The sequence below is a fragment of the Bradyrhizobium sp. USDA 4451 genome (genome assembly GCF_054822585.1).
The window spans coordinates 5,112,496-5,169,167 of the sequence record NZ_JBTRCH010000001.1; the positions used below are offsets into that span (position 1 = coordinate 5,112,496).

Genomic DNA, 56,672 nt, shown 5'->3' on the forward strand with positions numbered 1-56,672 from the left:
CCGATCCGCCGATAGCCCTGGGCGAGCAGATGGCCGATGGCGGCTTTTGCCGCGTCAAAATGCGAGAATCCGATCATCATGTCGATCGGCGAGGGACCGAGCTCCATGATCTGCACGATCGGGCAATCGACCGTTTCCATGATGCTGCGGGAATCGGCAGTCTGGTTGATGCCGGTGATGATCAGGCCGGCCGGCTTCTGTGCCAGAAAAAGACGCAGCAGGCGTTCTTCCTGCAGGATGCTGTAGCGGGTGTTGGCGAGCTGGATGCTGTAGCGGCTGCCGTCGAGCGCGTCATAGATGCCGCGCAGCACATCGGAGAACACGTTGTTGGTCAGCGACGGGATCAGGACACCGATCACCTCGGTACGCTGCGACGCAAGCGCGCGTGCCGCGAGATTGGGCACGTAGCCGAGTTCTTTTGCCGCACTCTCGACCCGGGCGCGCTTGCCGGCCGATAGCGCCTCCGGATTCCTGAAGAAGCGCGAGGCCGTAATCGGACTGACACCGGCGAGCTTCGCGACTTCGGCGAGCCGGATCTTGCCTGGCGTGATGCGTTTTCGGGCCATTTGCCGCTCATAACACGACGTTGGTCGCAGACAAACCGATATTGACAGCGCTACCAAGCGGTTGCTAATCGAACGATTGCCAAAACCGGATAAACTGCGGACAATAACGCCAGTCCAGCAGAGCCGCGCACCCAGCGTGGCCGGCACAGAACAGAGCGGTGGCGGCACTCGTCGTACGCCGTCGGGAGCTTGAGGGAGGGAAGTGGATGTCGTCGGTCCAGATTCGCGACGTGCGGAAATCGTTCGGCAATTTCGAGGTCCTGCACGGCGTGTCGATCCCGATCGAGGACGGCGAATTCGTCGTCCTGGTCGGCCCCTCCGGCTGCGGCAAGTCGACCCTGCTGCGCATGCTGGCGGGACTTGAGAACATCACCTCAGGCACGATCTCGATCGGCGACCGCGTCGTCAACAATGTCCAGCCCAAAGAGCGCGACATTGCGATGGTGTTCCAGAACTACGCGCTCTATCCGCACATGACGGTCGCCGACAATATGGGCTTCTCGCTCAAGCTGCGCGGCGCCAAGCCCGAGGAGATCGCGACCGGCGTCAAGCGCGCCGCGGAAATCCTGGCGCTGACGCCGCTACTGGAGCGCTATCCACGCCAGCTCTCCGGCGGCCAGCGCCAGCGCGTCGCGATGGGCCGCGCCATCGTCCGCGATCCCCAGGTGTTCCTGTTCGACGAGCCGCTGTCCAACCTCGACGCCAAGCTGCGCGTTGCGATGCGCACCGAGATCAAGGAGCTGCACCAGCGGCTCAAGACCACGACGGTCTACGTCACCCACGACCAGATCGAAGCCATGACCATGGCCGACAAGATCGTCGTGATGCATGACGGCATCGTCGAGCAGATGGGCTCGCCGCTCGAGCTCTACGACACCCCAGCGAACCAGTTCGTGGCCGGTTTCATCGGCTCGCCCGCGATGAACTTCCTCAAGGGTAATGTGAAGGTGAACGGCGCCGCCTATTTCGAGGGACCGAACGGCGTCAAGCTGCCGCTGAAATCGGCGCCAGCCAATTCCGACGGCAAGCCCGCGGTCTATGGCGTGCGGCCCGAGCATTTCACCATCGCCGATGACGGCGCCGAAGCCGAGATCGTGGTGGTCGAGCCGACCGGCTCGGAGACCCAGGTGTTCGCCAAGCTCGGCGGCGAGCAGGTCGTCGCGGTGTTCCGCGAGCGCCATCTGTTCAATCCCGGCGACAAGGTTCGGCTCAAGCCGGATCCGGCGCTGGTCCATTTGTTCGACGACTCGACGGGGAAGCGACTGAACGGCTGACGGACTGATTTGATCCGAATGGCCGACCAACAGGCCAGATCAAAAACAATAAAAACACAGTCATTGGGAGGAAGGACGATGCACGATTTTACTCGCCGCTCGCTACTTCAGGGCGGTACCGCGCTGGCCGCAACCGGGATGCTGACCGGGCCGGCGCTGCTTGACTTCGCCAAGGCCTGGGCACAGAGCGCGCCCTGGAAGGCGGAGCCCGGCGCCAAGCTCACCGTGATGCGCTGGAAGCGATTCGTGCCCGCGGAAGACGATGCGTTCAACGCCATGGTCGTGGCCTTCAAGGCGGCCACCGGCACCGAGATGAACGTGTTCAGCGAGTCCTTTGAGGACGTGCAGCCGAAGGCCTCGGTTGCCGCCAACACCGGCTCGGGTCTCGACCTCGCCTGGGGCCTGCACACGCTCCCGCAGCTGTTCCCGACCAAGGTCCTCAAGATGAACGACGTTGCCGACTATCTCGGCAACAAATACGGCGGCTGGACCGAGGCCGCGGCCAAGACCTGCAAGCAGGGCAATGACTGGCTCGGCATTCCCGTCGCGACCATCGGCGGCTATCTGACCTATCGCAAATCGGCGGTCGAGAAGGCGGGCTTCAAGCAGGTGCCGGCCGACTTCCCCGCCTATCTCGAACTGTGCAAGGCACTGAAGGCGAACAATACGCCGGCCGGCTTCGCGCTCGGCCATGCCACCGGCGACGCCAACGCCTGGGTGCACAACATCCTGTGGGGCTTCAATGCCTGGACCGTCGACAAGGACGACAAGGTCATCATCAACTCGCCGGAGACGATGAAGGCGCTGGAATACGCCAAGGCGTTGTCGGAGACCTTCATTCCCGGTGTCGCGTCCTGGAACGACTCCTCCAACAACAAGGCGTTCCTGTCCGGCGAACTGTACCTGACCTCGAACGGCATCTCGATCTACGTCGCGGCCAAGGACGATCCGAGCAAGAAGGAGCTCGCCGACGATATCGACCACGCGCTGTGGCCGGTCGGCCCGATCGGCAAGCCGACCGAATTGCAGCTTGCGGTTCCGATCCTCGCCTTCAACTTCTGCAAATATCCGAATGCGGCGAAGGCGTTCATCGCCTTTATGCTGGAGAAGGAGAACTTCGAGAAGTGGCTGTCGGGCGCGCGGGGCTATCTGACCCACACGCTCAACGCCTACGACTCGGCTCCGGTGTGGACCGCCGACCCGAAGAATGCGGTGTTCGGCCAGGCCTCCAAGCGCGCGCTGCCGGCGTCCGGCATCGGCACGCCCGGCGAGAAGGCCGCGACCGCGATCGCCGACTTCATCGTGGTCGACATGTTCGCGAACTACTGCACCGGCGCCAAGGACGGCAAGACCGCGATGGCCGAAGCCGAGCGGCAGCTGAAGCGCATCTATCGCTGATGTGATCGGTGCGGGCGGCAGAGGACCGCCGTCCGCACCATCATTGGAATGCATCATTGGAAGTTTGCGTGGTCATGCTCAATCCGTTGAGCAATCGGGACATCGCCCATGGCTGACATTGCGCTCGCGCCGCGACGTGCGAAGACCGAAATCCGCGAAGCGTCCGCCTGGGACCAGCTCCGCCACAACAAGAACTGGCTCGGCTTCTGGTTCATGCTGCCGGCGATGGCGTTCCTGATCTTCTTCCTGGCCTATCCGCTGGGCCTCGGGGTCTGGCTGTCCTTCACCGACACCCGCATCGGCCGGGTCGGTCATTTCATCGGCACCGAAAACTATGAGTGGCTGTGGGACGATTCGATCTTCTGGCTGTCGGTGTTCAACACGCTGCTCTACACCTCCATCGCCAGCGCCATCAAATTCGCGGTCGGGCTCTATCTCGCGCTGCTGCTCAACGAGCGCATGCCGTTCAAGGCGCTGCTGCGCGCCGCGGTGCTGATCCCCTTCATCGTGCCGACCGTGCTGTCGGCGCTGGCGTTCTGGTGGATCTTCGATTCCCAGTTCTCGATCATCTCCTGGTCGCTCAAGCACCTCGGCCTGATCACCCAGAACATCAACTTCCTCGGTGACACCACCTGGGCCCGGATCTGCGTGATCTTCGCCAATATCTGGCGCGGCGTGCCGTTTGTCGCGATCACGCTGCTGGCCGGCCTGCAAACCGTGCAGCCTTCGCTCTATGAAGCCGCGACGCTGGACGGCGCCTCGCGCTGGCAGATGTTCCGTTTCATCACCTATCCGTTGCTGACGCCGATCATCGCGGTCGTGATGACGTTCTCGGTGCTGTTCACCTTCACCGATTTCCAGCTGATCTGGGCGATGACCCGCGGCGGCCCGGTCAATGCCACCCATCTGATGGCGACACTGTCCTATCAGCGCGCGATCATCGCCGGGCAATTGGGCGAGGGCGCCGCGATCTCGAGCGCGATGATCCCGTTCCTGCTCGCCGCGATCATGGTGTCCTGGTTCGGCTTGCAGCGCCGGAAGTGGCAGCAGGGAGAGAGCAATGACTGATCTTCCTGCCCAGAAGGTCGACCTCAAGTCCATCCTGTCGACGCCGGCGCGCGCCGACAACAGCGAGGGCATGAGCTATTTGCAGTCGGTGCCGCGGCGGATCGTGACGCTGTACATTCCGCTGTCGATCATCGTCATCATCCTGCTGTTCCCGTTCTATTGGATGGGACTGACGGCGATCAAGCCGGACGACCAGCTGCTCGACCTCGACAAATACAATCCGTTCTGGATCTGGAATCCGACCTTCAAGCACATCCACAAGCTGCTGTTCGAGAGCTACTATCCGCACTGGCTCTGGAACACGATGTATGTCGCGGTCGGCGCCACCGTGCTGTCGATCATCGCGAGCGTGCTGGCGGCCTATGCCATCGTGCGACTGCGCTACAAGGGTGCCAATCTCGTCGGCGGGCTCATCTTCCTGGCCTATCTGGTGCCGCCGTCGATCCTGTTCATTCCGCTGGCGACCGTCGTGTTCCAGTACGGCCTGTTCGACTCGCCGTTGGCGCTGATCCTGACCTATCCGACCATCCTGATCCCGTTCTCGACCTGGCTTCTGATGGGCTATTTCAAGACCATCCCGTTCGAGCTCGAGGAATGCGCGCTGATCGACGGTGCCAGCCGCTGGCAGATCCTGATCAAGATCGTGCTGCCGCTCGCCGTTCCCGGCCTGATCTCGGCCTTCATCTTCTGCTTTACGCTGTGCTGGAACGAGTTCATCTACGCGCTGACGTTCCTGCAATCGACCCCGAACAAGACGGTGCCGGTCGCCATCGTCAACGAATTCGTCGACGGCGACATCTATCGCTGGGGTTCCCTGATGGCAGGGGCGCTATGCGGCTCGCTGCCGCTGGTTATTCTTTACGCCTTCTTCGTTGAGCACTATGTCTCGGCGATGACGGGTGCCGTGAAGGAATGACGCGCAAGGCCCGCAGCTGAATTCGAACAACAAGCCAAGACAACAACACAAGAAAAGGAGAGCAGGGTCGTGCACATTCTGATTCTGGGCGCCGCCGGCATGGTCGGCCGCAAGCTGACCGAACGGTTGCTGCGTGAGGGCCGTCTCGGCAGGCAGGACATCAGCAAGATGACCCTGCAGGACGTGGTCGCGCCGCAGAAGCCCGCGAATGCCGCGATCCCGGTCAATGTCATCGCGTCCGATTTCGCCGATGCCGGCGCCGCGGCGCCGCTGATCGCCGAGCGCCCAGACGTGATCTTCCACCTCGCCGCGATCGTGTCGGGTGAGGCGGAGGCCGAGTTCGACAAGGGCTACCGGATCAATCTCGACGGCACCCGTTATCTGATCGAGGCGATCCGCGCCGTCGGCGGCGGCTACAAGCCGCGGCTGGTGTTCACCTCCTCGATCGCGGTGTTCGGCGCACCGTTCCCGGAGAAGATCGGCGACGAGTTCTTCCACACCCCGCTGACCAGCTACGGCACCCAGAAGTCGATCTGCGAGCTGCTGATCAACGACTACACCCGCAAGGGCCTGCTCGACGGGATCTCGATCCGCCTGCCGACCATTTGCGTGCGTCCGGGCAAGCCGAACAAGGCGGCGTCCGGCTTCTTCTCCAACATCATCCGCGAGCCATTGGCGGGCGAGGAGGCGGTGTTGCCGGTCTCCGAGGACGTGCGGCACTGGCACGCCTCGCCGAAATCGGCGGTCGGCTTCCTGATCCATGCCGGTACCATGGATCTCAACGCGATGGGCCCCCGGCGCAATCTCAGCATGCCCGGGATGTCCGTTACCGTCGGCGAGCAGATCGCCGCGCTGGAGCGCGTCGCCGGCAAGAACGTCACCGCGCGGATCAAGCGGGTGCCAGATCCGACCATCATCGGCATCGTCTCCGGCTGGCCGCGCGATTTCGCCACCGAGCGCGCGCTGCAGCTCGGCTTCACCACTGCCGAGAAGACATTCGACGACATCATCCGCATCCACATCGAGGACGAGCTCGGCGGCAAGTTCGCCGCCTAGCTCGCTCAGGCGCGCGGGCCTTGCCATGACGAGGGTTGCCAGCATCGGCGAATGCATGATCGAGCTGCGCGCGGCGCCGGGTGGGCAGCTCGGCGGGCTGTATTCGCGCTCCTATGGCGGCGACACGCTCAACACCGCGGTCTACCTGTCCCGGCTCGGCGTCCACATCGACTACATCACGGCGCTCGGCGACGATGCGCTCAGCGATGAGATGATCGCCGGCTGGGCGGCGGAAGGCATCGGCACCAAGCATGTCGCGCGATTGGCGGGCAAGCTGCCCGGCCTCTACATGATCCAGACCGACGACAAGGGCGAGCGGCGCTTCTTCCACTGGCGCGACAGCGCCGCCGCGCGCGAGCTGATGGACCTGCCCGAGACGGAGGATCTCCTGAACTCGCTCGCGACATACGACCTCGTCTATCTGTCGGCGATCACGCTCTCGATCCTGCGCGAGGAGGGGCGGGAGCGGTTGATAACAGCGCTGAAGCGTGCGCGGTTGCTCGGCACGCGCTTCGCGTTCGACACCAATTTTCGCGCCCGCGGTTGGCCGGACCTCGCGATCGCACGAAAGGTCTTCAGCAGCGCATTCGAGGCGGCCGATATCGTGCTCGCCTCCACCGAAGATCTGGCGCCGCTCTATCCCGACGAGGACAACACCGCGCTGCTCGCCGGCATCTCGAGCCCCGAGGTGGTGCTGAAGCTTGTCGAGCCTGCCTGCATCGTGCGCTCCGCCGGCGGAACGCGCGAGGTGAAGGCCGAGCCGCTGATCAAGCCGGTGGTCGATACCACGGCGGCCGGCGACAGTTTTGCCGCGGCCTATCTCGCCGCGCGGCTCGGTGGCGTCGAGCCCGAGGAGGCGGCGCGCGCCGGCCATCGCCTCGCCGGTGTCGTGGTGTGCTATCCCGGCGCCATCATTCCGCGTTACGCCATGCCGCCGAAGAAGGCGCCCCGCCCCCCACCATCCCGCAAGGCCTCGCAATGACGACCACATCGAAGCAGGAGCAGATCGCCGAGCTGATCCGCCAGGCCACTGTGATCCCGGTGCTGACCATCGAGCGACTCGAGGATGCGGTGCCGCTCGGCAAAGCATTGGTCGCGGGCGGCGTGCGGACGCTCGAGGTGACGCTGCGGACGGCGGTCGCGGTCGATGCGGCCAAGGCGATCATCGCCGAGGTGCCCGGTGCGGTGGTTGGCATCGGCACCATCCTCAATGCCGACGATCTGGCGCGCGCCGAGGCGCTCGGCGCCAAATTCGGCATCAGCCCGGGCGCAACGCCCGAACTTTTGAAGGCGGTCGCCGCCAGCAAGCTGCCCTTCGCGCCGGGAATCGCGACGGCCTCCGAGCTGATGCAGGCGCTGGCGCACGGCTTCGACGTCGTCAAATTCTTCCCCGCCGAACAGGCCGGCGGTATCAAGGCACTGCGGGCGCTGGCCGGTCCATTCCCCAACGTCAGGGTCTGCCCGACCGGCGGGATCGGCGAGGCCAATGCGGCGACCTGGCTTGCGGAGCCGAATGTGCTCGCAGTCGGCGGCTCCTGGCTCTGCCCGGCGGCCGATATCCGCGCCGGCAACTGGGCAGGCATAACCGCCATGTGCGCCAAGGCGATGAAAACGCTGAAAGCTAGCTGAAGATACGCTACATAACTCCCGAACAGGAACAGGGAGAGACGGCCATGACAGCAGCCAGCATCGTGGGTTGGGCGCACACGCCATTCGGAAAGTTCGACGCGGAGACCGTCGAGGGTCTCGTCGTCAAGGTCGCCAATGAGGCGCTTGCCGATGCCGGCATTGCCGCATCCGACGTCGACGAGATCATGCTCGGCCATTTCAACGCCGGCTTCTCGCCGCAGGATTTCACGGCCTCGCTGGTGCTGCAGGCCAATCCGGCGCTGCGCTTCAAGCCGACCACCCGCGTCGAGAACGCCTGCGCCACCGGATCGGCCGCCGTGCATCAGGGCATCCGCGCCATCGAGGCGGGTGCCGCGAAGATCGTGCTGGTGGTCGGCGTCGAGCAGATGACCAGGACGCCGGGTCCGGAGATCGGCAAGAACCTCTTGAAGGCGTCGTATCTGCCGGAGGACGGCGACACGGTGGGCGGTTTTGCCGGCGTGTTCGGCAAGATCGCGCAGGCCTATTTCCAGAAATACGGCGACCAGTCGGATGCGCTGGCGATGATCGCCGCCAAGAACCACAAGAACGGCGTCGCCAATCCCTATGCGCAGATGCGCAAGGATTTCGGCTTCGAGTTCTGCCGCGCTGAGAGCGAGAAGAACCCGTTCGTCGCGGGTCCGCTGAAGCGCACCGATTGCTCGCTGGTGTCGGATGGCGCCGCGGCGCTGGTGCTGACCGATGCGGAGACCGCGAAATCCATGGGCAAGGCGGTCAACATCCGCGCCACCGCGCATGCGCAGGACTTCCTGCCGATGTCGAAGCGCGACATCCTGCAGTTCGAAGGCTGCACCGTCGCCTGGCAGCGCGCGCTGCAGAAGGCCGGCCTGCAGCTCTCCGATCTCTCCTTTGTCGAGACCCACGACTGCTTCACGGTTGCCGAGCTGATCGAGTACGAGGCGATGGGCCTGACGCCGAAGGGGCAGGGCGCGCGCGCGATCATGGAAGGCTGGACCCAGAAGGACGGCAAGCTGCCGGTCAATCCATCCGGCGGTCTCAAGGCCAAGGGCCATCCGATCGGCGCCACCGGTGTCTCGATGCACGTGATGAGCGCGATGCAGCTCGCAGGCCAGGCGCCCGAGGGCATGCAGCTCAAGAACCCGCAGATCGGCGGCATCTTCAACATGGGCGGCGCCGCCGTCGCCAACTACGTCTCGATCCTCGAGCCGGCCAAGTAGTCTGAACAGTAGCTTGAACATTGCCGAATGGCTGGCAGCGACGGCGCGGGCGCGTCCCGATGCGCCGGCGCTGCTGACCGGCTTCGACCTCGACGCCGACTACGCAACCTTCGCCCGCCGCGCCGCCTCGATCGGGGCGGCGCTGGCGCGCGATCACGGCGTCGTTGCCGGCGACCGCATCGCGCTGTTTGCGACGAACTGCACCCAATACCTCGAATGCCTCTACGGCATCTGGTGGATCGGCGCCGCGGCGATCCCGATCAACGCCAAGCTGCACGGCCGCGAAGCGGCCTGGATCTGCGGCAATGGCGGCGCCAAGCTCGCCTTCGTCTCCGACGACACGATCGGCGCGCTGACCGAAGCGAAGGACGATTGCCCCGCCGGCATGACCATGCTGTCGGTCGACAGCGACGCCTACAAGATGATGCGGAGCGGTGAGGGCGCGCCTGCGCCGCTGCCGCGCGAGACCAACGATCTTGCCTGGCTGTTCTACACCTCAGGCACCACAGGCCGTCCCAAGGGCGTGATGCTCAGCCACGGTAATCTGCTTGCGATGTCGCTGTGCTATCTCGCCGATGTCGATCCGGCGACGCCGCACGATGCTTCGCTCTACGCCGCGCCGATCTCGCATGGCGCCGGCCTCTACAATTTCCCGCATGTCCGGATGGGCGGCCGCCACGTCGTTCCGGAGTCCGGCGGCTTCGATCCGGACGAGGTGCTCAATCTCGCCCGCCAACTCGACAACGTCGTGATGTTTGCCGCGCCCACCATGGTACGCCGGCTGGTCGATGCCGCGAAGCGGCGCGGCGAGACCGGCGAGGGGCTGCGCACCATCGTCTATGGCGGCGGGCCGATGTACACGGCCGACATCCTGGACGCGATGGCGACGATGGGCCAGCGCTTCGTGCAGATCTACGGCCAGGGCGAGTCGCCGATGACCATCACGGCGCTGTCGCGTGATTGGCACCATCAGAGCGATCATCCGCGCTATCTGGAGCGGCTGGCATCGGTCGGCACGGCGCAGAGCGTCGTCACCGTGCGCATCACCGGCAAGGACGGCCGGCCGTTGCCCGCAGGCGAGACCGGCGAGATCGAGGTCAAGGGCGCAACCGTGATGCTCGGCTACTGGAACAATCCGAAGGCCAATGCCGAGACGCTGAAGGACGGCTGGCTGCGCACCGGCGATGTCGGCCGGCTCGATGCCGATGGCTTCCTGACGCTGTCGGATCGCTCCAAGGACGTCATCATCTCAGGCGGTACCAACATCTATCCGCGCGAGGTCGAGGAAGCGCTGCTGACCCATCCCGATGTCAGCGAGGTCTCGGCCATCGGTGTACCGGATCCGGAATGGGGCGAGATCGTCGTCGCCTGCGTCGTGCTCGAGAACGGCGCCACGGCCGACGACGGCCGGCTCGACGCGCATTGTCTGGCCTCGATCGCCCGCTTCAAGCGGCCGAAGCGCTATGTCTATCTCGATGCCCTGCCGAAGAACAACTACGGCAAGGTGCTGAAAACCGCGCTGCGGGAGATGATGGCCAAGGGCATCAGCTCCAAAGGCGTGGACTCCAAAAGCTTGGGCTAAAACGCAATCAGGCCGGGTTGAATCGAAAACATCGAAAACAACCCCATGCACAGGAGGGATTGGGGTCACCGGGGCGGTTAAAGGATAGGCCACAGCCTCCCGTCGCGCTAAGCTGGCAGCGGCTTCTCACCGGGAGAACGGACCATGGGAATCGAGACGTCGTTGTCGCTGTCGGAAGTGAACGATCGCATCGCGATCCTCCGGGACAATATCAGGCAGCTGATCGAGCAGGCCGCGGGCGCAGCCGGCGCCGAGGTCGAGGAGCGCATCGCCGAGCGGCTCGAGCAGCAGAATGCGGAACTGGAAAAGCTCCTGAAGGCGCGCGAGGTGATGACGGGTGGCCGGTGATGGCCAGTAGGGTGGGCAAAGGCGCTTGCGCCGTGCCCACCATCTACGCTGTGCTCGTGGTGGGGGGCACGCTTCCGCCTTCGCTTTTCGAGCTACGGTGGACAAGCCGCTTGGCCCACCCCACTGGCTCTGATGGAACGCCAGCGTTCCGCTTCGCGGAAACCGCCGGCCGCCACCGCGCATACGCCCATACGCTCGGCGCAGCTTGATCTCCGAGAAAACCTCCCGTTACTAGGCTTCAATCCACAACAGCCGGGGAGCGAGCAGCACGATGGGACCATTGCAGGGTATCAAGGTCGTCGACATGACGACCGTGCTGATGGGACCCTACGCCACGCAGATGCTCGGTGATTACGGCGCCGACGTCATCAAGGTGGAATCGCCCGATGGCGACGTGACGCGGCAGATCGGTCCGACCCGGCATCCCGGCATGGGACCGGTGTTCCTCAACACCAACCGCAGCAAGCGCTCGATCTGCCTCGACCTGAAGAAGCCGGCCGGGCGCGAGGCCGTGCTGCGGCTGATCGCGAAGGCCGATGTGCTGGTCTACAATGTGCGCCCGCAGGCGATGGCGCGGCTGCAACTCGGCTACGACGTCGTCGCCAAGATCAATCCGCGGCTGATCTATGCCGGCGTGTTCGGCTTCGGCCAGGAAGGACCGTATGCCGCCAAGCCCGCCTATGACGATCTGATCCAGGGCGCCACCGCATTGCCGGCGCTGATGGCGCAGACCTCGGACGGCGTGCCGCGCTACGTGCCGAATGCGCTGGTCGATCGCATCGTCGGCCTCACCGCGGTCGGCGCGATCTGCGCGAGCCTGGTGCATCGCGACCGCACCGGGCAGGGCCAGCGCGTCGACATCCCGATGTTCGAGACCATGGCGGGTTTCGTCATGGGCGACCACATGGGCGGGCTGACCTACGATCCGCCGCTCGACAAGGGCGGCTATGCGCGTCACCTCTCGCCGGATCGGCGGCCGTACAAGACCCAGGACGGCTACATCTGCGTGATCGTCTACAACGACAAGCAGTGGGAGAACTTCTTCAAGGCGACCGGGCGGGACGATCTGCGCAGCGATCCGAAATTCGCGACCTTCGCCGGCCGTGCCACCAACATCGATGTCGTCTATGCCGAGCTCGCGCGTATCCTGCTCACCAAGACGACCGCCGAGTGGAACGAGATCCTCGAGAAGGCCGATGTGCCCGTGATGCCGATGCACGATCTCGAGAGCCTGTTGCAGGATCCGCATATGGTCGCGACCGGCGTCTTCCCCGTGGTCGATCACCCGACCGAAGGGCGGATCCGCAGCATGACGCCGTCGGCACGCTGGTCGGAGACCAGGGTCGAGCCGAGCCGGCTGGCGCCGCGGCTCGGCGAGCACAGTGAAGCGATCTTGCGCGAGGCCGGTTTCTCGACCGAGGAGATCGCGGCGATGCTGCGCGACGGTGTCGCCAAAGCGGTGCAGGCATAGGAGACGACAGATGGATTTCGCACTCTCCGCCAACCAGGAATCGATCCGCGACGCGGTGGCAAAAATCTGCTCGCGCTTCGACGAAGCCTACTGGCTGAAGAAGGACAAGGAGGGCGGCTATCCCGTCGATTTCCACCGCGCGCTGGCCGATGCCGGCTGGCTCGGCATCTGCATCCCGGAGGAATATGGCGGCTCAGGCTTAGGCATCACCGATGCCGCGATCATGATGCGCACGATCTCCGAATCCGGCGCCGGCATGTCCGGCGCCTCCGCCGTGCACATGAACGTGTTCGGGCTCAATCCGGTGGTGGTGTTCGGCACCAAGGAGCAGTGCCAGCGCATGCTGCCGCCGATCATCGACGGCCGCGACAAATCCTGCTTCGCGGTCACCGAGCCCAACACCGGCCTCAACACCACGCAGCTCAAGACCCGCGCGGTGCGCCAGGGCGACAAATACATCGTCAACGGCCAGAAGGTGTGGATCTCGACCGCGCAGGTCGCCAACAAGATCCTGCTGCTGGCGCGCACCACGCCGCTCGAGGAGGTGCGCAGCCCGACCCACGGCTTGAGCCTGTTCTACACCGATTTCGACCGCAAGCGCGTCACCGTGCATGAGATCGAGAAGATGGGCCGCAAGCCGGTCGACTCCAACGAGCTGTTCTTCGAGAATTTTGAAATTCCGGTCGAGGACCGGATCGGCGAGGAGGGGCGCGGCTTCGAATACATCCTGCACGGCATGAACCCGGAGCGTATCCTGATCGCGGCGGAAGCCGTCGGGCTCGGTCAGATCGCGCTGAAGCGGGCGTCGGACTATGCCAAGGGGCGCATCGTGTTCAACCGTCCGATCGGCATGAACCAGGCGATCCAGCATCCGCTGGCGAAGTGCTGGATGGAGCTCGAGGCCGCCTGGCTGATGGTGCTGCGCGCCGGCTGGCAGTACGACCAGAACCTGCCGTGCGGACCGGCCGCAAACGCGGCCAAATATCTTGCGGCGGAAGCCGGCTTCCACGCCTGCGAGCAGGCGGTGATGACCCATGGCGGCTTCGGCTACGCCAAGGAATATCACGTCGAGCGCTATTTGCGGGAATCGCTGATCCCGCGCATCGCCCCGATCAGCCCGCAACTCATCCTCAGCTTCATCGGCGAGAAGGTGCTTGGCCTTCCGAAGTCGTATTGATGATGAGCGACGGGTCTCTGCACTTGTCATTCCGGGGCGCGCCGCTTGGCGCGAGCCCGGAATCCATCGGGCGACATACAGTGCGGCGAAATGGATTCCGGGCTCGCGCTCCGCGCGCCCCGGAATGACGAGGGGAGGGAGTAGCACTATGAGCTTCGTCACCGGCGTCGGTCTCACATCCTACGGCAAGCATGAGGGCCTGTCCTCGCTCGACCTGATGAGCAAGGCGGCCGAGCTTGCGATCTCGGATGCCGGGCTGAAGCGCGCCGACATCGACGGCATCCTGTGCGGCTACTCCACGGTCTCGCCGCACATCATGCTGGCGACCGTGTTCGCCGAGCACTTCGGCATTCGGCCGTCCTACGCCCACGCCGTGCAGGTCGGCGGCGCCACTGGGCTTGCGATGACGATGCTTGCGCATCATCTGGTCGATGCCGGTGTGGCAAAGCACGTGCTGGTGGTCGGTGGCGAGAACCGGTTGACCGGGCAGAGCCGCGACGCCTCGATCCAGGCGCTGGCCCAGGTCGGGCATCCCGACTACGAGGTGACGCTGGGGCCGACGATCCCGGCCTATTACGGCCTGGTCGCGACGCGCTATATGCATGAATACGGCGTGACGCAGGAGGACCTTGCGGAGTTTGCCGTGCTGATGCGCAAGCACGCGGTGACGCATCCCGGCGCCCAATTCCACGAGCCGATCACGGTCGCCGACGTGATGGCCTCGAAGCCGGTGGCGATGCCGCTGAAACTGCTCGACTGCTGCCCGGTGTCAGACGGCGGTGCGGCATGCGTGATCAGCCGGGAGCCGACCGGTGACCAACGTGTTCGCATCCGCGGCTGCGCCCAGGCGCATACCCATCAGCATGTCACGGCCGCGCCCGCGTTGAGCGAGCTCGGCGCCGAGATTTCGATCGCCAAGGCCAAGCAGGCGTCGGGCATCGCGATCTCGGACGTGCGTTACGCCGCGGTCTACGACAGCTTCACGATCACGCTCGCGATGCTGCTGGAAGATCTCGGCCTCGCCGGGCGGGGGGAGGCGGCGGCGCGGGTGCGCGCCGGATATTTCAACGGGGACGGCGAGATGCCGCTCAACACCCATGGCGGCCTGCTCAGCTATGGCCATTGCGGCGTCGGCGGCGCGATGGCGCATCTGGTCGAGACCCATCTGCAGATGACCGGCCGCGCCGAGAACCGTCAGGTGCGCGACGCCTCGGTCGCGCTGCTGCACGGCGACGGCGGCGTGCTGTCGTCGCATGTCAGCATGTTCCTGGAGCGCGTGCGATGAGCGGACCGATCGCCGACTGGACCAAGGGCGCGGAAGCCATTGGGTATCAGACCTGCAACGCCTGCGCCGCGCGGCAATATTTCCGCCGCGGCTTCTGCGCGGCGTGCGGCTCGACCGATCTCGCCGAGCATCGCGCGAGCGGGACGGGGACGGTGTATGCGACCTCGCTGGTCTGCCGCGCCGCGACGCCCGAGACGCGGGCGCATGTGCCCTACAACATCGTGTTGGTCGATGCCGACGAGGGCTTTCGCATGATGGCCCATGGCGACAGCGATCTCGCCATCGGCGACAAGGTTTCGGCGCGCTTCACGCAATTTGCGGGACGGCTGGTTCCGTATTTCGCAAAGGCAAAATGAGGGGCCGAACGATCAGGTCAGTACGCGAGATCAGGCTGAACCAGATCACTCGTGCCCCTCGAGTTGCGGATACTATGTTTGGGCATGATCTTTCGGAAAACCGCTACACACTTTTCCGGATCATGCCTTAGCGCCAATAAAAGACAAAGCTGGCGATGACGAGCATCGCCGTCACCGCCAGCATTTGCGCAAGCGCTTCCGAGGCCGCCCTCTTGGTGGCTTCCTTCATGCGTTTCCCCTAGACTTGGGCGTGACTCATCGTTGCGTGGATGACACGCAAGACGGCCAGATTTTCTACTCGGAACACCCCGCGTCGAGCATTCGCTTTGATGAGTCCCCACTCAGCGAATATCGACTGTGGCAGGGTTGTCTTTGAATGCGGCGGCAATTTGACTCGGGCGTGTTGCTCCTGCGACGGCCGGCAGATACTGTTTCGAACCCGACAGAAACGACAGCAAGATCAAGGTTAGGAAATGGCCCGTATCGACTACTCCGATCCCGCGAAGGCAAGCCCGCGCACCCGCGAGATCCTCGACAAGAACCGCAACGCCAACATCTTCCGCATGATGGCGCATTCGCCGAGCTATTTCGAGCAGTACTGCCGGCTCGGCGGTGCGATCCGCCACAAGGGCGAGCTCGATCCGGTCGTGCGCGAGCTTGCGATCACGCGCACCGGCATCCTCTGCGAGGCGCCCTACGAGATCGTCGCGCACAAGCGCATCGGCAAGAATGTCGGCGTCACCGACGAGCAGAACGCCGCGCTGGAGAACTGGCAGCAGGCTGCCTGCTTCAACGAGGTGCAGCGCGCGGCGCTCACCTTCACCGACGAGATCGTCAAGCTGAAGAAGCCGACGGACGCGACCTTCAAGGCGATCGCGGCGCTGCTGACGCCCGCCGCGCTGATCGAGCTGCAACTCTCGGTCGGCTTCTACATCATGACCTCGAAGTTTCTCGAGACCTTCGAGATCGACATGCAGCCGGTGACGGAAGTGGTGAGCTGACGTCTTTGCCTCTCCCCGCGCGCGGGGAGAGGCCGGATCGCATGCAGCGAAGCGAAATGCGATCCGGGTGAGGGGGAGTCTCCCGCGAATTCGACTTGAGGTTTTTGCTGCGGAAGCCGCCCCTCACCCTTCCCCTCTCCCCGTAAGAACGGCGCAAGAACGGGGAGAGGGGAAACAGACACCTACCCCGACGTCAGCAGATCCACCTTGGCATTCGCCACGATCAGCCGCTCGGCGAGGATCTGCGCGAGGTTGCGCATGATGCGCTCGCCGGCGCGCGGGTGGTGCTCGCGGAAGCGCTCGAAATCCGTGATCGCGACCTCGTAGGCGGTCGCCGACATGTCGGCGAGCACGTCCGCCGAACGTTTCGGCTCCAGCAGCGCCATCTCGCCGAACGCCATGCCGGCGGTCAGCGTCGCCAGCCGGATGCCGTCGGGCAGGGTGACGTGGACGACGCCGCTGCGCAGGAAGAACAGCGAGGTCGCCTCGCTGCCCGAGGCGATGATCTTCTCATTCGGCTGGTAGGTCCTGACCGTGCAGCGCGCGGCAAGATCGGCGATCTCGGCCTCGCTCAATCCGGCGAGCAGCGGCTGCTCGGACAGCTCGGTCGTCTCAAAGAAATCGATCGAGCCGCCATAGCGGTAGACGATCTGGTCTTCCGCCCATTCGATCGCGGTGTCGAGCAGGTAGAAATCCCTGATATTGCCGAGCCGCTTGGTCCACTCGCTGATCGTGGCCCATTCGCGCGAGGTCCGCTTGATGCCGGACAGGATCACGGTGACGCCGAGCTCGGCCAGCTCCTGGAAAGCCTCGGAGACCAGCCGGGCGCCGGCGCGGGTCGTCGCGGTGACGCGGCGCAGGTCGAAGATCACGAACTCCGGTCGCGGGCTGCCGGCCAAGCGGCGCGACACATAGTCGACATTGGACAGCGACAGCGTGCCGACCAATTCGATGACGCGGACCTCCTGGAAATGCCTGGCCAGGATCTCCTGCTCCTGCGGCCGGCGCAGGCGGCGCGACGGATTCTTGCCGATATTGTAGTCGGCGATGATGCTGTGGCGGGCGTCGTCGCTGCGGTTGAGCATATGCAGGTCGTAATGCGCCGACAGCGTCTCGCACACCTTGATGCCGCGTACGCTGTTGCCGTGCTTGTCGAGCTTCGGCGAGTAGCTGCCGAGCCCGAGCCGGGCCGGCAGCGCCGCCAGGATGCCGCCGCCGACCCCGCTTTTGGCGGGGATGCCGACCCGGTAGATCCACTCGCCGGCAAAGTCGTACATGCCCGACGAAGTCATCACCGAGAGCGTGCGCGCGATCGCGTAGGGCGTCACCACTTGCTCGCCCGTGAGCGGATTGATGCCGCGGTTGGCCAGCGTCGCCGCCATCACGGCGGTGTCGCGCGCGGTGACGAGGATCGCGCATTGCCGGAAATACACGTCGAGCACCGCAGGCACGCTCTCGGTGATCACGCTGTTGGTGCGCAGGAGATAGCCGATCGCCCGGTTGCGGTCGCCGGTCGCGCTCTCGGAGGCGTAGACCGCCTCGTCGAGATCGAGCTCGCGGCCGGCGAAGCGGCCGAGCGCCTCGCGGATATAGTCGAATGCGCCATCGCGCTTGTCGGCATGGAGCAGGCCGGAGCAGGCGATCGCGCCGGCATTGACCATCGCGTTGAACGGGTGGTTGTCGGCATTGAGCCGGATCGAGTTGAAGGGATCGCCGGATGGTTCGACGCCGATCACGCTCTCGACCCGCTCGGCACCCAGCGTGTCCAGCGCCAAGGCGAACACGAATGGCTTTGACATCGACTGGATGGTGAAGGGCACCCTGGTGTCGCCGACCTCGTAGACATGGCCGTCGAGCGTCGCCAGGCTGATGCCGAAATGGGCAGGGTCGGCCTTGCCGAGTTCTGGGATGTAGTCGGCGACCGCGCCGGCGCCCTCCGGGAGGAAGTCTGCGTAACAAGTGTGCAGAAATCGCAGCAGCGGCGGCTGCGAGCGGGCCCAGTTGACGGTGCTGGCGGTGACGGGAGGAGGCGATTGTTTCATCGCCTCCTGTTGTGCAACGCAATCTGGGCGCGCGCAACTGAGCGCCCGTCGTCGTCAGCCGTGCATGGAGCCGAGCGGGCGCGAGCCGATAGCTGCCGGTTTTCGAACAGATGTTCACAAAACGAGCGATTGCTCGGCAAATGTATCGCCATGCGAAACTTTCTAACTGCGAATGTTTCGAGAGCGAAATAGCATGCGGAGCCGTGACGCTCCCAAAGGAGCCGCCGTCCATCACACGACATCTGGGAATTTGGTCCGCGCCGAGTGGCGTGCCGGTAGCGCTCAGGTCTCGACGATCGCGACAGCCTGGCCTTCGGCAATGACATCGTCGATCCTGACCAGAATAGACTTGATTTTGCCTGCTGCGGTCGATGTGACCGGTATCTCCATCTTCATCGCTTCGACGAACGCGATCTCGTCGCCATCGCCGATGCTGTTGCCGGCCTCGACGGGAAGCGCGCAAACACGCCCGGCTACTTCGGTCACGACCTTGATCTCTGGCATTCCAGTCTCCGATACCGTCTTGCGGAAATTTCATCCGGCGAACGGCTTTTTGTTGTGGCGGCAGATTGCCTGAGGTAGCTTGTTCTGCAAGTGGAATTTTATTCCGCATGACGGAATGGAGCCAAGCAAATGGGACGGCGCTCGGAACGGCTTAGCAGGCAGGGAATGCTCGCCAGCGAGACTGGCGATGACGATGTCATCCAGGTGGTGTCGCGCGCCTTCGATGTGTTGCGGTGCTTCGAAGGACACGAAGCCCGGCTCGGCAATCTCGAAATCTCGAACCGCTGCGGCCTGCCGCGTTCGACGGTGTCGCGATTGACGCACACGCTGACGCGGATGGGACAGCTGGTCTATCTGCCGCGCGACCAGAAATACCGGATCGGCCCGAGCGCGGTCGCGATGAGCACCACGATGATGAAGGGCTTGCAGCTGCGCAATCTGATCCGGCTGCGCCTGCAGGATGTCGCCGATCAATTGCCCGGCACCGTGGGCTTCGTGATCCCCGACCGCTTTCATCTGGTCTATCTGGAGTTCGCCCGCGCGGCGAACGCGCTCGGCCTGCATGAAGCCACCGGCAGCCGGATTTCGATGGCGACCACCGCCGCCGGCCATGCCTATACCGCAGCGCTCGATCCCGCGATCGGCGACGCGCTGATCGCGGAGATGGAAGGCGAATTGCCCGAGAGCGCCAAGATGCTGACGCCGCGCATCGCCGCCAACCGCCGTCATTTGCAGGAGCATGGCTACGTCGTCGCCTGCGGCCTGTGGAGCCCGCACATCAACGGCGTCGCAGTGCCGCTGTGGTCGCCGCAGTACCAGACCTATGTGGTCACCACGATCGGCCTGCTCTCGGCGATGTATGACGAGGCGCGGCTGCACCGCGAGGTCGCGCCGCAGATGGTCGAGCTCGCCGCCGCGCTCGGCAGCCTGCTCGAAGGCGCCGACGGCGACATCTTCAGCAACCGGATCGAGCGCAAGTCGCTTCCGGTGGCCAGCCATAACAACAATAAAATCATCAAGACGGGAGCAGTGAATGAACTGGAAGCCGGAACTCGACGACCTCGCCCGGCGCGAAGCGTTCGCGCGGGAGATGGGAGGCGTTGACAAGGTCAAGCGGCAACGCGACCAGGGCCGGCTCACGGTTCGTGAGCGCATCGACAAGCTGATCGACCGGAACAGCTTTCACGAGATCGGTGCCATCTCCGGCATCGCCGAATACGACGAGAACAACGAACTCAAGCAACTGACGCCGGCGAACTGCGTGTTCGGCCGCGCCAGGGTCGACGGCCGCACCGTGGTCGTGGTCGGCGACGATTTCACCGTGCGCGGCGGCTCGGCGGATGCATCGATCTCCGCCAAGCCGTTGATGGCGGAGGAGATGGCGCACGACTTCCGACTGCCGATCATCCGGGTGATCGAAGGCTCCGGCGGCGGCGGCTCGGTGAAGACGATCGAGACCAAGGGCGCGGCCAATCTGCCCGGCGGCGTCGGCGGCACGCGCTGGTACTGGTACACGACCGCCAACTTGGCGCGGGTGCCGGTGGTCGGGCTCGGGCTCGGCTCGGTCGCGGGCCTGGGCGCCGCGCGGCTCGCGGCCACGCACTACTCTGTCATGACCAAGAGCTCGGCGATGTTCGTCGCCGGTCCGCCGGTGGTGAAGCGGCTTGGTCAGGATCTGACCAAGCAGGAGCTCGGCGGCGCCGACATCCAGACCCGCGCCGGGGCGATCGACCAGGCCGTCGAGACGGAAGAAGAGGCGTTCGACTATGCGCGGCGTTTCCTGTCCTATCTGCCGTCGTCGGTCTACGATGTGCCGCCGACCATTCCCTGCACCGACGATCCCGAACGCGCCGAAGAATCGCTTCTGAAGGCGGTGCCGCGCAATCGCCGGCAGGTCTACAAGATGCGGCCGATCATCGAGGCCGTCGTCGACAAGGGCTCGTTCTTCGAGGTCGCCGCCAATTTCGGCCGGCCGGTCATCACGGGCCTTGCGCGGATCGAGGGCCGGGCGGTGCTGCTGCTCGCCAGCGATCCCTTCCATTATGGCGGCTCGTGGACCGCGGATGCCTGCCAGAAGGTGGTGCGCTGGGTCGACTTCGCCGAGACCTTCCATCTGCCGGTGGTCTACCTGATGGACTGCCCGGGCTTCATGATCGGGCTCGAGGCCGAGAAATCGGCGACCATCCGCCACGGCGTGCGGGCGATGGCGGCCGTCAACCAGAGCACGGTGCCCTGGTGCACGATCATCATCCGCAACGCCTTCGGCGTCGCCGGCGTGGTGCATCAGCCGGCCAACCGCTTCTCGATGCGCTACGCCTGGCCGTCGGCCTATTGGGGCTCGCTGCCGCTCGAGGGCGGCATCGAGGCGGCCTATCGCGCCGAGATCGACGCGGCCGCCGATCCCGCCGCCAAGCTGCGCGAGATCGAGGACCGCCTCAACAAGCTGCGCTCGCCGTTCCGCTCGGCCGAGAAGTTCTGGGTCGAGGAGGTGATCGACCCGCGCAGGACGCGCTCGCTGCTCTGCGAGTTCGCGCGCCTCGCGGAGCCGATCCGCACCGCCGGGCCGCCGCGCAACATGTCGACGCGGCCGTAGGCCGATTTCCCAATCGTCATTGCGAGCGCAGCGAAGCAATCCATTCGTCGACACGCGTTGACGGATGGATTGCTTCGTCGCTTCGCTTCTCGCAATGACGGAGGATGGACGGCGCGCCGCTATTCCGCTTCCCGATGCACGTCGTGGATCACGATGCCCATGCCGTTCTCGGGCATCTTGATCCAGTCGCGGCGCTTCAGCGAGCGCTTGGTGTCCTCGTGGCCGCTCGCCCAGTGCTCGCGCATCGAGGTGCCGGAGAATTCGTGGTCCTTGGCGTCGCCCTCATAGGCTTTCTGCTGGTAGATCAGCTGCAGCAGCGTGATCCCCGGCAGCCGGCTGTTCGCCTTCTTGAGCTGGCGCTCCTCTTCCGACAGATGATCGTCGGGGATCTTCCCGAGCGCATTGTGCAGGGCGGTGCGCAGATTGTAGGTCTTGCGATAGACGTCGGTGTTGTAGCGGGTGCGCGACGAATACATGATGTCCTTGTGCCGGGCCATCACGTCCTGGATGTCGCGCGGCAGCGCGCCGCGCGCCGAGAACAGGTCGACCTGGAACACCAGCGAATTCATGTTGTCTTCCTGGTCGAGCAGATGCTGCAGCGGCGTGTTGGAAACGATGCCGCCGTCCCAGAAATGATCGGTGCCGACCTTCACCATCGGCAGCGCCGGCGGCAGCGCGCCGCTCGCCATGATGTGCTCGGGGATGATCTCGTCATGGGCATTGTCGAAATAGATGAAGTTGCCGGAGAGCACGTTCACGGCGCCGACCGCGAAGCGCATCTTCTTGGAATTGATCCGGTCGAAATCGACCAGCTCCAACAGTGACTCACGCAGCGGCGTGGTGTCGTAATAGCTGGTGGCGGTGCGCGCGCCGGCCGGGCTGAGCCACGGATTGGTCTGATGCGGGGTGAAGAAGCCGGGCTGCCCCAGCGTCGTCGTCAGCCATGAGCTGGTGAAGTTGCGCGCCTTGCGGAAGATGTCGCCGTCCGGCGTGTAGTGCCAGATCTTGCGGCTGGTGATGCGATCCCAGAAGGTGTGCAGCCGCTCCAGCCGCCTCGAAGGCGGATTGCCGGCGATGATCGCCGAGTTGATCGCGCCGATCGAGACGCCGCAGACCCAGTCGGGCTCGATGTTGGATTCATGCAGCGCCTGGTAGACGCCGGCCTGATAGGCCCCGAGCGCGCCGCCGCCCTGCAGGACCAGGGCGACGCGATCGCATCCCTCGGGACGCCAGCCGGGCGTGGCGTGCTCGATATCGTCAGGATGAGGGGTGCGCGCGTCCATCTCAGACACTCCAAAATTTTCGGCGAGGATTCAGGGTGCCGATGACGCCGTGATGACAATTGCGGCGCCCGCGCGTGGCGCCTCCGGCATGGCTTGCCTGCATGGTTAGCATTGGCCTCCCGCAGCGTAACGCAGGTCACGCAGGCGTCACCGAGATTACGCAGCAGCCGTAACCGAGGTCACGCAGGCGTAACCGAGGTCATGCACCTGACGGAAATCCCTCACATCGCTGTCAATCTCGGCCGCTAGCGTCCGCGCAAACGTTGCCAACAGGGGGTTATTGCGATGCGCAGGGAAGATCTGTTCAAGCTTCCGTCGATGCCGGCCGCCGGTCCGAGCTATCCCGCCGGTCCGTACCGCTTCATCGATCGCGAATTCCTGGTCATCACCTATGAAACCGGGCCGGAGCTGGTCCGCGCCGCACTGCCTGAGCCGCTGGAGCCGGTCGAGCAGGCCATCGTGCACTACGAGTGGATCAAGATGCCCGACAGCTCCGGCTTCGGCAGCTACACCGAGTCCGGTCTCGTGATCCCCGCGCGACTGCACGGCGAGGACGTCAACTTCGTCTGCCAGATGTATCTCGACGATGATCCGCCGATCGCCGCCGGCCGCGAGATCTGGGGCTTTCCGAAGAAGTACGCCCACCCCAAGCTCGAGATCGTCAAGGACACGCTGACCGGCACGCTGGAATACGCCGGCCAGCTCGTCGCGATGGGCACGATGGGCTACAAGCACGAGAGCATGGCGGGCAATGGCGACGCCACCCGCGCCACGCTGTCGAAGACGCAAGTCAATCTGAAGATGATCCCCGGCGTCGACGGTCATCTCGAGATCTGCCAGCTGGTGGCGATCAACCTCACCGACATCAACGTCAAGGGCTCGTGGATCGGACCGGGCCGGCTGCATCTGGTGCCGCATGTCAATGCGCCGGTCGCGGACTTCCCGGTCAAGCGCGTCGTCGGTGCGCATCATTACATCGCCGACCTGACGCTGCCGTTCGGCCGCGTCGTGCACGATTACAACAAGGAAGCCGCCGAGGCGGCGACGCCGACCGGCCTTGCGGCGGAGTAGGGCTAGCACCGACATGGACGCTGGCCTGGCCTGGCCTGGCCGTGGCGGGCGGCGGCCTCAGGCCGTTGCCGGCTTCGGCTCAGCCACCGGCTTCGGTTGCGGTCGCGCGATCGCGAGCGTGATCAGCGCAGCGAAGACACACAGCGCGCCGGCGATGAAGAACGCCGGCAGATAGCTCTGATAGATCGTGCGCGACAGGCCGGCGCCGAATGCGGCCGCGCCGGCGCCGAGCTGATGGCCGGCAAAGATCCAGCCGAACACCAGATTGGCGCGCTCGGCGCCGAAGCGCTGCGCGGTGAGGCGCACCGTCGGCGGCACGGTCGCGATCCAGTCGAGGCCGTAGAACATCGCAAACAGCGACAACCCGTAGAAGGTGAAGTCGGAGTACGGCAGATACAGCAGCGACAGGCCGCGCAACCCGTAATACCAGAACAACAGATAGCGGTTGTCGTAGCGATCCGACAGCCAGCCCGAGATGATGGTGCCGAAGAAATCGAAGATGCCCATCGCAGCGAGCAGGCTCGCGGCCTGCACTTGCGGGATGCCGAAGTCGAGGCACATCGGGATCAGATGGACCTGGACCAGGCCGTTGGTCGAGGCGCCGCAGACGAAGAAGGTTGCGAACAGGATCCAGAACACCGACGATTTCGAGGAGTCGCGCAGCGTGCCGAGCGCGGCCGCCATGATCGGCGCATTGGCGGGCGGCGGCGCAGGAACGGGCGCGGTGCCCGCATCGCCGAACGGGTGCAGGCCGACGTCGCTCGGCCGGTCGCGCATCAGCATCAGCACGGCAAAGGCGGCGATGCCGAGCATGACGCAGACGAATCCGAGTGCGACGCGCCAGCCATAACGCTCGGTGATCGCAGCGAGCAGCGGCAGGAAGGCGAGCTGGCCCGTCGCAACGCTCGCGGTGAGCATGCCGATCACGAGGCCGCGTCGTGCCACGAACCAGCGGGTGGCAATGGTCGCGCCGAGCACCAGCGCAGTCATGCCGGTGCCGATCCCGATCACGACGCCCCACAGCGCGATCAGCTGCCAGACCTGCGTCATCGCGAGCGACGCGACAAGGCCTGACACCACGATCAGTTGCGCCGCCAGCGTCACGTTGCGCAGCCCGTAGCGGTTCATCAGCGCCGCGGCGAACGGCGCCATCAGCCCGAACAGGATGAAGCGGATCGATAGCGCCGAGGAGATCTCGGCGGTGGACCAGCCGAATTCCTGCTGCAGGGGAACGATGAAGACGCCGGGCGCGCCGACCGTGCCGGCGGAGATTAGTGCGGCCAGGAAGGTGACGGCAACCATCACCCAGCCGTAATGGATGTTGCGGCGGGCGAGGGCGGAAGCAAGCCAGTTCGAGATCATAGGGTTCCGGATCAATTGCGGTGAAAGCTTTGCATGACGCACAATATGGCACGGGCTAGCCATGTCTAAAATGACATAGTTCCCTCGTTTTCGGACTAAGGGCGCGGAGCTACCGTGTCATGAGCGCCTTGTCCCGAGTTTCGTCATCACGAGGAGCGAAGCGACGAAGCAATCCATGCTTCAGCGTATGCTGAGCAATGGATTGCTTCGCTTTGCTCGCAATGACGTGGACGCTGTTCGGTCAGTGCGTCACCCGCTCGATCGCGATGGCGGTGGCTTCGCCGCCGCCGATGCACAACGCGGCGACGCCGCGCTTCAGATTCTGCGCTTCCAGCGCGTGCAGCAGCGTCACGATCAGCCGCGCGCCGGTGGCGCCGATGGGATGGCCGAGCGCGCAGGCGCCGCCGTTGATGTTGAGCCGGTCACGCGGAATTCCGAGGTCGCGCTGCGCCGCCATCGCGACCACCGCGAACGCCTCGTTGATCTCGAACAAATCGACATCGCCGACGTTCCAGCCGACCTTGTCGAGCAGTTTTCGGATCGCCGGGATCGGCGCGGTGGTGAACCATTGCGGCTCCTGGCTGTGGGTGGCATGGCCCTTGATCTCGGCCAGCACCGGCAGTCCGTCGCGATCGGCCAGCGAGCGCTTCGCCAGGATCAGCGCCGCGGCGCCGTCGGCGTTGGCCGAGGAGGCGGCCGGCGTGATGGTGCCGCTTGCGCGGAACGCCGGCTTCAGGCCGGGGATCTTGGCCGGATCGACCTTCAGCGGATGCTCGTCATTGGCGACGATGCGGGGACCCGCCTTCTCGGCGAGCGTGATCGGCGCGATCTCGGCCTTGAAGGCACCGCTCTCGACCGCCTTGCGGGCGCGGCTCAGCGTCTCCATCGCGAACGCATCCTGGTCGGCGCGGGTGAATTGATAGGCCTCCGCGGTGGCCTCGCCGAAATCGCCCATCGAGCGGCCGGTCTCGTAGGCGTCCTCGAGGCCGTCCATCATCATGTGGTCGATGATGCGGTCGTGCCCGGCGCGATAGCCGCCGCGCGCCTTCTGCAACAGATACGGCGCGTTGCTCATGCTCTCCATGCCGCCTGACAGCACGATCTCGGCCGAGCCGGCCGTGATGATGTCGTGGGCCAGCATGGTCGCCTTCATGCCGGAGCCGCAGACCTTGTTCACGGTGGTGGCGCCGGTCGCATCCGGCAGCCCGGCGCCGCGCGCAGCCTGGCGGGCGGGGGCCTGGCCCTGGCCGGCGGGCAGCACATTGCCCATGAACACCTCGTCGATCCGCTCGGGCGCCAGCTTGGCGCGCTCCAGCGCCGCGCCGATCACATGCGCGCCGAGCTTGTGCGCCGCGAGCGGCGCGAGCTCGCCCATGAAGCGGCCGAGCGGGGTGCGGGCGGCGGAGAGGATGACGACGGGATCGGTGCTGGTTGCCATGGCGGGATTTCCTTCAATGCCGGCGATTTTTGATTGAATTACATACATCATATGATGCGATGCAAAAAATGCAACTGCGGCTCTCATGACAAAATGTCGTATTCGGATGAGTTGGGAGCGGTGCGCAGTCCACCTCAATCGTGCTGTCGTCCCGGCGAAGGCCGGGCCCATAGCCACCGCATTTCATTGTGGACGAGATTGTGGCCCGGCGTCGCGCAGCAATTGCCATTTGGGGTAATGGTGGCGGCGTTGGGCGAAGTCGGAGGTGGGCAGTGCAGCACGCTGCTGCCGATCCCGCCGCGCATGGCCGCATGCGGCGGCTTCGATTGACACCGACTCCGTCGGCGCTAGGCTGCCGGAACAGCAATATTTCCCAATAGAATCAAGATCTGGAATCGAGACCCCAGAAGAACCAAGAAAAGGGCAGGACACGCCGTGACACGCGTCATCGCGTCGTGAGCGGGACCACGCGGACTTCCGCGCTCGCGCCATTCCGCATCCGCAGCTATCGCTTCCAATGGCCGTCCGACCTGCTCACCTCGTGGGCGTTCGAGGTCGAGACGCTGGTGCTCGGCTGGTACGTCATGGTCGAGACCGGCTCGGTGCTGCTCCTGACGGTGCTCGCCTCGTTGCAATATGTCGGCACGCTGGTAGCCCCCGTTGTCGGCATGATCGGCGACCGCATGGGGCATCGCGATCTGCTCGCCGTGATGCGCTTTGCCTATACCGTGCTGGCCGGGACCCTCATGACGCTGGCGCTGACAGGGCATCTGGCGCCTTTGAACGTCATGATCATCGTCGCGATCATGGGCCTGATCCGCCCGTCGGACCTCGGCGTGCGCGGCGCGTTGCTCGCCGATATCATGCCGCCGGAGCAATTGGTCGGCGCCATCAGCCTGGCGCGCACCACGCAGGACTCGGCGCGGATCGCGGGAGCGCTGACCGGCGCCGGATTGTTCGCGGCGCTCGGCATCGGCTATGTCTATGTCGGGATCGCCAGCTTCTATTTCGTCGCTGCCATCCTGATGCTCTGCATGAGTCGTCCGAAGTCGCACGGCACCGTGGACCATGCGGCGATCGACCTGCCGGGATCGAAACTGCTGCGCGATCTCAAGGAGGGCATCGTCTATGCCTGGAGCGGCCCGGGCATGCGCGCCGCGCTCTGCGTCGCCTTCCTCGCCAATCTCACCGCGTTTCCGCTGACCAACGGTCTGCTGCCTTACGTCGCGCGCGACATCTTCCACACCGACCAGACCGGGCTCGGCTATCTCTCGGCGAGCTTTGCGGTGGGATCGCTGATCGGCTCGATCACGCTCAGCATGGCCGGCGGCGTGCGCATCGCGCGGCTTCTGATCGGCGCGACGCTCGCCTGGTACGCGATGCTGCTGGTGTTCGTCGAACTCCGGACCATGCCGGTGGCGATGGCCTGTCTGCTGCTGGCCGGCATCGCGCAGAGCATGTCGATGATCTCGGCCGCCGTGATGCTGATGCGCAATGCCAGCGCGCATCTGCGCGGCCGGGTGATGGGCGTGCGGATGATGGTGATCTACGGCCTGCCGCTCGGCCTGCTCGCGGCCGGCAGCCTGATCGACCTGATCGGCTACACCGCGACCGGCACGCTGCTCGCCGCCGCCGGCTTCGTCGCGATGCTCGCGATCGCGCTGCACTGGCGGGCCGATTTGTGGCCGGTGCATGCGCCGGCGAATGCAAGGTGAGACCGTCGTAGCCCGGATGGAGCGCAGCGCAATCCGGGAAGCCGTATCCGCGGATGACGGCCCCCGGATTTCGCTTGCGCTCCATCCGGGCTACGAAGGCCGCTGCGCACTCTACGCCGCCTGGGCCGCTCGCCGAATATGCACCGGCACCGACTTGTACGACGGCGTGCCGCTTTCCTTGTCCTGATAGTCGAGCGGCACCAGGCCGTTGGCTTCGGGATAATAGGCGGCGACCGAGCCGCGGGCGATGTCGTAGGCGATCGCGGTCAAGGTGAGGCGGCGCGGTTGGGCCGAGGGCAGCGCGGTCTCGATCTCGACCAGGTCGCCATGGGCAAGTCCGCGTTCGGCGAGATCGGCCGCGTTGCTGAACAGCACGTCGCGCCGCCCGAACACGCCGCGATAGCGGTCGTTCAGCCCGTAGATCGTGGTGTTGTACTGATCGTGGCTGCGGATGGTGGCGAGCTTGAGCACGGTCTTGTCCGTCAGGACGGGGTCTTCCTCGAGGCCCTTGAAGATCAGGAATTCGGCCTTGCCCGACGGCGTGGTCCATTTGCGCTCGGTCGGCGGCAGCGGCAGGCGGAAGCCGCCGGGAATCCGGATCCGCGCGTTGTAATCCTTGAAGTCGGGGAAGACGCCCTCGATGGCGTCGCGGATGCGGTCATAATCGGCGATCAGTTCGGTCCACGGCACCTTGCTCGCCGGCAAGGTCGCCATCGCCATGCCGGCAACGATCGCCGATTCCGACAGCAGATTTTCCGAGGCCGGGGTGAGCTTGCCGCGCGAGGCGTGCACCATCGACATCGAATCCTCGACGGTGACGACCTGCGGCCCCGAGGCCTGGATGTCCTGCTCGGTGCGGCCCAGCACCGGCAGGATGATCGACTGCTTGCCGGTCAGGAGATGCGAGCGGTTCAGCTTGGTGCCGAGATGCACGGCCAGATCGAGCTTGCGCATCGCGGCGGTGCAACGCTCGGGGTCGGGCAGCGCAATGGCAAAATTGCCGCCGAGGCAGATCAGCACCTTCGAGCGTCCGTCGTCGATCGCCTCCATCGCGGCGACCGCATCGTGGCCGTGATGCCGCGGCGGCTTGAAGCCGAAGGTGCGCTCGATGCCCTCGAACATCTGGATGTTGGGCTTCTCGCTGATCCCCACGGTGCGGTTGCCCTGCACGTTGGAGTGGCCGCGCAGCGGGCAGATGCCGGCGCCGGGCTTGCCGTAATTGCCCTTCAACAGCAGCAGGTTTGCGATCTGCTGCACATTGTCGGTGCCGCGCATGTGCTGGGTGATGCCCATGCCGTAGGTGACGATGGTGGCGTTGGATTTTGCATAGGCGGCCGCGACCTCGCCGAGCTGGGCGCGGCTGAAGCCGGAGACGGTCTCGATCTTGTCCCACGGCGTGGCGTGCAGATCGGCGGCGAACGCGTCGAAGCCGTTGGTGTGCTCGGCGATGAAGCCGTGGTCGAGCACGTCGTGGCTCGCGTCATCCTTCTCGATCAGCGCCTTCATGACGCCTTTCAGCACCGCGGCGTCGGCGCCGACCTTGGGCTGATAATAGGTCGAGGCAATCCGCGTCGAGCCGAGGGTCGCCATCTCGATCGGGTCCTGCGGATCGGCAAAGCGCTCCAGCGCGCGTTCGCGCAGCGGATTGAACACGATGATCGGCACTCCGCGGCGCGAGACCTCCCACAAGGTGCCCATCATCCGCGGATGGTTGGTGCCGGGGTTGTGGCCCATCGCGATGATCAGCTCGCAATGGTCGAAATCGTCCAGCGACACCGTGCCCTTGCCGATGCCGATCGATTGCGGCAGCCCGACGCTGGTCGCCTCGTGGCACATGTTCGAGCAGTCGGGGAAATTGTTGCTGCCGTATTCGCGCGCGAAGATCTGGAACAGGAACGCGGCCTCGTTCGAGGCGCGGCCGGAGGTGTAGAACTCGGCCATGTTAGGATCGGGCAGGCTGCGCAGGCTCTCGCCGATCCGCGCGAAGGCGTTATCCCATGTGATCGGCTGGTAGGTGTCGCTGGCCGCGTCATAGGCGAGCGGCTCGGTCAGCCGGCCTTCGTTCTCCAGATGGAAGTCGCTCCAGCCGAGCAACTCGGTAACGGTGTGGGCGGCGAAGAATTCCGGCGTGACGCGCTTGCTGGTCGCCTCCCAGGTCACGGCCTTGGCGCCGTTCTCGCAGAACTGGAAGGTCGAGGTGTGCTCCTTGTCGGGCCAGGCGCAGCCCGGACAATCGAAGCCGTCGGGCTTGTTGGTCCGCAGCAGCGTGATCGGCGCCTCGACCAAATCCATCTGGTCGCGCACCGCGATCGCGGTGGCCTTGAGGGCACCCCAGCCGCCGGCCGGAGCATCATAGGGTCGGATACCCGGAACGTCGCGCTTTTGGACCATATGTCCTCCTGCAACTCTTGAAGAGTGACCCCGTGCGTCTATCCCGAAAGTGATTGTTTTGTTGGCGGCGTGCGCGGCGCTCTCGGCGAGAGCAGCGTGTTGTGATCGACGTTCTCGATCTGGAACACCCGGCTCGAGATTGAGGTTAGACTAGTCGGCTGTGGCCTGCGGTCAACAGTCCGTCAAATGCGCAGCCCGGACGGAGCCAACGGGTCGCGCGAACGCGCGCCCGATGACAGGCTCCGCGCAATCCGGGGCAGTCCGATCCGCGGATGGCGCGCCCCGGATTTCGCTGCGCTCCATCCGGGCTACACGATCTCAGGCGCTACCGCTTTCGATCCAGAAATCCCTGCAACAGCCGCTGCGGCTCGCCGGTCTGGAACGATTTTCCGAACACGCCGACGCTGAGGTTGACCGACTCGGTCAGCGGCAGCTCTTCCCACTGCCGCAGCAGGTCCTTCTGGATGCGCAACGCTTCGGGGCCGCATTCGAGCAGCGCCTTCACCGTGTGCTCGACGGCCTCGTCGAGCCCGCCGGGCTTTGCCACGGTGTCGACCAGCCCCCACGCGAGCGCGGTCGGCGCGTCGATGTTCTCCGCGGTCATCATCAGCCAGCGGGCGCGGCCCCAGCCGATCAGGCGCGGCAACAGCGCAGCGTGGATCACCGAGGGGATGCCGACGCGCACCTCGGGCATGCCGAACATCGCGTCATGCGCGGCGACGCGCACGTCGCAGGCGGCCGCGACCTCGAGGCCGCCGCCGAGGCACCAGCCGGGCAGGCGGGCGAGCACGGGAGCGGGGAATTTGCGCACGGCCTCGCAGAGATCGCGCAGCCGGCTGATGAAGGCTTCCGCGGACGTCTGGTCGAGCGTCGCCATCTCCTTGATGTCGGCGCCGCCGATCATGCTGCGCTCGCTTTCGCCGGCGAGGATCACGGCGCGGATGGTCGGATCGGCGGCGAGGTGCTCAAAGCCTTCGCGCACGCCGTTGGTGACGGCTGAACTGACGATGTTCAGCTTGCCGGCGTTGCAGATCGTGAGGCGGACGACGCCTCTGTCGTCGCGGGCGATGCCGCAGTGGGGATTGAGCATGTCCATGGAAATTGTCCCGGCGCAGGAATTGACCGCGCCATGTCCCGGACAAAGCAGGCCTCTGTCAAGCATCGGCGCGGCGGTTGCGCCGGCGGACGTGGACATATAGAATTATCTTCATCATATAAAAGGAGCCGTCATGACCGCCGCCGAGACCGCTGATCTTCATTCCCCCGACCTGACGCGCACGCGCGTGGTGGAATGGCAGGCGCCCGGGCCGGTGGCGAAGGCGGCGCTGCCGATGTCCGGGATCGCGGCGATGCGCGCGATCCGCGATGGCGTGTTGCCGCCGCCGCCGATGGCCAAACTGATCGGCTTCAGGATGGCCGCGGTCGAGGAGGGGCGCATCGTGATGGAACTCGAGCCGCATGAGAGCCTGGAGAACACCATCGGCCTGCTGCACGGCGCGACCGCCGCCGCGCTGCTCGATACCGCGATGGGCTGTGCGATCTCGACCCTGCTGCCGGCGGGGCAGACCTCGGTGACCCTCGACCTCAAGCTGACTTATCTGCGCCCGCTCTCGGCGCGCTCCGGGACCATCGCGGCCGAGGGCAAGGTGATCAAGCTCGGCCGCCAGACCAGCTACGCCGAGGGCTTCGTCCGCGACGGCAGGGGCAATCTTGCAGTGCACGCGACCGCGACGTTTTCCATGCTCGGTGGGGAACCCCAGACACCGAATAAGACGAAATAAATGCAGCGTCGCGGCTGCAAATCTGCTATTATATGATTAGAAACATTCCATGAGAGCGGCATGCGTTATTCGAAAGAGCACAAGCAGGAGACCCACGCGCGGATCGTGAAACGGGCCGCGACGCGGCTGCGCGAGAAGGGCGCCCACGGCATCGGCGTCGCGGACCTGATGAAGGACGCCGGGCTGACCCATGGCGGCTTCTACGCGCATTTCGATTCGCGCGAGGCGCTGGTGATCGAGGCCTTCAACTACGCCATGGACCGCGCCAACGAGCGTTGGCGCAAGGTGACCGCAGAGGTGCCGCCGGAGAAGCGGCTGGCGACCATCGTCGACGGCTATCTGTCGACTGTTCATCGCGACGAGCCGGGCCAGGGCTGCGCGGTGCCGGCGCTCGGCGCCGAGATCGCCCGCGAGAGCCCGAAGACCCGCAAGGCCTTTGCCCTCAAGCTCGACCAGATGATCGACATGATCACCGACCAGATCCAGGACGTGCCGCGCAAGGCCGCGCGCAAGCAGGCGATGGGTGTGCTCGCGACCATGCTGGGCACCATCGTGATGTCGCGGATCGCGGGCAATGGCGAAATGTCCGACGAGATCCTGAGCGCAGGCCGCGAGGCCGTGCTGGGACGGGCCACGCCAGCGAAGGCGCCGACGAAGAAGGCCAAGGTGAACTGACGCTTCGAGCGGCGTGCGCCGGACGTTGTCCGTTGTCCTGAGAGGATGTGAAGCTTTGTCCATCCACCGTTGTCGTCGCCCGGCTCGCCGCCTCCGCTAAAGCTTCGGCGTGCCAGGCATCTGTGGCCTCGTCGAAGCTTTGGCGGTGACGGGACCGGGCGACCCAGTACGCCGCGGCCTATCGGCTCAAGCACGGCCGTCTCTGGAATACTGGATCACCCGCATGCGCGGGTGATGACACTGAGCAAGAGGAGTAAGCCAATTCCGTCATCCTGAGGAGCGCTCCGCGCGTCTCGAAGGATGCACGGCCCGGCTGGCGGCCGTCGATCCTTCGAGACGGCCGCTTCGCGGCCTCCTCAGGGTGACGGGTCTGACTTGCCGCCTCACGTCCCGCCAAACAGCGTGCGTTCGGCCTCCACGGTCTCGTAGATATAGTCGGCGACCGCGCGGATGCGGGCGAGGTCCTTGCTGTCGGCGTGCATCAAGAGCCAGAAGGTGCGCGAGATCCGCACCTCGTCCGGCAGCACCGCCTGCAATTCGGGGTGGGCTGATGCCATGAAGTGCGGCAGCACGGCGATGCCGAAGCCGGCGATGGTGGCGTTGAGCTGCGCGATCAGATTGGCGCTGCGGAATTTCGCGGAGATCTTCGGCGAGACCTGCGGCAGATAATCCAGCTCCGGCGTGAACAGCAGCTCCTCGATGTAGCCGACGAAGCGATGGCGCGGCAAGTCGGCGCGGGCAGCAATGGCCGGTGCCTGCGCGAGATAACGGGGTGCGGCATAAAGCCCGAGCGTGTAGTCCAGGAGCTTGCGGCCGACGATGCGGCCTTCCTTCGGCATGGTCAGGCTGATCGCGATGTCGGCCTCGCGCTTGGAGAGCGAGAACAGCCGCGCGGTGGCGACGAGTTGCAGGTCGAGATCGGGATACCGCTCGGTGAACTTGACCAGCCGCGAGGCCAAAAAATGACTGCCGAAGCCGTCGGGCGCGCCGATCCGCACCGTGCCGGTGAGATGTGCGCGCGAGCCGCCGACCGCCTCCTGGTTGGCGACGATGGTGGATTCCATCGCCTCGGCGCTGTCGGCGACGCGCTGGCCGGCCTCGGTCAGCAGATAGCCGGTCTTGCGGCGATCAAACAGTTTTGCGGAGAGGTGGCCTTCCAGCCGGTCGACACGGCGGATCACTGTGGCATGATCGACGCCGAGCTGCTTGGCGGCAGCCGAAACTGACCCGCCGCGCACGATGGCAAGCACGAAACGGAAGTCGTCCCAGTCGATTGTGCCGCCGCCTTGATCCAGCATTTCCGCACATCTATGGTGCAATTTATCGGACTTGAATCCTATAAAATGCAGGGTCAATAGGGTTTGTAAAGCGATCTCGCCGCGCGGAGCGGCGATTCACGTCTCCAAGGGAGGATATTCATGCGCTCGATCGGACATTTCATCGGTGGCAAGGAGGTCAAGGGCACATCGGGCCGTACGGCCGACGTCTTCGAGCCGATGACCGGCGAGGTTCAGGCCAAGGTGGCGCTGGCCACCAAGGCCGAGGTCCGCGCCGCGGTCGAGAACGCCAAGGCGGCGCAACCGGAGTGGGCCGCGACCAATCCGCAGCGCCGCGCCCGCGTCATGATGAAGTTTGTCGAGCTGGTGCAGCGCGACTACGACAAGCTCGCCGAATTGCTGGCGCGCGAGCACGGCAAGACGGTTCCCGACGCCAAGGGCGACATCCAGCGCGGCCTCGAAGTCGCCGAGTTCGCCTGCGGCATCCCGCATCTGATGAAGGGCGAGTACACCGAGGGCGCCGGCCCCGGCATCGACATCTATTCGATGCGCCAACCCCTGGGGGTGGTCGCCGGCATCACGCCGTTCAACTTCCCGGCGATGATCCCGATGTGGAAGTTCGCGCCCGCGATCGCCTGCGGCAATGCCTTCATCCTCAAGCCCTCGGAGCGCGATCCCGGCGTGCCGATGAAGCTCGCCGAACTGATGATCGAGGCGGGCCTGCCGGCCGGCATCCTCAACGTCGTCAACGGCGACAAGGAAGCGGTCGACGCCATCCTCGACGATCCCGACATCAAGGCGATCGGCTTCGTCGGCTCGACGCCCATCGCACAGTATATCTATGAACGCGCCGCGCAGACCGGCAAGCGCTGCCAGTGCTTCGGCGGCGCCAAGAACCACGCCATCATCATGCCCGACGCGGACATGGATCAGACAGTCGACGCCCTGATCGGCGCCGGCTACGGCTCGGCCGGCGAGCGCTGCATGGCGGTGTCGGTTGCCGTCCCGGTCGGCAAGACCACCGCCGACCGCCTGATGGAAAAGCTGATCCCGCGCGTCGAGTCGCTCAAGATCGGCACCTCGGTCGATCCGTCGGCCGATTACGGCCCGCTGGTGACCCGCGAGGCGGTCGAGAAGGTCAAGAGCTACATCGACATCGGCATCAAGGAAGGCGCCAAGCTCGCGGTCGACGGCCGCGGCTTCAAGATGCAGGGCTACGAGAACGGCTTCTATCTCGGCGGTTCGCTGTTCGACAACGTCACCAAGGACATGCGGATCTACAAGGAAGAGATTTTTGGTCCGGTGCTGTCGGTGGTGCGCGCTCACGACTACCACGAAGCGCTGGCGTTGCCGTCGGAGCACGACTACGGCAACGGCGTCGCGATCTTCACCCGCGACGGGGATACCGCGCGCGACTTCGCGGCCAAGGTCAATGTCGGCATGGTCGGCGTCAACGTGCCGATCCCGGTGCCGATCGCCTATTACACCTTCGGCGGCTGGAAGAAGTCGGGCTTCGGCGACCTCAACCAGCACGGTCCCGACTCGATCCGCTTCTACACCAAGACCAAGACGGTGACCTCGCGTTGGCCGTCCGGCGTCAAGGACGGTGCGGAGTTCTCGATCCCGACGATGAAGTGATGGTGTAGCCCAGGCCATCATTGCGAGCGCAGCGAAGCAATCCATCCATCCCCGCGTGGAAGAATGGATTGCTTCGTCGCTTCGCTCCTCGCAATGACGACCGATAGCCTTCAAGGGTAGACCGCGCCATGCAGTTCGCTCTCAACGAGGACCAGATCGCGGTTCGCGACATGGCGCGGGCGTTTGCGGCGTCGAGGATCGCGCCGCACGCGCTCGAATGGGACGAGACAAAGCATTTTCCAGTCGACGTGATGCGCGAGGCCGCCGGCCTCGGCATCGGCGGCATCTACATCAGGGACGATGTCGGCGGCTCGGCGATGACGCGCTTCGACGCCGCGCTGATCTTCGAGGCCTTGGCGACGGGCTGCCCGACGACCTCGGCCTTCATTTCGATCCACAACATGGCGTCCTGGATGATCGATGCCTATGGCAACGACACCCAGCGCCAGCAATGGCTGCCGAAGCTCTGCACCATGGAGCTGATCGCCAGCTACTGCCTGACCGAGCCGGGCGCCGGCTCGGACGCCGCGGCGCTGCGCACCCGCGCGGTGCGCGACGGCGATCACTACGTGCTCAACGGCCAGAAGCAGTTCATCTCCGGCGCGGGGAGCACCGACCTTCTGGTGGCGATGGTGCGGACCGGTGGCGACGGTCCCGGCGGCGTCTCGACGATCGTGATCGACGGCAAGACGCCGGGCGTCTCGTTCGGCAATAACGAACGCAAGATGGGCTGGAACGCGCAGCCGACCCGCGCCGTGATATTCGAGAACGCGCGCGTGCCGGTCGCAAACCGGCTCGGCGAGGAAGGCATCGGCTTCAAGATCGCGATGGCCGGCCTCGACGGCGGCCGTCTCAATATCGCGGCGTGCTCCCTCGGCGGCGCGCAGGCGGCGCTCGACAAGGCGCTGGCCTACATGAAGGACCGCAAGGCATTTGGAAAGCGGCTCGACGAATTCCAGGCGCTGCAATTCAAGATTGCCGACATGGCGACCGAGCTGGAAGCCGCGCGTACCTTCCTGTGGCGCGCGGCAGCGGCGCTCGACCGCAAGGATCCCGACGCCTCGATGCTGTGCGCGATGGCCAAGCGCTTCGGCACCGATGTCGGCTTCGAGGTCGCCAACCAGGCGCTGCAACTGCACGGCGGTTACGGCTACCTCAGCGAATACGGCATCGAGAAGATCGTGCGCGACCTGCGCGTGCACCAGATCCTCGAAGGCACCAATGAAATCATGCGGCTGATCGTGTCGCGCAAATTGATCGAGGGTGCGCGATGAATGATGTGGTTGCGGAAGGCGATCTGATCGCGCGCAGGGAAGGGGCGGCCGGCATCATCCGGCTCAACCGGCCGAAGGCGATCAATGCCGTGACCCTGGAGATGTTCCACGACATCGACAAGGCGCTCGACGCGTTCGAGGCCGATCCCGATGTCGCCGTTATCGTGCTGGAAGGGGCCGGCGAGCGCGGCCTGTGTGCCGGCGGCGATATCCGCGCGCTCTGGGAGAGCTCAAAGGTCAAGGGCGACCTCGGCAAGATCCTGTGGCGCGACGAGTACATCCTCAACGCCCGGATCAAGACATTCCCGAAACCCTATGTTGCCTTCATGGACGGCATCGTGATGGGCGGCGGGGTGGGGCTGTCGGCGCACAGCCGCCACCGTGTCGTGACCGAACGGACAAAACTCGCGATGCCCGAAGTCGGCCTCGGCTTCTTCCCCGATGTCGGCGGCACCTATCTCTTGTCGCGTTCGCCGGGCGAGATCGGCACCTATTTCGGTCTCACCGGCACCACCATGAACGGTCCGGACGCAATTTACGCCAAATTCGCCGACGCCGTGGTGCCGAGCGCAAAGCTGCCCGCGCTGCGCGAGGCGCTGACCAAGGTCGCTCCGGGTACGAACTCGGATGCGATCGACCGGCTGATCGCCGGCTTTGCGACTAGCGAGAAGGCAGGTCCGGTGGCCGCGCTCCAGGAAAAGATCGACCGCTGGTTCGCGCATGGACGGATGGAGGACATCGTTGCGGCGCTGAACGCCAATGGCTCCGAACTGGCGCAGTCGACCTTGAAGACGCTCGGCGAAAAATCGCCGCGCGGCATGGTGGTGACGCTGAAGCTGCTGCGGCTGGCGCGGGCGACCGAGACGCTGGAGGAGTGCCTGGTGCGCGAATATCGCGCGGCGCTCGAAGTGTTCGCCAGCGACGATTTCCGCGAGGGCGTGCGCGCCGCCGTGATCGACAAGGACCGCAATCCGAAATGGCAGCCCAGCCGGATCGAGGACGTGACGCCGGGGATGCTGGCGCCGTACTTCGCCGAGATCGGCGCCGACGAACTGAAATTTCCAGACAGCAAATAGAAACGTCGCAAGCGGAGGACTTCCCATGGCAAACGTCGCATTCATCGGGCTCGGCAATATGGGCGGGCCGATGGCGGCCAATCTGGTCAAGGCCGGCCACAAGGTGACCGCGTTCGATCTGGTCGCCGCATCGCGCGATCAGGCCAAAAGCGATGGCGCCGCGATCGCCGAGAGCGGCGTGGCTGCAGTGAAGGGCGCCGACGTCGTCATCACCATGCTGCCGGCCGGCAAGCATGTGCTCGGCGTCTGGAGCGAAGTGCTGCCCGCGATGGCCAAGGGCGCGCTGATCATCGACTGCTCGACCATCGACGTCGAGAGCGCCAAGCAGGCGCATGCGCTCGCCGCCAAGTACGGCATGGCTTCAGTCGATGCGCCGGTCTCCGGCGGCACCGGCGGCGCCAAGGGCGCGACCTTGACCTTCATGTGCGGCGGCGAGGTGAAGGCGTTCGCGGCGGCGCAGCCGATGCTGGCCAATATGGGCAAGAAGATCGTGCATTGCGGTGCCGGCGGCGCGGGGCAGGCGGCCAAGATCTGCAACAACATGATCCTCGGCATTTCCATGATCGCGGTCGGCGAGGCCTTCGTGCTGGCCGAAAAGCTCGGCCTGTCGCACCAGGCATTGTTCGACGTCGCCTCGACCTCGTCAGGGCAATGCTGGTCGCTGACCACCTACTGCCCGGTTCCCGGTCCGGTGCCGACTTCGCCGGCCAACAACGACTACAGGCCGGGCTTCGCCTCCAATTTGATGGTGAAGGACCTGACGCTGGCCCAGGATGCCGCCAATGCTGCCGGCGCGGTGACGCCGCTCGGCAAGCATGCGCAGGAGCTCTACAAGACCTTCGACGCGTCGGGCCATGGCGGGGTCGACTTTTCCGGAATTATCCAGCACGTTCGCAGCCTCGCTGGGAAATAGCTGCTTCTCGCGTAGCCCGGATCGAGCGCAGCGAAATCCGGGAGCAGCTTTATCAACCGGCGCGACCGCCCCGGATTGCGCTCCGCTCCATCCGGGCTACGGTTGAAGGTGACGCTGGTTGCCAATCAACGGGCTCGGAAGAAGATGACCACATTTCAGGACGCACGCGCCTTTCTGCTCAAGCACCGCACCGACTACGACGCAGCGGTGAAGGGATTTCGCTGGCCGGATCCGGTGCCGTTCAACTGGGCGCTGGACTGGTTCGACGCCGAGCTGGCGCGCAATGTCGAGAGCCGCGACCGCGCGGCGCTGTGGATCGTCGATGCGGCCAGCGGCAGCGAGAGCAGGCTCTCCTTCGCTGAGCTGTCGCGCCGTTCCAACCAGGTGGCAAATTTCCTGCGCGCGCAGGGGCTGAAGCGCGGTGATCATCTGTTGCTGCTGCTCGGCAATGTGGTGCCGCTGTGGGAGACCATGCTGGCGGCGATGAAGCTCGGCGTCGTCGTGATCCCCGCGACCACGCTGCTCACCGCCGACGAATTGCGCGACCGGCTGGATCGCGGCAAGGCGAAGGCGGTGGTCGCGACGCAGGATCAGGTCGCGAAATTCGTGGGCCTTGGCAGCGACAAGCTGGTCCGCATCGTGGTCGGCGCGACGCAGGCCAATGAGGGCTGGCTGCCGTTCGAGGATGCAGCGAAGGCACCCGAAGCCTTCACGCCCGATGGCCCGACCAAGGCCGACGATCCGATGCTGCTCTATTTCACCTCGGGCACCACGGCAAAGCCAAAACTGGTGCGGCACAGCCAGCGCAGCTATCCGGTCGGCCATCTCTCGACCATGTACTGGATCGGGCTGCAGCCCGGCGACGTCCATCTCAACATTTCTTCGCCGGGCTGGGCCAAGCATGCCTGGAGTTGCTTCTTCGCGCCGTGGAATGCCGGCGCCACGATCTTCATCGCCAACCAGCCGCGCTTCGAGGCGAAAGGACTGCTCGCGATCATCGGCCGCTGCGGCGTCACCACGCTGTGCGCGCCTCCGACGGTGTGGCGGATGTTCATCCAGGAAGATTTGGCAAGCTTCAAGGTCTCGCTGCGCGAGGTCTGCGGCGCCGGCGAGCCGCTCAACCCCGAGATCATCGACCAGGTCAAATCGGCCTGGGGGCTGACGATCCGCGACGGCTATGGCCAGACCGAGACCACGGCGCTGGCCGGCAATTCGCCGGGACAGAAGGTGAAGGTCGGCTCGATGGGCCGGCCGCTGCCGGGCTATCGCGTGCAGGTGACCGACAATGACGGTCACCCCGCCAAGGAGGGCGAGGTGACCTTGCTGCTCGGCGCCGACCGGCCGGCGGGCCTGATGCAGGGCTATCAGGGCGACGACGGCAGGCTGCTCGGCACCGACGGCGAGATCTATCGCAGCGGTGACGTCGTGTTCACCGATGACGAGGGCTATCTCACCTTCGTCGGCCGCACCGACGACGTGTTCAAATCCTCCGACTACCGCATCTCGCCGTTCGAGCTGGAGAGCGTGCTGCTGGAGCATGACGCCGTGGCCGAAGCCGCCGTGGTGCCGAGCCCGGACCCGATCCGGCTCGCGGTCCCCAAGGCCTATGTGCTGCTGGTGTCCGGTGTGGAGCGCTCGCCGGAGACGGCGCTGTCGATCTTCAAGCATTTGCACACGCGGCTCGCACCGTTTAAACGCATCCGCAAGATCGAGCTGGTCGCCGAACTTCCCAAGACGATTTCCGGCAAAATCCGTCGCGTGCAGTTGCGCCGGCTCGAACATGACGATGTCAGAAGCGATGCGTTGCGCGGAATAGAGTTCCGCGAGGAAGAATTTCCGGAGCTGCAGAAGGTGCGGACCTCCGGTTAGCGGAGGTTAGCAATGAACGAAGTCTGGAAGAAGCCGCCAGTGTCGCTGGAAACCTACCAGGGCATGGTCGGCAAGGAGATCGGCGTCTCCTCGTGGCACCTGCTGGACCAGGGCCGCATCGATACCTATGCCGACGTGATCGAGGATCACCAGTTCATCCATGTCGATCCCGAGCGCGCCAAGAAGGAGACCGCGTTCGGCACCACGATCGCCCATGGCTTCCTGACGATGTCGCTGCTGTCGATCATGTCCTACGAGGTGATGCCGGTGCTCGAAGGCACCGCGATGGGCGTCAATTACGGTTTCGACAAGCTGCGCTTCATCTCGCCGGTGCGGTCGGGCAAGCGCGTGCGCGGCCGTTTCGTGCTGGCGGAAGCCACGCTGCGCAAGCCGAAGGAGCTGCTGTCGCGCACCAATGTCACGGTCGAGATCGAGGGCGAGGACAAGCCCGCCCTGGTCGCCGACTGGCTCGGCCTGATCTATTTCAGCTGATTGATTGCTGAGTAACTCCACCTTTCCTGCACGCGGGAGAGGTGGAGCGAGTTGATCTGATCCAAGTCGCGCATTGACGGCTGTGTTCCCCGATGTCCATGATGCTCGCTTGAGGCGGTGCGGCCCCGGGGAGTGGCAGCCATGGTGCAGAACTTCGTCGCCGGACTTGTCGTGGTCGGTTTGCTGGTGATTGGCTTGATCAGCCACGCCCAGGAACATCACGAGTGCTGGAACGGGCACCTGATCAAGAGCCTGAAACCCTGCGGGTCGATGACCCCTGACGTCTAGTGCGCCGCGCGGCCGTGCCGGCTTCTCCTAGCTGGGCTTGACCCGGCGATCCATCGCTGCTCAAAAGTCCCCAACCTTTTCATGCCGCTCGGGCAGGCTCCCTCTCTCCTCGTGGGAGAGGGTGGCGAAATCGAGCGGAGCGAGATGAAGCCGGGTGAGGGGTCTCCCTCCGCGCGCGCATCCCGTGGAGAGAACCCCTCATCCGGCGCGCTGCGCGCGCCACCTTCTCCCACAAGGGGAGAAGGGAAGTAAGCAGGACGGACAAGCATGGCAATCAGGTTTGACGGACGCGTCGCTATCGTCACCGGCGCGGGCAACGGTCTTGGGCGGGCGCATGCGCTGGGGCTTGCCAGCCGCGGCGCCAAGGTCGTGGTCAACGATTTCGGCGGCGCGCGCGACGGCACCGGCGGCTCGCTGTCGCCGGCCGAGGCCGTGGTCGAGGAGATCCGCAAGGCCGGCGGCACCGCGATGGCCGATGGCGCCGACGTCTCGAACTTCGAGCAGGTCACCGCGATGGTCGAGCGCGCCACCAATGAATGGGGCAGCGTCGATCTGCTCTGTGCCAATGCCGGCATCCTGCGCGACAAGTCGTTTGCCAAGATGGAGGTCGCCGACTGGGCCAAGGTGCTCGACGTGCATCTCACCGGCACCTTCTACTGCTGCAAGGCGGTGTGGGCCGGCATGCGCGAGCGCAACTACGGCCGCATCGTGCTGACCACCTCGTCGTCCGGCCTGTTCGGCAATTTCGGCCAGGGCAACTACGGCGCGGCGAAGGCCGGCATGGTCGGCCTGATGAACGTGCTCGCCGAAGAGGGCCGCAAGAACAACATCAAGGTCAACACCATCTCGCCGACCGCGGCGACCCGCATGACCGAGGAGCTGCTGCCGCCGCAGGCGCTGCAACTGATGAAGCCGGAGGCGATCACGCCGGCGGTCGAATTCCTGCTCTCGGAGGACGCGCCGACCCGCACCATCATGGGCGCCGGTGCCGGCTCGTTCGCGGTCATCCGGGTGCTGGAGACCGAAGGCGTCAACCTGCCGCAGTCGGAATGGACGCCCGACGGCGTTGCCGCGCACTTCGCTGACATCAGCGACATGTCGACCGCGAAAGCGTTGCAGGGCGCCTTCGAGCAGACGCAGAAATACGTCGCCCAGGCCGCCGCGCGGGCTGGGATCAAGCTGTAGGTCGAGTCGTTCCGGGGCGATGCGAAGCATCGAACCCTCAGGTGCGCAATTGCGCACCGAGAACTTCGAGATTCCCCGGTGCACAATTGTGCACCTGAGGTCTGGTGCTAACGCACCATCCCGGAATGACACCTTTTGTTGTGGCGCCGAGCTGGGCCTACACTCACAGCATGCCATCACCCCCCGCCAGTCATGTCGCCGTCATCGGAGCCGGACCTGCCGGCCTGATGGCGGCGGAAACTCTTGCGGCCGGCGGTGCAAAGGTGACCGTCTACGACGCGATGCCGTCGGCCGGCCGCAAGTTGCTGATGGCCGGCCGCGGCGGGCTCAATCTCACCCATAGCGAGCCGCTACCGGATTTCCTCAATCGCTATCGCGAGGCGATGCCGCGCCTGAAGGCTGCGGTCGAGGCGTTTCCGCCGGATGCGTTGCGCGACTGGAGCGAGGCGTTGGGCCAGCCGACGTTTGTCGGCAGCAGCGGCCGCGTGTTTCCCGAGGCGTTCAAGGCATCGCCTTTGCTGCGCGCCTGGTTGCGGCGGCTCGATGCCGCGGGGGTGGCATTCGCATTCCGGCATCGCTGGATCGGATGGGATGCGAAGGGCGCACCGCTGTTTAAGGCGCCGGATGGCCCGCATGCGATCAAGGCCGATGCGACCGTCCTCGCGCTCGGCGGCGCGAGCTGGCCGCGGCTCGGTTCGGACGGTGCGTGGGCGGAGTTCGTTGCGGCGAAGGGCGTTGCCGTGGCGCCGATGCGACCGGCCAATTCCGGCTTCACCGTCGCGTGGTCGAACATCTTCCGCGACCGGTTTGAGGGGCAGCCGCTCAAGGGTGTCGCTCTCACGATCGGTCCGCATACGGTCCGCGGCGAGGCGATCATCACCCAGACCGGCATCGAGGGCGGCGCGATCTATGCACTGTCGGCCGAGTTGCGCGAGGCGGTGCTGGGTATCGGGCAGGCGACGCTGACGATCGCGCTGCGGCCGGACCTCGACGCCGCCGCGCTGACCACCCGCCTGTGCGGGACGCGCGGCAAGCAATCGCTCGCGAATTTCCTGCGCAAGGCGGCGCAAGTCTCGCCTGTTGGCATCGGCCTGATGCAGGAGGCGGCGATTGCGTCCGGCCGGCCGCTGACATCGTTCTCGCCGGCAGAGCTCGCGCAGCTGATCAACGCGCTTCCGGTGCAACTCACCGGCATCGCGCCGATCGATCGCGCGATCTCGAGCGCGGGCGGGATCGCGTTCAGCGAGCTCGACGCGCATTTCATGCTGCGGCGGTTGCCCGGTGTCTTCGCCGCCGGCGAGATGCTTGACTGGGAGGCACCGACCGGCGGCTACCTGTTGCAGGCGTCGTTCGCGACCGGCGTGGCCGCCGGGAAGGGCGCGTTGAATTGGTTGAAGTTGATGGGTGGAGCGTAGCGATACCCATCGACTTGGTCCGCGTAACGAAATGATGGGTATCGCTCCGCTCCACCCATCCTTGGGATCGGACAATTCATTCTGACCCCACCTTCGTCGCGATGTCGGTGACGAACCCGAGCACGCCGAACGCCGCGGCGACCGCGCAGACCGCTGTCCAGCCGCCAAAGCTCCACGCCGCCGATGCCGCGGCGGCGCCGACCGCGCCGCCGATGAAGAACAGTGCCACGAACAGGCCGTTGATCCGGCCGCGCGCCTCGGGCCGCAGCAAATTGACGGCGCGCCGGCCAAGCGTCTGGTCGGTCGTGATGCCGAAATCGAGCAGGATGGCGCCGACGCCCAGCAACGAGAGAGCCGCGATCCGCGACTCGATCATGCCCGCCCAGGCGCACAGGATGACCGCACCGACGATGAGAAGGTGCGAGACGATCAGCAGCGGCCGTGCAAAGCCCCGGTCGCCCCATCGCCCGGCGATCGGGGTCGCGGCCGCCCCGGCGACGCCGATCAGGGCGAACAGCGCGATCCCCCTGGCGTCGAGCTTGAACGGCGCCTCCGGCAGCCGCAGCGCGATCGCGGCCCAGAACGCGGTGAAGGACGCCATCACCAGCGCCGCGGTCCAAGACCGCACGCGCAGCACCGGCTCTTCGCGCAGCAGCCTTGGAAACGAACGCAGCAGCGCGCCGTAGCTGACCTTCGCCGCCGGCTGCAGCGTCGGCAGCGTACGCGCCAGCGCGCAGGCGAGCGCCGTCATCAGCACGGCCGATGTGAAATAGTAGCCGCGCCAGTTCCAGCTGTCCGCGATCAGGCTCGCCGCCGGCCGCGACAGCAGGATGCCGATCATCAGGCCGCTCATGACGTCGCCGATCGCTTGTCCTCGCCGTTCCGGCGGCACCATCGAGGCCACCAGCGGCACCACCATCTGGATCGCGGCGCAGGAGGCGCCGAGAATGAAGGTGGCGGCCAGCAGCATCAGCGGCGTCGGCGCCAGCGCGGTGCCGATCGCGGCGACGATGGCGCAGGCCAGCGTGCGCAGGATCAGCCGCCTGTTCTCGACCAGATCGACCAGCGGCACCAGCAACAGCAGCCCGAGCGCGTAGCCGAGCAGGGTCAGCGTCGAGATCAGGCCGGCCTCCAGCGGGGTCATGCCGAGCGAGCGGCCGATCAGGCCAACCAGGATCTGCGGCGCAAACAGGTTGGTGACGACGGTGCCGGTGGTGATGGCGCCGATCCAGATCAGCGGACGCACGGAGGTCGTGCGCGCCGGGGAGAGTTTGGAGGCTTCGGAAATGGTCATGGGACCTCGCAGGGACGTGGCGAGGCCCCCTTTAGGGGATCGGCCTAATATGCTACAATTCAAATAAGCTAATGAAGAATATGCGAGATTGTTATGAACACGCATGACCTCGTGGCGTTCGTCGCCGTGGTGGAGACCGGATCGATCGTCGCGGCGTCGTCACGGTTGAACCTCACCCAGCCCGGCGTGACGCGGCGGATCCAGAATCTCGAGGAGATGCTGGGCGCGCAGCTGCTCGACCGGTTGTCGAAGCCGCTGAAGCCGACGGCCGCCGGCATCGAGGCCTACGAGCAGGGTCGCCGCCTGCTGCGGATGCTCGACGATCTCAAGTCAGGCGTCGCCAATGACGGCGTGGTGCGCGGCGAGTTCAGGCTTGGGCTGACGCCGTATTTGTCGGAGGCGGGACTGGCCGGCCCGCTCGACGCGGTGCGCGCGGAATTTCCCGCGCTCGCGGTGCGCGTCGTGGCGGGCCTGTCGCCGCACCAGATCGACGCGGTGTCGCGCAACGAGCTGGATGCCGCGGCGATCTGCATTCCCGATGGTGCCGTGCCGCCGTCGGACCTCGCCGCTGACGATCTCGGCGCGCAGCCGGTCATCTTCGTCGTCGCGCGCGACATCAAGCTGCCGAAATCCGCCGACCTCGAATGGCTGTCGCGCATGGGATGGGTGATGAACCAGGACGGCTGCGGCTTCCGTCAGACGCTGAAGCGTCAGTTCGAAGCCGCGCATCTGCCGTTCAACGTCGCGGTCGAGGCGCTCGACAGCGAGCTCCGGCTGTCGCTGGTCGCGCGCGGGCTCGGCATCGGCGTCGTGACGCCGGTCGCGCTGAAGCGGAGCGCGCTGCGCAGCCGGCTCAAGGTGGTCAGGATCGAGGGGTTCAAGGCCGCGGTCCGGGCCTGGGTCGTGCATCGTCCGCCCGCCGGCCGCCTGGCGCGGCCGATCGAGGTGTTTCGCGCGGCGCTGGACCAGGAGCTGCAAGCGCTGATCCGGGGGTAGATTCGGGTGGGTGGAGCGCAGCCCGCCGTCGCACTTCGAGGCCTCCGCTGCGCTACGGCACTTCGAGAGAGCGTCATCCTGAGGTGCGAGCGGAGCGAGCCTCGAAGGATGCGCGGGCGATCAGTCAGCGCAGCTTGCCCCTTGCGGTCACCGGCAACGCGCCGATGATCTCGTCGCCGCGCACCATCACGACCTCGTCCATCATGTTGACGACGACGCAGACGTGGTTGGGCACGATGCGCACGACGTCGCCGACGTCAGGCCGGGTGTTGCTGCGGGAGAGGTCGAGGAAGCCGTGCTCCTCGGCGAAGCGCGCGATCTTGGCCTCGGGATGTTCCAGGATCAGGCCGTGGCCCTCGAGGCCGCCGGTGTCCGAGGTCAGCGTCTTGGAGCCGGCATCGAGGATGCCGCGCTCGGGGCCGGCGCGGCTGACCACGGTGGAATAGATATGCAGCGCGCAATCGTCCCAGCTCGCGACGCCGGCCGCGACCTGCATGCGGTCGTTGTAAATGTAAGTGCCGAAGCGATGCTCGGTGCCGCCTTTCAGCCTGCCGAGATTCTTCAGGTTCGGCGTGCCGCCGGTGGACACGATTGTTGCATCGAGGCCGTGGGCGCGCACGCCGGCCAGCGCCTCGTCGTAGAATGTCTGCGCATCGGCCCAGCCGGTCTCGGTCGGGTACAGCATGAAGCCCGCGAAAGTCAGACCCTTGGAGGCCGCGATCTCGCGCGCCAGCGAGATCGCCTCACGCGGGGTCTCGACGCCGGCGCGCTTGCGGCCGGTGTCGCATTCGACCACGACCGAGAGCGGACGCCCCGAGGCGGCTGCGGCCTTCGGCAGGTCGGCGACCACGACGGAATTATCCGCCGCGACGGTGACGTTGGCCTTGGCTTGCAGCGCGCCGAGCCGCGCCATCTTCTCGTCGCCGAGCAGATTGTAGCTGATCAGGATGTTATCGATGCCGCTATCCGCCATGATCTCGGCTTCGCCGAGCTTCTGGCAGGTGATCCCCTTGGCGCCGGCCTTGATCTGGAGCTGCGCCAGCATCGGGTTCTTGTGGGTCTTGATATGCGGCCGGTTGGCGACACCGGCCTCGTCGCAGGCTTTCTGGATGCGCGCGATGTTGCGCTCGACCCGGTCCATGTCGATCACGGCGCAGGGCGTGCCGTAGTCCTTGGCGATCTTGGCGGCGAGGGGCGTGGTCATGGGCTACTCCATTCAGTTTTCGTCATTGCGAGCGAAGCGAAGCAATCCATCGGGCCGCATATGCGGAAGGATGGATTGCTTCGTCGCTCCGCTCCTCGCAATGACGACTGGGGACATTGCGCTTACGCCTGTTCGATCTCTTCGCGCAGCACTTCGAGCTCGAGCCAGCGGTCTTCGGCGGCGGCGAGCTCTTGCTGCGCCTTGGCGATCGCGGCCGACGCGGTGTCGAATGTCTTGCGATCCTTCGCATAAAGATCGGGATCGTCGAGCAGCTTCTGCTGCTTGGCGATCTCGGCATGCAGCCTGTCGATCGTCTTCGGCAGCGTCTCCAGCGCGTGCTTCTCGTTGAAGCTCAGCCGGCGCCGTGGCGCGGCTTCGGGTGCTGCGGCCCTCGCTTCCTTCTTCTCTTCGGCCGGGGCGTCCGCCTTCACCGTCTCCCGCTTCACGTCGGCGCCGCGCTGCGCCAGCATGTCGGAATAGCCGCCGGCATATTCGATCCAGCGTCCCTGGCCTTCGGGCACCACCACCGACGTCACCACGCGGTCGAGGAAGTCGCGGTCGTGGCTGATCAGGATCACCGTGCCTTCGTAGTCGCCGAGCATGTCCTCGAGCACATCGAGGGTTTCGAGATCGAGGTCGTTGGTCGGCTCGTCCAGGATCAGGAGGTTCGACGGCTTGGCCAATGCGCGGGCCAGCATCAGCCGGCCGCGCTCGCCGCCGGAGAGCGCCTCCAGCGGCGTGCCGCGCTGCTCCTGCGCGAACAGGAAGTCTTTCATGTAGCCGATCACGTGCTTCGACTTGTCACCGACCATCACATGATCGCCGCGGCCGCCGGTCAACGCCTCGGCCAAGGTCAGCTTCGGATCGAGGCTCTCGCGATGCTGATCGAGCGTCGCCATCTCGATATTGGCGCCCAGCCGCACCGAGCCGGAATCCGGCGGATCGTTGCCGATCAGAAGATGCACCAGCGTGGTCTTGCCGGCGCCGTTGGGACCGACGATGCCGACGCGGTCGCCGCGCTGGATCCTGGTCGAGAAGCCGTCGACGATCTTGCGCTCGCCGAAGGCCTTGGCGATGTTCTTGGCCTCGATCACCAGGCGGCCGGATTTGTCGGCCTCGGCGGCGGCCAGCGTGGCGTTGCCGGTGGCGCCGCGATAATTGCGGCGCTGGTCGCGCAGCGCATGCAGGTTGCCGAGCCGCTTGACGTTGCGCTTGCGGCGGCCGGAGACGCCGTAGCGCAGCCAGTGTTCCTCGTTGACGATCTTGCGGTCGAGCTTGTGCTGCTCGCGCTCTTCCTCCGCCAGCACCTCGTCGCGCCATTCCTCGAAGGCGCCGAAGCCGCGCTCGATCTGCCGGATCCGGCCGCGGTCGAGCCAGGCGGTCGAGCGCGACAGATTGGTGAGGAAGCGGCGGTCGTGGCTGATCAGCACCAGCGCACAGCGCCGGCTCTCCAATTCGCCCTCGAGCCATTCGATGGTCGGCAGGTCGAGATGGTTGGTCGGCTCGTCCAGCAGCAAAATATCGGGCGAGGGCGCCAGCACCCGTGCCAGCGCGGCGCGGCGCGCCTCGCCGCCGGAGACATGCGCCGGGTCTTCCTCGCCGCTGAGACCAAGCTGTTCGAGCAGATAGCGCGCCTGGTAGTGGTCGTCGCCGGGACCAAGCCCGGCCTCGACATAGGCCAGCGTCGTCTTGTGCTCCCCGAAATCAGGCTCCTGCGGCAGATAGCGGATGGTGGCGCCGGGCTGCACGAAGCGGCTGCCGGCATCGGGCTCGACCAGCCCGGCCGCGATCCGCAGCAGCGTCGATTTGCCGGAGCCGTTGCGGCCGATCAGGCAGACGCGCTCGCCCGCGGAGACCGACAGCTCGACGCCGGTCAATAGCGGCGTGCCGCCGAAGGTCAGGCTGATGTCCTTGAGCTGGATGAGAGGAGGCGGAGCCATCGCTAACCCCCGTTCGCCGACGCCTGCTCGGCGCGGCGGCGCTGGATGCGGCGGATGGTCTGGTCGAGCGCGGACAGGAATGTCGAGCGGTCGCGCGGCGAGTAGGATTTCGGGCCGCCGGTGATCTCGCCCGACGAACGCAGATCGGTCATTAGATTGCGCATCGCCAAGGTCATGCCGATCGACTGTTCCGTGAACGGTTTTCCATTTGGCGCGATCACATCGGCGCCGGCCTTGACGCAGCGGCTCGCCAGCGGAATGTCCGCGGTGATCACGATATCGCCCGCATGCGCGCGTTCCGCGATCCAGTCGTCGGCGGCGTCCATGCCCGAACCGGCGGCGATGCGCTCGATCAGCGGATCCTGCGGCACGCGGATGAAATTGCCGGCGACTACGCTGACCGGCACGCCGAGCCGGATCGCGACGCGATAGATCTCGTCCTTCACCGGACAGGCGTCGGCATCGACATAAATGCGGGTGGGAACAGGGGTTTCAGTCATCGATTCAAGAGTTGGAGAGCGCGGCCTGCGTGTACTCCATCGGGCGGAAAATTGCGAGCAGAACGAGAGACTTGTCTCGGTGCCCGGTTCGACTACGATTGCCCGAGAAAAACCACCGAAATAAGGGGAAACCCGATGGATTCGAAGGCTTCGCTGACCTACCGCGTCGAGGCGCACAACACGTCAAAGCTCTCGGAGAATAAGATCCACGACGACACGGTTGCGAAAAAATTCGGCTTTTCCGGCGGGCTGGTGCCCGGCGTCGACGTGATGGCCTACATGATGCACCTGCCGGTCGAGAGATGGGGCCGCGATTTCCTCGAACGCGGCCTGATCGAGGCGCGCTTCGTCAAGCCGGTCTATGACGGCGAGATCGCCGAATTGACCGGCCGGGAGACCGGCAACGGGCTCACGATCGAGCTCCATAGCCGCGCCGAGCTCTGCGCCACCGGCACCGCATCGCTGCCGGCGTCAGCGCCGAAATTTGCGCTCGACGATTATAAGCAGGTCGCCGCGGTCGCCGAACGCAAGCCGGTCAGCGCGTCGTCCTATGAAGAGGGCAAATGGCTCGGCACCATCCCACGCGACTGGTCCGGCGATGCCGCGAAGGACTATCTTGCCGATATCAGGGAGACCGACCCGATCTATCTGCGCGAAGGCCTCGGCCATCCCGGCCTGTTGCCGCGGGTGATGAACAAGGTACTGGTCGACAATGCGATCCTCGGGCCGTGGATCCATGTCGGCACAAGGATGCAGCTGCTCTCAGCCGGCAAGATCGGCGACGAGCTGACGGCGCGCGCCAAGGTGATCGGCAATTACGACAAGAAGGGCCATCGCTTCGTCGAGCTCGACGCGCTGGTGCTCGGCAACGGCGTGCCGCTGGCGCATTGCTGGCACATCGCGATCACCCAGCCGCGCGAGCAGGCCGCGGCGTAGCAGGAAGGGGCAAGGCCCCTCCGCACCAACGGTGTCATACCCCGCGCAGGCGGGGTATCCAGTACGCCGCGGCCTCTCGGCTCAACAGCTGCTGTCTCCGGAATACTGGACCACCCGCCTTCGCGGGTGGTGACAGCGGAGGATAGTGGCGACAGCAACGCGCCCTTACGCCGCCTTCGCCTTGGCGTCCTGGATCGCGCGCCAGACCCGCTCCGGCGTCAGCGGCATGTTGATGTGCTTGATGCCGTACTCCGACAGCGCGTCGACCACCGCGTTGACGATGCAGACCAGGCTGCCGGCGCAGCCGGCTTCGCCGCAGCCCTTGGTGCCGAGCGGATTGGATTTCGCCGGCGAGGGGTGATCGCCGACCTGCATCGACGGCACGTCGCCGGCGCGCGGCAGCGCGTAGTCCATGAACGAGCCGGTGATCGGCTGGCCGGAGGCGTCGTAGCTGACTTCCTCCATCAGCGCCTGGCCGATGCCTTGCGCGACGCCGCCATGCAATTGGCCGGCGACGATCATCGGATTGACCACGACGCCGAAATCGTTGACCGCGGAGTAGCGCACGATCCGCGTCACCCCAGTCTCGGGATCGATCTCGACCTCCGCGACATGGCAGCCGTTCGGGAAGGTCGACGCGGTCTCTTTGGTGGCGTGATCGACGTCGAGCGTGTCCGGCGTGCCCTCGGGCATCTTGCCGGCGCGCATCCGCTCGGCGAGCTCCATGATGCCGATCGAGCGGTCGGTGCCGGCGATGGTGAAGCGGCCGGCGCCGAATTCGATGTCGGCCTCGGAGGCCTCCAGGATGTGCGCGGCGGCCTTCTTGCCCTTCTCGACCACGAGTGCCGCGGCCTCGACGATCGCCTGTCCGGTCGCGGTGATCGAGCGCGAGCCGCCGGTGCCGTTGCCGAACCGCACGAGATCGCTGTCGCCCTGTTCGAGCGTGATCTTCTCGAAGGGCACGCCGAGCTGGTCGGACAGCACCTGCGCGAACGGCGTGGCGTGGCCCTGGCCGTAATCGAGCGTGCCGGTGGTGAGCTTCACCGAACCGTCGGGCTCGAAGGTGATCTTGCCGAGCTCGCCGGACGGCGGCGCGGTGACCTCGAGATACGAGCCCACCGCGATGCCGCGCAGTCTGCCGCTCTTCCTGCTCTCCTTCTTGCGCTTGGCGAAATTCTCGTAATCGGAGATCTCCAGCGCCTTCTGGAACACGCCGGCGAAGTCGCCGCTGTCATAGGTGACGCCGGAGGCGGCTGGGAACGGCAGTTGCGAGGGCTTGATGAAATTGCGCTTGCGCAAGGTGAAGCGGTTGATGCCCATCTCGTCGGCAGCGGCGTCGATCAGCCGCTCCATGTAGTAATTGGCCTCGGGCCGGCCGGCGCCGCGATAGGCGCCCATCAGCGTGGTGTTGGTCAAGACCGTCTTGATGTCGACGCCGAGCAGCGGCGTGCGGTAGACGCTGGCGAGGTTCTTGCCGGTGTTGAGCGACAGCGGGCCCGGCGCGACGCCGGTGATGTAGGCGCCGAGATTGCCGTAGCCGGAGAGCCGCACCGCGAGGAACTTGCCGTCGGCGTCGAGCGCGAGCTCGGCATGGATCAGCTGCGCGCGGCCCTGGCTGTCGGACAGGAAGCTGGTGGAGCGCTCGTCGAGCCACTTCACCGGGCGACCCAGCTCGCGCGCGGCATGCGCGATGCAGGTGTATTCGGGATAGTTGAGGTTCTTCATCCCGAACGAGCCGCCGACATTGCCGGTGAGGATGCGGACCTTGTCGGCGGGCACGTTGAGCAGGCGGGCCAGGATCGCCTTGTTGCCGGAGACGCCCTGGGTCGGCACCTGCAACGTGAAGCGTTCGGTCTTCTTGTCGTAATGCGCGAGTGCGACGCGCGGCTCCATCGAGACCACGGCGACGCGGGTGTTGACGATGTCGAGTTTTGTGACGTGCGCGGCGGCGGCGAACGCGGCTTCGATCTTGGCCGTGTCGCCATAGTGGTAGTCGAGCGCGACGTTGTTGGGGATGTCGTCATAGAGCTGCGGCGCGCCGGATTTAGCGGCTTCGGCCGCATCGGTCACCGCCGGCAGCGGCTCGATATCGACCTCGACAGCCTCGGCCGCGTCACGCGCCTGCGCGGCGGTCTCGGCCACCACGAAGGCCACGGGATCGCCGACGAAGCGCACCTTGTCGGTGACCAGCGCCGGGCGGTTGGTTTGCTTGAGCGGAGAGCCGTCGCGGTTCTTCAGCGGCAGGCCGCAGGTGAAGGGGTTGTAGCCGGCGGCCGCGAGGTCGGCGCCGGTCCACACCCCGAGCACGCCCGGCATCGCCCTGGCGGCCTCGGTGTCGATCCCCTTGATGATCCCATGGGCATGGGAGGAGCGGACCATCCAGCAATAGGCCTGGCCCGGCAGGGAGAAATCGTCGGTGTATTTGCCCTTGCCGCGCACCAGGGTGTCGTCCTCCTTTCGTCGAACAGGCTGTCCGACACCGTATTTTTGCAGTGCGATAGTGTTTTCGAGGGAGGCTGGCGGCGTATGATCTTGCATCGAAAATGACCTGAAATGCCCGGATTTGGTGGCGTTTGGGGGCGCAGACGGGATAACGCACACCCCCCTTAACGACAACGCCCGATTGGGCATGGAGCCAATGTGAACGGAGTTTGCGCAGGGCTTTGACGCTGCTAAAGTTTCCGTGAACGACAATTATTCGGCGGGCCCACGGATTGCTCCCGGTGGATTGCTCCGGGGGTCCTGCGGAAAGACAGTTTTGATGAACGACCATGTGCGGCTTTGCGACGGCCCCCCGGCCGGCGAAGCCCCGTCAGGGTTGGTTGCGGCCGCCGCGGATAATGGCGTCTACGCCGCGCTCGATCTTGGCACCAACAATTGCCGGCTCCTGATTGCCTGTCCCACTGGCGACGGGTTCCGCGTGGTCGACTCGTTCTCGCGGATCATCCGGCTTGGCGAGGGTATCGCTGCGACCGGCTCGATCAGCGAGGCGGCGATCGAGCGGGCGATTGCCGCGCTCGCCATCTGCAGCGACAAGATCCGCTACCGCAAGGCGCGCCGGCTGCGGCTGATCGCCACCGAGGCCTGCCGCGCCGCCGGCAATGCCGAGAGTTTTCGCGCGCGCGTCGCGGCCGCGACGGGCATCGAGCTCGAGGTGATCGATCGCGAGACCGAGGCGACGCTGGCCGTGATCGGATGCTCGCCGCTGCTCGACCCGAAGGGGCGGGGCGCTATCCTGTTCGACATCGGCGGCGGCTCGACCGAGCTGGTGCGGATCGAGCGCGATCCCAACGCGCCCGATGCGCCGCCGCGCATCAAGGCGTGGATGTCGATCCCGCTCGGGGTCGTCACGCTGGCCGAACATTTCGGCGGCAGGAACGTGACCCGCGATCTCTACGCGCAGATGATCGACGAGGTCGCCCGCCACGTCGCGCCGTTCGCGGCCGAGCACGGCCGGGACCTGCGCGACATGCACATGCTCGGCACCTCGGGCACCGTGACCACGCTCGCCGGCGTCTTCCTCAATCTGTCGCGCTACGATCGCCGCCGCATCGACGGCATCTGGATGGAGGATGCCGACGTCACCGCCACGATCCAGAAATTGCTCGGCATGAGCTATGAGGCGCGCGTCAGCAACAGCTGCATCAGCGTCGAGCGGGCCGACCTGGTGCTCGCCGGCTGCGCGATCCTCGATGCGATCCGCAACGCGTTCCCGATGCCGCGGCTCCGCGTCGCCGATCGCGGCCTGCGCGAGGGCATGCTGGTCGAGATGATGCGCGAGGACGGCGCGCTGCGGGCGTGCTAGGGCTTCTCTTGCCTCGCCCCGCTTGCGGGGAGAGGCCTAGGCCGCCTACGGCGGCCGTCCCCTAAGTGGACGCCGAAGCGAAGCTTCGGCTACGTTGCATGTCAATGCAATCCGGGTGAGGGGGACTCTCCACGAGCGCATCTCTCACCTTCATTGCGGAAGCAGCCCCTCACCCCAACCCTCTCCCCGCAAGAGCGGGGCGAGGGAGAAGAGAAAATGAAATGGCGAAAGACACCACCGGGCGGCTGCACGTCACGGTCAAGAGCGGCGGCAAGCGCAAATTGTCGTCAAAACTCTGGCTGGAGCGCCAGCTTAACGACCCCTATGTCGCCAAGGCCAAGGCGATGGGCTATCGCTCGCGCGCGGCCTTCAAGCTGCTCGAGATCGATGACAAATATCGCCTGCTCAAGCCCGGCATGACGGTGGTCGATCTCGGCGCCGCGCCCGGCGGCTGGAGCCAGATCGCGGCGAAGCGCACCGGCGCCGCCGACGGCAAGGGCAAGGTGGTCGCGATCGATCTGCTGGAGATGGGCGAGATCCCCGGCGTCACCTTCGCGCAGCTCGATTTCCTCGACCATGACGCGCCCGAGAAGCTGATCGCGATGATGGGCGGCCGCGCCGATTTCGTGATGTCCGACATGGCGGCCAACACCACCGGCCATCGCAAGACCGATCAGCTCCGCATCATCGGCCTGGTCGAGACCGCGGCGCATTTCGCCGGCGAGGTGCTCAACCCCGGCGGCACGTTCCTGGCAAAAGTGTTTCAGAGCGGCGCCGACGCCGAGCTGGTGGCGCAGCTGAAGCGCGATTTCGCCACCGTCCGCCACGTCAAGCCGGCGGCCAGCCGTCAGGATTCGTCCGAGCGCTACGTGCTGGCGACCGGGTTTCGCGCCGCGAGACGTTGACCTGTCCCCTGGTCACGCCGCCGTGCTGGCCGGCGCCGGGTGCGATCCGGCGCGCTGCGGCAGCACCAGCACACAGACGATGATGAAGATCGCGAGAACCGCGGAGGCGATCGGGCGGCTCAGCGCGAGGCCGCCGTCGCTGACCGGCTTGTCGAGGAAGTCGCCGACCGTGGCGCCGAGCGGCCGCGACAGGATGAAGGCCAGCCAGAACAGCGTCACCCGCGAGATCGCGGTCCAGTAATAGGCTGCCGCGATCGCGGCCAGCGCGACGCCGAACACCAGTGCGCCGCCCTCGTAGCCGAGCCCGGTGGAATCGGCGATCCAGTCGCCGAGCGCGGTGCCGAGCGTCTGCGAGAACGTGATCGCGGTCCAGTACAGCGCCTCGACCCGCGGCCTGCTCACGGTGTTGACCGAGATCGAGCCGAGCGACCAGTACCAGAGGCCGAGCGTGAGCAGCAGCAGGCAG

Annotated in this window: 48 protein-coding genes and 1 pseudogene (2 of these 49 only partly in view); 34 read left to right on the forward strand and 15 right to left on the reverse strand. The window is 65.7% G+C overall.

Annotated elements, in window-relative coordinates; translation table 11 throughout:
• Positions 1–566: pseudogene (gene gntR, locus ACVMB0_RS23385) on the reverse strand (HTH-type transcriptional regulator GntR) (it extends 539 nt beyond the left edge of the window).
• Positions 567–772: 206 nt separating this feature from the next.
• Between gntR and ACVMB0_RS23390 the strand changes: the two are divergent.
• From ACVMB0_RS23390 to ACVMB0_RS23460, 15 genes are all read left to right on the forward strand, one after another.
• Entirely contained in the window at positions 773–1,840 is a 1,068-nt protein-coding gene (locus ACVMB0_RS23390; RefSeq protein WP_456755354.1) for an ABC transporter ATP-binding protein, read from the forward strand.
• Positions 1,841–1,918: 78 nt separating this feature from the next.
• Entirely contained in the window at positions 1,919–3,238 is a 1,320-nt protein-coding gene (locus ACVMB0_RS23395; RefSeq protein WP_456755353.1) for an ABC transporter substrate-binding protein, read from the forward strand.
• A 108-nt stretch (positions 3,239–3,346) separates the two neighbouring features.
• Positions 3,347–4,306 carry a carbohydrate ABC transporter permease gene (locus ACVMB0_RS23400; protein ID WP_212014648.1) on the forward strand — a complete coding sequence of 320 codons (960 nt, stop codon included), beginning with the start codon at positions 3,347–3,349 and terminating at the stop codon, positions 4,304–4,306.
• Complete coding sequence (locus ACVMB0_RS23405; RefSeq protein WP_456798227.1) at positions 4,299–5,222, forward strand: carbohydrate ABC transporter permease; 924 nt, start codon at positions 4,299–4,301, stop codon at positions 5,220–5,222. Before ACVMB0_RS23400 ends, ACVMB0_RS23405 begins: the two co-directional genes overlap by 8 nt.
• A gap of 69 nt (positions 5,223–5,291) precedes the next feature.
• Entirely contained in the window at positions 5,292–6,278 is a 987-nt protein-coding gene (denD, locus tag ACVMB0_RS23410; RefSeq protein WP_456798226.1) for a D-erythronate dehydrogenase, read from the forward strand.
• A gap of 25 nt (positions 6,279–6,303) precedes the next feature.
• The gene (locus ACVMB0_RS23415) at positions 6,304–7,260 is read left to right on the forward strand and encodes a sugar kinase (RefSeq protein ID WP_456798225.1); all 957 of its coding nucleotides are present in this window, start codon (positions 6,304–6,306) and stop codon (positions 7,258–7,260) included.
• Positions 7,257–7,907 carry a bifunctional 4-hydroxy-2-oxoglutarate aldolase/2-dehydro-3-deoxy-phosphogluconate aldolase gene (eda, locus tag ACVMB0_RS23420; RefSeq protein WP_456798224.1) on the forward strand — a complete coding sequence of 217 codons (651 nt, stop codon included), beginning with the start codon at positions 7,257–7,259 and terminating at the stop codon, positions 7,905–7,907. Before ACVMB0_RS23415 ends, eda begins: the two co-directional genes overlap by 4 nt.
• Positions 7,908–7,951: 44 nt before the next feature.
• Entirely contained in the window at positions 7,952–9,124 is a 1,173-nt protein-coding gene (locus ACVMB0_RS23425; RefSeq protein WP_456798223.1) for an acetyl-CoA acetyltransferase, read from the forward strand.
• A gap of 13 nt (positions 9,125–9,137) precedes the next feature.
• A complete protein-coding gene (locus ACVMB0_RS23430) occupies positions 9,138–10,706 on the forward strand; it encodes a class I adenylate-forming enzyme family protein (protein ID WP_456755346.1) in 1,569 nt (522 codons plus the stop codon).
• 144 nt (positions 10,707–10,850) lie between these two features.
• Complete coding sequence (locus tag ACVMB0_RS23435; protein WP_050627002.1) at positions 10,851–11,054, forward strand: hypothetical protein; 204 nt, start codon at positions 10,851–10,853, stop codon at positions 11,052–11,054.
• A gap of 271 nt (positions 11,055–11,325) precedes the next feature.
• A complete protein-coding gene (locus ACVMB0_RS23440) occupies positions 11,326–12,525 on the forward strand; it encodes a CaiB/BaiF CoA transferase family protein (protein ID WP_456798221.1) in 1,200 nt (399 codons plus the stop codon).
• A gap of 10 nt (positions 12,526–12,535) precedes the next feature.
• On the forward strand, positions 12,536–13,702 hold the full coding sequence (locus ACVMB0_RS23445; protein WP_456755344.1) for an acyl-CoA dehydrogenase family protein: 1,167 nt from the start codon (positions 12,536–12,538) through the stop codon (positions 13,700–13,702).
• A gap of 148 nt (positions 13,703–13,850) precedes the next feature.
• A complete protein-coding gene (locus tag ACVMB0_RS23450) occupies positions 13,851–14,987 on the forward strand; it encodes a thiolase family protein (protein WP_456755343.1) in 1,137 nt (378 codons plus the stop codon).
• A complete protein-coding gene (locus tag ACVMB0_RS23455; protein ID WP_456755342.1) occupies positions 14,984–15,343 on the forward strand; it encodes a Zn-ribbon domain-containing OB-fold protein in 360 nt (119 codons plus the stop codon). The genes ACVMB0_RS23450 and ACVMB0_RS23455 overlap by 4 nt, the downstream gene beginning before the upstream one ends.
• 473 nt (positions 15,344–15,816) lie before the next feature.
• The gene (locus ACVMB0_RS23460; protein ID WP_456755341.1) at positions 15,817–16,344 is read left to right on the forward strand and encodes a carboxymuconolactone decarboxylase family protein; all 528 of its coding nucleotides are present in this window, start codon (positions 15,817–15,819) and stop codon (positions 16,342–16,344) included.
• Positions 16,345–16,526: 182 nt separating this feature from the next.
• Here ACVMB0_RS23460 and glsA read toward each other — a convergent pair whose 3' ends face one another.
• Both glsA and ACVMB0_RS23470 read right to left on the reverse strand, forming a co-directional pair.
• The gene (glsA, locus tag ACVMB0_RS23465) at positions 16,527–18,386 is read right to left on the reverse strand and encodes a glutaminase A (protein ID WP_461347821.1); all 1,860 of its coding nucleotides are present in this window, start codon (positions 18,384–18,386) and stop codon (positions 16,527–16,529) included.
• Between the two features lie 282 nt (positions 18,387–18,668).
• On the reverse strand, positions 18,669–18,890 hold the full coding sequence (locus tag ACVMB0_RS23470; protein ID WP_456755339.1) for an acyl-CoA carboxylase biotin carboxyl carrier protein subunit: 222 nt from the start codon (positions 18,888–18,890) through the stop codon (positions 18,669–18,671).
• A gap of 129 nt (positions 18,891–19,019) precedes the next feature.
• Between ACVMB0_RS23470 and ACVMB0_RS23475 the strand changes: the two genes are divergently transcribed.
• On the forward strand, positions 19,020–19,994 hold the full coding sequence (locus tag ACVMB0_RS23475) for an IclR family transcriptional regulator (protein WP_456755338.1): 975 nt from the start codon (positions 19,020–19,022) through the stop codon (positions 19,992–19,994).
• Positions 19,924–21,483, forward strand: coding sequence for an acyl-CoA carboxylase subunit beta (locus ACVMB0_RS23480; protein ID WP_461347822.1), 1,560 nt, complete (start codon positions 19,924–19,926; stop codon positions 21,481–21,483). Before ACVMB0_RS23475 ends, ACVMB0_RS23480 begins: the two co-directional genes overlap by 71 nt.
• Before the next feature lie 119 nt (positions 21,484–21,602).
• On the opposite strand, the gene ACVMB0_RS23485 is transcribed toward ACVMB0_RS23480, so the two are convergent.
• Positions 21,603–22,766 carry a patatin-like phospholipase family protein gene (locus ACVMB0_RS23485; RefSeq protein ID WP_456798218.1) on the reverse strand — a complete coding sequence of 388 codons (1,164 nt, stop codon included), beginning with the start codon at positions 22,764–22,766 and terminating at the stop codon, positions 21,603–21,605.
• A 285-nt stretch (positions 22,767–23,051) separates the two neighbouring features.
• On the opposite strand from ACVMB0_RS23485, the gene ACVMB0_RS23490 reads away from it, so the two are divergent.
• On the forward strand, positions 23,052–23,837 hold the full coding sequence (locus tag ACVMB0_RS23490) for an acetoacetate decarboxylase (RefSeq protein WP_461347823.1): 786 nt from the start codon (positions 23,052–23,054) through the stop codon (positions 23,835–23,837).
• Between the two features lie 57 nt (positions 23,838–23,894).
• On the opposite strand, the gene ACVMB0_RS23495 is transcribed toward ACVMB0_RS23490, so the two are convergent.
• Both ACVMB0_RS23495 and ACVMB0_RS23500 read right to left on the reverse strand, forming a co-directional pair.
• Positions 23,895–25,199, reverse strand: a complete 1,305-nt coding sequence (locus ACVMB0_RS23495) for an MFS transporter (RefSeq protein WP_461347824.1) — start codon at positions 25,197–25,199, stop codon at positions 23,895–23,897.
• Positions 25,200–25,440: 241 nt separating this feature from the next.
• A complete protein-coding gene (locus ACVMB0_RS23500; RefSeq protein WP_461347825.1) occupies positions 25,441–26,637 on the reverse strand; it encodes an acetyl-CoA C-acyltransferase in 1,197 nt (398 codons plus the stop codon).
• A 455-nt stretch (positions 26,638–27,092) separates the two neighbouring features.
• Between ACVMB0_RS23500 and ACVMB0_RS23505 the strand changes: the two genes are divergently transcribed.
• Positions 27,093–28,352, forward strand: a complete 1,260-nt coding sequence (locus ACVMB0_RS23505; protein WP_461347826.1) for an MFS transporter — start codon at positions 27,093–27,095, stop codon at positions 28,350–28,352.
• 111 nt (positions 28,353–28,463) lie between these two features.
• Here ACVMB0_RS23505 and ACVMB0_RS23510 read toward each other — a convergent pair whose 3' ends face one another.
• The gene (locus tag ACVMB0_RS23510; protein ID WP_461347827.1) at positions 28,464–30,743 is read right to left on the reverse strand and encodes an FdhF/YdeP family oxidoreductase; all 2,280 of its coding nucleotides are present in this window, start codon (positions 30,741–30,743) and stop codon (positions 28,464–28,466) included.
• Positions 30,744–31,068: 325 nt separating this feature from the next.
• Positions 31,069–31,839, reverse strand: coding sequence for an enoyl-CoA hydratase (locus tag ACVMB0_RS23515; protein ID WP_461347828.1), 771 nt, complete (start codon positions 31,837–31,839; stop codon positions 31,069–31,071).
• A gap of 133 nt (positions 31,840–31,972) precedes the next feature.
• Here ACVMB0_RS23515 and ACVMB0_RS23520 point away from each other — a divergent pair, with 133 nt between their 5' ends.
• Together ACVMB0_RS23520 and ACVMB0_RS23525 are read left to right on the forward strand one after the other, a co-directional pair.
• The gene (locus ACVMB0_RS23520; protein WP_461347829.1) at positions 31,973–32,524 is read left to right on the forward strand and encodes a PaaI family thioesterase; all 552 of its coding nucleotides are present in this window, start codon (positions 31,973–31,975) and stop codon (positions 32,522–32,524) included.
• 60 nt (positions 32,525–32,584) lie between these two features.
• Positions 32,585–33,199 carry a TetR/AcrR family transcriptional regulator gene (locus ACVMB0_RS23525; RefSeq protein ID WP_456755327.1) on the forward strand — a complete coding sequence of 205 codons (615 nt, stop codon included), beginning with the start codon at positions 32,585–32,587 and terminating at the stop codon, positions 33,197–33,199.
• Positions 33,200–33,582: 383 nt separating this feature from the next.
• Here ACVMB0_RS23525 and ACVMB0_RS23530 read toward each other — a convergent pair whose 3' ends face one another.
• On the reverse strand, positions 33,583–34,497 hold the full coding sequence (locus ACVMB0_RS23530) for a LysR family transcriptional regulator (RefSeq protein ID WP_461347830.1): 915 nt from the start codon (positions 34,495–34,497) through the stop codon (positions 33,583–33,585).
• A 120-nt stretch (positions 34,498–34,617) separates the two neighbouring features.
• On the opposite strand from ACVMB0_RS23530, the gene ACVMB0_RS23535 reads away from it, so the two are divergent.
• The 9 genes from ACVMB0_RS23535 to ACVMB0_RS23575 all read left to right on the forward strand — a co-directional run bounded on the left by ACVMB0_RS23535 (position 34,618) and on the right by ACVMB0_RS23575 (position 44,626).
• A complete protein-coding gene (locus ACVMB0_RS23535) occupies positions 34,618–36,114 on the forward strand; it encodes a CoA-acylating methylmalonate-semialdehyde dehydrogenase (RefSeq protein WP_456755325.1) in 1,497 nt (498 codons plus the stop codon).
• A gap of 128 nt (positions 36,115–36,242) precedes the next feature.
• Positions 36,243–37,388, forward strand: coding sequence for an isobutyryl-CoA dehydrogenase (locus ACVMB0_RS23540; RefSeq protein ID WP_456755324.1), 1,146 nt, complete (start codon positions 36,243–36,245; stop codon positions 37,386–37,388).
• On the forward strand, positions 37,385–38,464 hold the full coding sequence (locus ACVMB0_RS23545) for an enoyl-CoA hydratase/isomerase family protein (RefSeq protein ID WP_456755323.1): 1,080 nt from the start codon (positions 37,385–37,387) through the stop codon (positions 38,462–38,464). The genes ACVMB0_RS23540 and ACVMB0_RS23545 overlap by 4 nt, the downstream gene beginning before the upstream one ends.
• Positions 38,465–38,489: 25 nt before the next feature.
• The gene (gene mmsB, locus ACVMB0_RS23550; protein ID WP_456755322.1) at positions 38,490–39,377 is read left to right on the forward strand and encodes a 3-hydroxyisobutyrate dehydrogenase; all 888 of its coding nucleotides are present in this window, start codon (positions 38,490–38,492) and stop codon (positions 39,375–39,377) included.
• A 144-nt stretch (positions 39,378–39,521) separates the two neighbouring features.
• Complete coding sequence (locus ACVMB0_RS23555) at positions 39,522–41,246, forward strand: AMP-binding protein (protein ID WP_456755321.1); 1,725 nt, start codon at positions 39,522–39,524, stop codon at positions 41,244–41,246.
• Positions 41,247–41,258: 12 nt separating this feature from the next.
• Positions 41,259–41,738, forward strand: coding sequence for a MaoC family dehydratase (locus tag ACVMB0_RS23560; RefSeq protein ID WP_050418862.1), 480 nt, complete (start codon positions 41,259–41,261; stop codon positions 41,736–41,738).
• A gap of 141 nt (positions 41,739–41,879) precedes the next feature.
• Positions 41,880–42,026, forward strand: a complete 147-nt coding sequence (locus tag ACVMB0_RS23565) for a hypothetical protein (protein ID WP_249136630.1) — start codon at positions 41,880–41,882, stop codon at positions 42,024–42,026.
• Between the two features lie 267 nt (positions 42,027–42,293).
• Positions 42,294–43,211 (forward strand): SDR family NAD(P)-dependent oxidoreductase, encoded by a 918-nt coding sequence (locus ACVMB0_RS23570; RefSeq protein ID WP_456755320.1) that lies wholly within the window; start codon positions 42,294–42,296, stop codon positions 43,209–43,211.
• 170 nt (positions 43,212–43,381) lie between these two features.
• A complete protein-coding gene (locus ACVMB0_RS23575) occupies positions 43,382–44,626 on the forward strand; it encodes a BaiN/RdsA family NAD(P)/FAD-dependent oxidoreductase (protein WP_456756562.1) in 1,245 nt (414 codons plus the stop codon).
• 76 nt (positions 44,627–44,702) lie between these two features.
• Here the strand turns inward: ACVMB0_RS23575 and ACVMB0_RS23580 are convergent, their stop codons facing one another.
• Complete coding sequence (locus ACVMB0_RS23580) at positions 44,703–45,920, reverse strand: MFS transporter (protein ID WP_456755319.1); 1,218 nt, start codon at positions 45,918–45,920, stop codon at positions 44,703–44,705.
• Between the two features lie 93 nt (positions 45,921–46,013).
• Between ACVMB0_RS23580 and ACVMB0_RS23585 the strand changes: the two genes are divergently transcribed.
• Positions 46,014–46,916, forward strand: a complete 903-nt coding sequence (locus ACVMB0_RS23585; RefSeq protein WP_456755318.1) for a LysR family transcriptional regulator — start codon at positions 46,014–46,016, stop codon at positions 46,914–46,916.
• Between the two features lie 124 nt (positions 46,917–47,040).
• Here the strand turns inward: ACVMB0_RS23585 and ACVMB0_RS23590 are convergent, their stop codons facing one another.
• The 3 genes from ACVMB0_RS23590 to ACVMB0_RS23600 form a co-directional block, all read right to left on the reverse strand.
• Entirely contained in the window at positions 47,041–48,120 is a 1,080-nt protein-coding gene (locus tag ACVMB0_RS23590; protein WP_461347831.1) for a D-TA family PLP-dependent enzyme, read from the reverse strand.
• 122 nt (positions 48,121–48,242) lie between these two features.
• Positions 48,243–50,060, reverse strand: a complete 1,818-nt coding sequence (locus tag ACVMB0_RS23595) for an ABC-F family ATP-binding cassette domain-containing protein (protein ID WP_461347832.1) — start codon at positions 50,058–50,060, stop codon at positions 48,243–48,245.
• Positions 50,061–50,062: 2 nt separating this feature from the next.
• The gene (locus ACVMB0_RS23600; RefSeq protein WP_461347833.1) at positions 50,063–50,560 is read right to left on the reverse strand and encodes a YaiI/YqxD family protein; all 498 of its coding nucleotides are present in this window, start codon (positions 50,558–50,560) and stop codon (positions 50,063–50,065) included.
• A gap of 135 nt (positions 50,561–50,695) precedes the next feature.
• Between ACVMB0_RS23600 and ACVMB0_RS23605 the strand changes: the two genes are divergently transcribed.
• Positions 50,696–51,496, forward strand: a complete 801-nt coding sequence (locus ACVMB0_RS23605; protein ID WP_456755314.1) for a hypothetical protein — start codon at positions 50,696–50,698, stop codon at positions 51,494–51,496.
• A gap of 165 nt (positions 51,497–51,661) precedes the next feature.
• Here ACVMB0_RS23605 and ACVMB0_RS23610 read toward each other — a convergent pair whose 3' ends face one another.
• Positions 51,662–54,034: a xanthine dehydrogenase family protein molybdopterin-binding subunit gene (locus ACVMB0_RS23610; RefSeq protein ID WP_461347834.1), complete on the reverse strand. Its 2,373-nt coding sequence runs from the start codon at positions 54,032–54,034 to the stop codon at positions 51,662–51,664.
• 223 nt (positions 54,035–54,257) lie between these two features.
• On the opposite strand from ACVMB0_RS23610, the gene ACVMB0_RS23615 reads away from it, so the two are divergent.
• Together ACVMB0_RS23615 and ACVMB0_RS23620 are read left to right on the forward strand one after the other, a co-directional pair.
• The gene (locus tag ACVMB0_RS23615; protein ID WP_456755312.1) at positions 54,258–55,301 is read left to right on the forward strand and encodes a Ppx/GppA phosphatase family protein; all 1,044 of its coding nucleotides are present in this window, start codon (positions 54,258–54,260) and stop codon (positions 55,299–55,301) included.
• A gap of 221 nt (positions 55,302–55,522) precedes the next feature.
• On the forward strand, positions 55,523–56,206 hold the full coding sequence (locus ACVMB0_RS23620; RefSeq protein WP_456755311.1) for an RlmE family RNA methyltransferase: 684 nt from the start codon (positions 55,523–55,525) through the stop codon (positions 56,204–56,206).
• A 12-nt stretch (positions 56,207–56,218) separates the two neighbouring features.
• On the opposite strand, the gene ACVMB0_RS23625 is transcribed toward ACVMB0_RS23620, so the two are convergent.
• On the reverse strand, positions 56,219–56,672 hold the 3' portion of the coding sequence (locus ACVMB0_RS23625; RefSeq protein WP_461347835.1) for a COG4705 family protein. It continues 320 nt past the right edge of the window; 454 of the gene's 774 nt are visible here — the last part of the coding sequence; its start codon lies off the right edge, out of view — the gene reads right to left on this strand; the stop codon is at positions 56,219–56,221.

Excerpts from the sequence above, each read along its gene's own strand:
- ACVMB0_RS23560 (WP_050418862.1), top strand. The coding sequence starts at position 41,259 with ATGAACGAAGTCTGGAAGAAGCCGCCAGTGTCGCTGGAAACCTACCAG.
- ACVMB0_RS23455 (WP_456755342.1), top strand. The coding sequence starts at position 14,984 with ATGAGCGGACCGATCGCCGACTGGACCAAGGGCGCGGAAGCCATTGGG.
- ACVMB0_RS23475 (WP_456755338.1), top strand. The coding sequence starts at position 19,020 with ATGGGACGGCGCTCGGAACGGCTTAGCAGGCAGGGAATGCTCGCCAGC.
- eda (WP_456798224.1), top strand. The coding sequence starts at position 7,257 with ATGACGACCACATCGAAGCAGGAGCAGATCGCCGAGCTGATCCGCCAG.
- ACVMB0_RS23545 (WP_456755323.1), top strand. The coding sequence starts at position 37,385 with ATGAATGATGTGGTTGCGGAAGGCGATCTGATCGCGCGCAGGGAAGGG.
- ACVMB0_RS23440 (WP_456798221.1), top strand. The coding sequence starts at position 11,326 with ATGGGACCATTGCAGGGTATCAAGGTCGTCGACATGACGACCGTGCTG.
- ACVMB0_RS23395 (WP_456755353.1), top strand. The coding sequence starts at position 1,919 with ATGCACGATTTTACTCGCCGCTCGCTACTTCAGGGCGGTACCGCGCTG.
- ACVMB0_RS23615 (WP_456755312.1), top strand. The coding sequence starts at position 54,258 with ATGAACGACCATGTGCGGCTTTGCGACGGCCCCCCGGCCGGCGAAGCC.
- ACVMB0_RS23435 (WP_050627002.1), top strand. The coding sequence starts at position 10,851 with ATGGGAATCGAGACGTCGTTGTCGCTGTCGGAAGTGAACGATCGCATC.
- ACVMB0_RS23565 (WP_249136630.1), top strand. The coding sequence starts at position 41,880 with ATGGTGCAGAACTTCGTCGCCGGACTTGTCGTGGTCGGTTTGCTGGTG.
- ACVMB0_RS23495 (WP_461347824.1), bottom strand. The coding sequence starts at position 25,199 with ATGATCTCGAACTGGCTTGCTTCCGCCCTCGCCCGCCGCAACATCCAT.
- ACVMB0_RS23600 (WP_461347833.1), bottom strand. The coding sequence starts at position 50,560 with ATGACTGAAACCCCTGTTCCCACCCGCATTTATGTCGATGCCGACGCC.
- ACVMB0_RS23515 (WP_461347828.1), bottom strand. The coding sequence starts at position 31,839 with ATGGACATGCTCAATCCCCACTGCGGCATCGCCCGCGACGACAGAGGC.
- ACVMB0_RS23605 (WP_456755314.1), top strand. The coding sequence starts at position 50,696 with ATGGATTCGAAGGCTTCGCTGACCTACCGCGTCGAGGCGCACAACACG.
- ACVMB0_RS23620 (WP_456755311.1), top strand. The coding sequence starts at position 55,523 with ATGGCGAAAGACACCACCGGGCGGCTGCACGTCACGGTCAAGAGCGGC.
- ACVMB0_RS23595 (WP_461347832.1), bottom strand. The coding sequence starts at position 50,060 with ATGGCTCCGCCTCCTCTCATCCAGCTCAAGGACATCAGCCTGACCTTC.
- ACVMB0_RS23425 (WP_456798223.1), top strand. The coding sequence starts at position 7,952 with ATGACAGCAGCCAGCATCGTGGGTTGGGCGCACACGCCATTCGGAAAG.
- ACVMB0_RS23390 (WP_456755354.1), top strand. The coding sequence starts at position 773 with ATGTCGTCGGTCCAGATTCGCGACGTGCGGAAATCGTTCGGCAATTTC.
- ACVMB0_RS23520 (WP_461347829.1), top strand. The coding sequence starts at position 31,973 with ATGACCGCCGCCGAGACCGCTGATCTTCATTCCCCCGACCTGACGCGC.
- ACVMB0_RS23585 (WP_456755318.1), top strand. The coding sequence starts at position 46,014 with ATGAACACGCATGACCTCGTGGCGTTCGTCGCCGTGGTGGAGACCGGA.
- ACVMB0_RS23400 (WP_212014648.1), top strand. The coding sequence starts at position 3,347 with ATGGCTGACATTGCGCTCGCGCCGCGACGTGCGAAGACCGAAATCCGC.
- ACVMB0_RS23580 (WP_456755319.1), bottom strand. The coding sequence starts at position 45,920 with ATGACCATTTCCGAAGCCTCCAAACTCTCCCCGGCGCGCACGACCTCC.
- ACVMB0_RS23450 (WP_456755343.1), top strand. The coding sequence starts at position 13,851 with ATGAGCTTCGTCACCGGCGTCGGTCTCACATCCTACGGCAAGCATGAG.
- ACVMB0_RS23570 (WP_456755320.1), top strand. The coding sequence starts at position 42,294 with ATGGCAATCAGGTTTGACGGACGCGTCGCTATCGTCACCGGCGCGGGC.
- ACVMB0_RS23540 (WP_456755324.1), top strand. The coding sequence starts at position 36,243 with ATGCAGTTCGCTCTCAACGAGGACCAGATCGCGGTTCGCGACATGGCG.
- ACVMB0_RS23490 (WP_461347823.1), top strand. The coding sequence starts at position 23,052 with ATGCGCAGGGAAGATCTGTTCAAGCTTCCGTCGATGCCGGCCGCCGGT.
- ACVMB0_RS23610 (WP_461347834.1), bottom strand. The coding sequence starts at position 54,034 with ATGCAAGATCATACGCCGCCAGCCTCCCTCGAAAACACTATCGCACTG.
- ACVMB0_RS23415 (WP_456798225.1), top strand. The coding sequence starts at position 6,304 with ATGACGAGGGTTGCCAGCATCGGCGAATGCATGATCGAGCTGCGCGCG.
- ACVMB0_RS23500 (WP_461347825.1), bottom strand. The coding sequence starts at position 26,637 with ATGGCAACCAGCACCGATCCCGTCGTCATCCTCTCCGCCGCCCGCACC.
- ACVMB0_RS23480 (WP_461347822.1), top strand. The coding sequence starts at position 19,924 with ATGAACTGGAAGCCGGAACTCGACGACCTCGCCCGGCGCGAAGCGTTC.
- glsA (WP_461347821.1), bottom strand. The coding sequence starts at position 18,386 with ATGAAACAATCGCCTCCTCCCGTCACCGCCAGCACCGTCAACTGGGCC.
- ACVMB0_RS23525 (WP_456755327.1), top strand. The coding sequence starts at position 32,585 with ATGCGTTATTCGAAAGAGCACAAGCAGGAGACCCACGCGCGGATCGTG.
- ACVMB0_RS23485 (WP_456798218.1), bottom strand. The coding sequence starts at position 22,766 with ATGGACGCGCGCACCCCTCATCCTGACGATATCGAGCACGCCACGCCC.
- ACVMB0_RS23470 (WP_456755339.1), bottom strand. The coding sequence starts at position 18,890 with ATGCCAGAGATCAAGGTCGTGACCGAAGTAGCCGGGCGTGTTTGCGCG.
- ACVMB0_RS23405 (WP_456798227.1), top strand. The coding sequence starts at position 4,299 with ATGACTGATCTTCCTGCCCAGAAGGTCGACCTCAAGTCCATCCTGTCG.
- ACVMB0_RS23445 (WP_456755344.1), top strand. The coding sequence starts at position 12,536 with ATGGATTTCGCACTCTCCGCCAACCAGGAATCGATCCGCGACGCGGTG.
- ACVMB0_RS23590 (WP_461347831.1), bottom strand. The coding sequence starts at position 48,120 with ATGACCACGCCCCTCGCCGCCAAGATCGCCAAGGACTACGGCACGCCC.
- ACVMB0_RS23510 (WP_461347827.1), bottom strand. The coding sequence starts at position 30,743 with ATGGTCCAAAAGCGCGACGTTCCGGGTATCCGACCCTATGATGCTCCG.
- ACVMB0_RS23535 (WP_456755325.1), top strand. The coding sequence starts at position 34,618 with ATGCGCTCGATCGGACATTTCATCGGTGGCAAGGAGGTCAAGGGCACA.
- ACVMB0_RS23530 (WP_461347830.1), bottom strand. The coding sequence starts at position 34,497 with ATGCTGGATCAAGGCGGCGGCACAATCGACTGGGACGACTTCCGTTTC.
- mmsB (WP_456755322.1), top strand. The coding sequence starts at position 38,490 with ATGGCAAACGTCGCATTCATCGGGCTCGGCAATATGGGCGGGCCGATG.
- ACVMB0_RS23460 (WP_456755341.1), top strand. The coding sequence starts at position 15,817 with ATGGCCCGTATCGACTACTCCGATCCCGCGAAGGCAAGCCCGCGCACC.
- ACVMB0_RS23555 (WP_456755321.1), top strand. The coding sequence starts at position 39,522 with ATGACCACATTTCAGGACGCACGCGCCTTTCTGCTCAAGCACCGCACC.
- ACVMB0_RS23575 (WP_456756562.1), top strand. The coding sequence starts at position 43,382 with ATGCCATCACCCCCCGCCAGTCATGTCGCCGTCATCGGAGCCGGACCT.